Annotated in this window: 56 protein-coding genes and 2 pseudogenes (1 of these 58 cut by a window edge); 30 read left to right on the forward strand and 28 right to left on the reverse strand. The window is 59.4% G+C overall.

Features of this window, described 5'->3' with window-relative positions:
• Nucleotides 1-285 precede the first annotated feature (285 nt).
• The 6 genes from ACM6IP_RS01700 to ACM6IP_RS01725 all read right to left on the reverse strand — a co-directional run bounded on the left by ACM6IP_RS01700 (nt 286) and on the right by ACM6IP_RS01725 (nt 7,969).
• Nucleotides 286-723: an Lrp/AsnC family transcriptional regulator gene (locus ACM6IP_RS01700; RefSeq protein ID WP_095169858.1), complete on the reverse strand. Its 438-nt coding sequence runs from the start codon at nt 721-723 to the stop codon at nt 286-288.
• A complete protein-coding gene (gene thrC, locus ACM6IP_RS01705; protein WP_401126917.1) occupies nt 720-2,114 on the reverse strand; it encodes a threonine synthase in 1,395 nt (464 codons plus the stop codon). Before thrC ends, ACM6IP_RS01700 begins: the two co-directional genes overlap by 4 nt.
• A 16-nt stretch (nt 2,115-2,130) precedes the next feature.
• Nucleotides 2,131-3,021: a LysR substrate-binding domain-containing protein gene (locus ACM6IP_RS01710; protein ID WP_414860808.1), complete on the reverse strand. Its 891-nt coding sequence runs from the start codon at nt 3,019-3,021 to the stop codon at nt 2,131-2,133.
• Nucleotides 3,022-3,080: 59 nt separating this feature from the next.
• Nucleotides 3,081-4,511, reverse strand: coding sequence for an amino acid permease (locus tag ACM6IP_RS01715; RefSeq protein ID WP_414860809.1), 1,431 nt, complete (start codon nt 4,509-4,511; stop codon nt 3,081-3,083).
• A gap of 143 nt (nt 4,512-4,654) precedes the next feature.
• Entirely contained in the window at nt 4,655-5,932 is a 1,278-nt protein-coding gene (locus tag ACM6IP_RS01720) for a cystathionine gamma-synthase family protein (protein ID WP_414860810.1), read from the reverse strand.
• 177 nt (nt 5,933-6,109) lie between these two features.
• Entirely contained in the window at nt 6,110-7,969 is a 1,860-nt protein-coding gene (locus ACM6IP_RS01725) for an ABC transporter ATP-binding protein (protein WP_414860811.1), read from the reverse strand.
• Between the two features lie 125 nt (nt 7,970-8,094).
• Here ACM6IP_RS01725 and ACM6IP_RS01730 point away from each other — a divergent pair, with 125 nt between their 5' ends.
• Both ACM6IP_RS01730 and ACM6IP_RS01735 read left to right on the forward strand, forming a co-directional pair.
• On the forward strand, nt 8,095-8,634 hold the full coding sequence (locus tag ACM6IP_RS01730) for an adenylate kinase (protein WP_401127004.1): 540 nt from the start codon (nt 8,095-8,097) through the stop codon (nt 8,632-8,634).
• A gap of 54 nt (nt 8,635-8,688) precedes the next feature.
• Entirely contained in the window at nt 8,689-9,243 is a 555-nt protein-coding gene (locus ACM6IP_RS01735; RefSeq protein WP_095169853.1) for a DinB family protein, read from the forward strand.
• Nucleotides 9,244-9,245: 2 nt separating this feature from the next.
• Here the strand turns inward: ACM6IP_RS01735 and ACM6IP_RS01740 are convergent, their stop codons facing one another.
• Together ACM6IP_RS01740 and ACM6IP_RS01745 are read right to left on the reverse strand one after the other, a co-directional pair.
• Nucleotides 9,246-10,274 carry an LLM class oxidoreductase gene (locus ACM6IP_RS01740; RefSeq protein ID WP_414860812.1) on the reverse strand — a complete coding sequence of 343 codons (1,029 nt, stop codon included), beginning with the start codon at nt 10,272-10,274 and terminating at the stop codon, nt 9,246-9,248.
• Nucleotides 10,271-11,704: an MFS transporter gene (locus ACM6IP_RS01745; RefSeq protein ID WP_414860813.1), complete on the reverse strand. Its 1,434-nt coding sequence runs from the start codon at nt 11,702-11,704 to the stop codon at nt 10,271-10,273. The genes ACM6IP_RS01740 and ACM6IP_RS01745 overlap by 4 nt, the downstream gene beginning before the upstream one ends.
• A 129-nt stretch (nt 11,705-11,833) precedes the next feature.
• Here ACM6IP_RS01745 and ACM6IP_RS01750 point away from each other — a divergent pair, with 129 nt between their 5' ends.
• Both ACM6IP_RS01750 and ACM6IP_RS01755 read left to right on the forward strand, forming a co-directional pair.
• On the forward strand, nt 11,834-12,724 hold the full coding sequence (locus ACM6IP_RS01750; RefSeq protein WP_414860814.1) for a LysR substrate-binding domain-containing protein: 891 nt from the start codon (nt 11,834-11,836) through the stop codon (nt 12,722-12,724).
• 172 nt (nt 12,725-12,896) lie between these two features.
• Entirely contained in the window at nt 12,897-13,274 is a 378-nt protein-coding gene (locus ACM6IP_RS01755; RefSeq protein ID WP_095171968.1) for a c-type cytochrome, read from the forward strand.
• A 51-nt stretch (nt 13,275-13,325) separates the two neighbouring features.
• Here ACM6IP_RS01755 and ACM6IP_RS01760 read toward each other — a convergent pair whose 3' ends face one another.
• The 4 genes from ACM6IP_RS01760 to ACM6IP_RS01775 form a co-directional block, all read right to left on the reverse strand.
• Nucleotides 13,326-14,324: an XdhC family protein gene (locus tag ACM6IP_RS01760; RefSeq protein ID WP_414860815.1), complete on the reverse strand. Its 999-nt coding sequence runs from the start codon at nt 14,322-14,324 to the stop codon at nt 13,326-13,328.
• Between the two features lie 57 nt (nt 14,325-14,381).
• A complete protein-coding gene (locus tag ACM6IP_RS01765) occupies nt 14,382-16,631 on the reverse strand; it encodes a molybdopterin cofactor-binding domain-containing protein (RefSeq protein WP_414860816.1) in 2,250 nt (749 codons plus the stop codon).
• A complete protein-coding gene (locus ACM6IP_RS01770; RefSeq protein WP_414860817.1) occupies nt 16,631-17,086 on the reverse strand; it encodes a (2Fe-2S)-binding protein in 456 nt (151 codons plus the stop codon). The genes ACM6IP_RS01765 and ACM6IP_RS01770 overlap by 1 nt, the downstream gene beginning before the upstream one ends.
• A gap of 88 nt (nt 17,087-17,174) precedes the next feature.
• A complete protein-coding gene (locus tag ACM6IP_RS01775; RefSeq protein ID WP_401126897.1) occupies nt 17,175-18,107 on the reverse strand; it encodes an AraC family transcriptional regulator N-terminal domain-containing protein in 933 nt (310 codons plus the stop codon).
• Between the two features lie 160 nt (nt 18,108-18,267).
• On the opposite strand from ACM6IP_RS01775, the gene ACM6IP_RS01780 reads away from it, so the two are divergent.
• The 4 genes from ACM6IP_RS01780 to ACM6IP_RS01795 all read left to right on the forward strand — a co-directional run bounded on the left by ACM6IP_RS01780 (nt 18,268) and on the right by ACM6IP_RS01795 (nt 22,163).
• Nucleotides 18,268-19,317 (forward strand): NAD(P)-dependent alcohol dehydrogenase, encoded by a 1,050-nt coding sequence (locus ACM6IP_RS01780; protein WP_414860818.1) that lies wholly within the window; start codon nt 18,268-18,270, stop codon nt 19,315-19,317.
• A 49-nt stretch (nt 19,318-19,366) separates the two neighbouring features.
• Nucleotides 19,367-20,563, forward strand: a complete 1,197-nt coding sequence (locus ACM6IP_RS01785; protein WP_414860819.1) for an MFS transporter — start codon at nt 19,367-19,369, stop codon at nt 20,561-20,563.
• 223 nt (nt 20,564-20,786) lie between these two features.
• A complete protein-coding gene (locus ACM6IP_RS01790; protein WP_095171955.1) occupies nt 20,787-21,077 on the forward strand; it encodes a hypothetical protein in 291 nt (96 codons plus the stop codon).
• A gap of 39 nt (nt 21,078-21,116) precedes the next feature.
• Nucleotides 21,117-22,163: an alpha/beta hydrolase family protein gene (locus tag ACM6IP_RS01795; RefSeq protein ID WP_414860820.1), complete on the forward strand. Its 1,047-nt coding sequence runs from the start codon at nt 21,117-21,119 to the stop codon at nt 22,161-22,163.
• Here ACM6IP_RS01795 and ACM6IP_RS01800 read toward each other — a convergent pair.
• Together ACM6IP_RS01800 and ACM6IP_RS01805 are read right to left on the reverse strand one after the other, a co-directional pair.
• Nucleotides 22,160-22,724, reverse strand: a pseudogene (locus ACM6IP_RS01800) (dihydrofolate reductase family protein). The gene ACM6IP_RS01795 and the pseudogene ACM6IP_RS01800 overlap by 4 nt on opposite strands.
• A gap of 89 nt (nt 22,725-22,813) precedes the next feature.
• Complete coding sequence (locus ACM6IP_RS01805; RefSeq protein ID WP_414860821.1) at nt 22,814-23,251, reverse strand: NUDIX hydrolase; 438 nt, start codon at nt 23,249-23,251, stop codon at nt 22,814-22,816.
• Nucleotides 23,252-23,459: 208 nt separating this feature from the next.
• On the opposite strand from ACM6IP_RS01805, the gene ACM6IP_RS01810 reads away from it, so the two are divergent.
• From ACM6IP_RS01810 to ACM6IP_RS01835, 6 genes are all read left to right on the forward strand, one after another.
• The gene (locus ACM6IP_RS01810; protein WP_095171949.1) at nt 23,460-24,329 is read left to right on the forward strand and encodes an AraC family transcriptional regulator; all 870 of its coding nucleotides are present in this window, start codon (nt 23,460-23,462) and stop codon (nt 24,327-24,329) included.
• Nucleotides 24,330-24,601: 272 nt separating this feature from the next.
• Nucleotides 24,602-25,075: a GNAT family N-acetyltransferase gene (locus ACM6IP_RS01815; RefSeq protein ID WP_414860822.1), complete on the forward strand. Its 474-nt coding sequence runs from the start codon at nt 24,602-24,604 to the stop codon at nt 25,073-25,075.
• 280 nt (nt 25,076-25,355) lie between these two features.
• Nucleotides 25,356-26,132: a helix-turn-helix domain-containing protein gene (locus ACM6IP_RS01820; RefSeq protein WP_159996631.1), complete on the forward strand. Its 777-nt coding sequence runs from the start codon at nt 25,356-25,358 to the stop codon at nt 26,130-26,132.
• Between the two features lie 104 nt (nt 26,133-26,236).
• Nucleotides 26,237-27,175: a DMT family transporter gene (locus tag ACM6IP_RS01825; RefSeq protein WP_414860823.1), complete on the forward strand. Its 939-nt coding sequence runs from the start codon at nt 26,237-26,239 to the stop codon at nt 27,173-27,175.
• 449 nt (nt 27,176-27,624) lie between these two features.
• A complete protein-coding gene (locus ACM6IP_RS01830) occupies nt 27,625-27,960 on the forward strand; it encodes a hypothetical protein (RefSeq protein ID WP_414860824.1) in 336 nt (111 codons plus the stop codon).
• A gap of 100 nt (nt 27,961-28,060) precedes the next feature.
• Nucleotides 28,061-28,645 (forward strand): hypothetical protein, encoded by a 585-nt coding sequence (locus ACM6IP_RS01835; protein WP_414860825.1) that lies wholly within the window; start codon nt 28,061-28,063, stop codon nt 28,643-28,645.
• Nucleotides 28,646-28,690: 45 nt separating this feature from the next.
• Here ACM6IP_RS01835 and ACM6IP_RS01840 read toward each other — a convergent pair whose 3' ends face one another.
• Nucleotides 28,691-30,013, reverse strand: coding sequence for a PLP-dependent aminotransferase family protein (locus ACM6IP_RS01840; RefSeq protein WP_414860826.1), 1,323 nt, complete (start codon nt 30,011-30,013; stop codon nt 28,691-28,693).
• A 128-nt stretch (nt 30,014-30,141) separates the two neighbouring features.
• On the opposite strand from ACM6IP_RS01840, the gene ACM6IP_RS01845 reads away from it, so the two are divergent.
• Together ACM6IP_RS01845 and ACM6IP_RS01850 are read left to right on the forward strand one after the other, a co-directional pair.
• Nucleotides 30,142-30,552: a VOC family protein gene (locus tag ACM6IP_RS01845; protein WP_095170723.1), complete on the forward strand. Its 411-nt coding sequence runs from the start codon at nt 30,142-30,144 to the stop codon at nt 30,550-30,552.
• Nucleotides 30,546-31,175 (forward strand): LysE family translocator, encoded by a 630-nt coding sequence (locus ACM6IP_RS01850; protein ID WP_414860827.1) that lies wholly within the window; start codon nt 30,546-30,548, stop codon nt 31,173-31,175. Before ACM6IP_RS01845 ends, ACM6IP_RS01850 begins: the two co-directional genes overlap by 7 nt.
• 19 nt (nt 31,176-31,194) lie before the next feature.
• Here ACM6IP_RS01850 and ACM6IP_RS01855 read toward each other — a convergent pair whose 3' ends face one another.
• Entirely contained in the window at nt 31,195-31,641 is a 447-nt protein-coding gene (locus ACM6IP_RS01855; protein WP_414860828.1) for a GNAT family N-acetyltransferase, read from the reverse strand.
• A 182-nt stretch (nt 31,642-31,823) separates the two neighbouring features.
• Between ACM6IP_RS01855 and ACM6IP_RS01860 the strand changes: the two genes are divergently transcribed.
• From ACM6IP_RS01860 to ACM6IP_RS01875, 4 genes are all read left to right on the forward strand, one after another.
• Nucleotides 31,824-33,302, forward strand: a complete 1,479-nt coding sequence (locus ACM6IP_RS01860) for a DUF1254 domain-containing protein (protein ID WP_414860829.1) — start codon at nt 31,824-31,826, stop codon at nt 33,300-33,302.
• 122 nt (nt 33,303-33,424) lie between these two features.
• A complete protein-coding gene (locus ACM6IP_RS01865) occupies nt 33,425-33,994 on the forward strand; it encodes a DJ-1/PfpI family protein (RefSeq protein WP_414860830.1) in 570 nt (189 codons plus the stop codon).
• A 173-nt stretch (nt 33,995-34,167) separates the two neighbouring features.
• On the forward strand, nt 34,168-34,788 hold the full coding sequence (locus ACM6IP_RS01870) for a LysE family translocator (RefSeq protein ID WP_414860831.1): 621 nt from the start codon (nt 34,168-34,170) through the stop codon (nt 34,786-34,788).
• An 88-nt stretch (nt 34,789-34,876) separates the two neighbouring features.
• Nucleotides 34,877-35,314: a GNAT family N-acetyltransferase gene (locus ACM6IP_RS01875; protein ID WP_414860832.1), complete on the forward strand. Its 438-nt coding sequence runs from the start codon at nt 34,877-34,879 to the stop codon at nt 35,312-35,314.
• Between the two features lie 263 nt (nt 35,315-35,577).
• Here the strand turns inward: ACM6IP_RS01875 and ACM6IP_RS01880 are convergent, their stop codons facing one another.
• A complete protein-coding gene (locus tag ACM6IP_RS01880) occupies nt 35,578-36,492 on the reverse strand; it encodes a LysR family transcriptional regulator (protein ID WP_414860833.1) in 915 nt (304 codons plus the stop codon).
• Nucleotides 36,493-36,666: 174 nt separating this feature from the next.
• On the opposite strand from ACM6IP_RS01880, the gene ACM6IP_RS01885 reads away from it, so the two are divergent.
• Nucleotides 36,667-37,677 carry a zinc-dependent alcohol dehydrogenase family protein gene (locus ACM6IP_RS01885; protein ID WP_414860834.1) on the forward strand — a complete coding sequence of 337 codons (1,011 nt, stop codon included), beginning with the start codon at nt 36,667-36,669 and terminating at the stop codon, nt 37,675-37,677.
• Between the two features lie 232 nt (nt 37,678-37,909).
• Here ACM6IP_RS01885 and ACM6IP_RS01890 read toward each other — a convergent pair.
• Both ACM6IP_RS01890 and ACM6IP_RS01895 read right to left on the reverse strand, forming a co-directional pair.
• A pseudogene (locus ACM6IP_RS01890) lies at nt 37,910-38,896 on the reverse strand (NAD(P)H-dependent flavin oxidoreductase); the annotation flags it as partial.
• 42 nt (nt 38,897-38,938) lie between these two features.
• Entirely contained in the window at nt 38,939-39,742 is an 804-nt protein-coding gene (locus tag ACM6IP_RS01895) for an enoyl-CoA hydratase-related protein (protein WP_414860835.1), read from the reverse strand.
• Nucleotides 39,743-40,074: 332 nt separating this feature from the next.
• On the opposite strand from ACM6IP_RS01895, the gene ACM6IP_RS01900 reads away from it, so the two are divergent.
• Both ACM6IP_RS01900 and ACM6IP_RS01905 read left to right on the forward strand, forming a co-directional pair.
• Nucleotides 40,075-41,541 (forward strand): DUF1254 domain-containing protein, encoded by a 1,467-nt coding sequence (locus ACM6IP_RS01900; protein ID WP_414860836.1) that lies wholly within the window; start codon nt 40,075-40,077, stop codon nt 41,539-41,541.
• A gap of 14 nt (nt 41,542-41,555) precedes the next feature.
• The gene (locus tag ACM6IP_RS01905) at nt 41,556-43,046 is read left to right on the forward strand and encodes a DUF1254 domain-containing protein (RefSeq protein ID WP_414860837.1); all 1,491 of its coding nucleotides are present in this window, start codon (nt 41,556-41,558) and stop codon (nt 43,044-43,046) included.
• A gap of 201 nt (nt 43,047-43,247) precedes the next feature.
• On the opposite strand, the gene ACM6IP_RS01910 is transcribed toward ACM6IP_RS01905, so the two are convergent.
• Nucleotides 43,248-44,135: a LysR family transcriptional regulator gene (locus ACM6IP_RS01910; protein WP_414860838.1), complete on the reverse strand. Its 888-nt coding sequence runs from the start codon at nt 44,133-44,135 to the stop codon at nt 43,248-43,250.
• 125 nt (nt 44,136-44,260) lie between these two features.
• Here ACM6IP_RS01910 and ACM6IP_RS01915 point away from each other — a divergent pair, with 125 nt between their 5' ends.
• From ACM6IP_RS01915 to ACM6IP_RS01930, 4 genes are read left to right on the forward strand one after another with little or no spacing between them, the layout of a single operon-like run.
• On the forward strand, nt 44,261-44,638 hold the full coding sequence (locus ACM6IP_RS01915) for a YybH family protein (RefSeq protein ID WP_414860839.1): 378 nt from the start codon (nt 44,261-44,263) through the stop codon (nt 44,636-44,638).
• Nucleotides 44,639-44,648: 10 nt separating this feature from the next.
• On the forward strand, nt 44,649-45,635 hold the full coding sequence (locus tag ACM6IP_RS01920; protein ID WP_414860840.1) for a zinc-binding alcohol dehydrogenase family protein: 987 nt from the start codon (nt 44,649-44,651) through the stop codon (nt 45,633-45,635).
• Nucleotides 45,636-45,652: 17 nt separating this feature from the next.
• Entirely contained in the window at nt 45,653-46,132 is a 480-nt protein-coding gene (locus ACM6IP_RS01925; RefSeq protein WP_414860841.1) for a YybH family protein, read from the forward strand.
• A gap of 15 nt (nt 46,133-46,147) precedes the next feature.
• Nucleotides 46,148-46,540 carry a DoxX family protein gene (locus ACM6IP_RS01930; protein ID WP_414860842.1) on the forward strand — a complete coding sequence of 131 codons (393 nt, stop codon included), beginning with the start codon at nt 46,148-46,150 and terminating at the stop codon, nt 46,538-46,540.
• Between the two features lie 36 nt (nt 46,541-46,576).
• Here the strand turns inward: ACM6IP_RS01930 and ACM6IP_RS01935 are convergent, their stop codons facing one another.
• On the reverse strand, nt 46,577-47,419 hold the full coding sequence (locus ACM6IP_RS01935) for a helix-turn-helix domain-containing protein (RefSeq protein ID WP_202982078.1): 843 nt from the start codon (nt 47,417-47,419) through the stop codon (nt 46,577-46,579).
• A gap of 101 nt (nt 47,420-47,520) precedes the next feature.
• Between ACM6IP_RS01935 and ACM6IP_RS01940 the strand changes: the two genes are divergently transcribed.
• The 3 genes from ACM6IP_RS01940 to ACM6IP_RS01950 all read left to right on the forward strand — a co-directional run bounded on the left by ACM6IP_RS01940 (nt 47,521) and on the right by ACM6IP_RS01950 (nt 51,164).
• Nucleotides 47,521-49,326 (forward strand): acyl-CoA dehydrogenase, encoded by a 1,806-nt coding sequence (locus ACM6IP_RS01940; RefSeq protein ID WP_414860843.1) that lies wholly within the window; start codon nt 47,521-47,523, stop codon nt 49,324-49,326.
• Between the two features lie 58 nt (nt 49,327-49,384).
• Nucleotides 49,385-50,308: an SDR family NAD(P)-dependent oxidoreductase gene (locus ACM6IP_RS01945; RefSeq protein ID WP_414860844.1), complete on the forward strand. Its 924-nt coding sequence runs from the start codon at nt 49,385-49,387 to the stop codon at nt 50,306-50,308.
• An 82-nt stretch (nt 50,309-50,390) separates the two neighbouring features.
• Nucleotides 50,391-51,164 (forward strand): SDR family oxidoreductase, encoded by a 774-nt coding sequence (locus tag ACM6IP_RS01950; RefSeq protein WP_159996657.1) that lies wholly within the window; start codon nt 50,391-50,393, stop codon nt 51,162-51,164.
• Nucleotides 51,165-51,276: 112 nt separating this feature from the next.
• On the opposite strand, the gene ACM6IP_RS01955 is transcribed toward ACM6IP_RS01950, so the two are convergent.
• The 7 genes in view from ACM6IP_RS01955 to ACM6IP_RS01985 are tightly spaced (at most 26 nt apart) and all read right to left on the reverse strand, a layout consistent with a single transcriptional unit that may run on beyond the window.
• Complete coding sequence (locus ACM6IP_RS01955; RefSeq protein WP_414860845.1) at nt 51,277-51,900, reverse strand: c-type cytochrome; 624 nt, start codon at nt 51,898-51,900, stop codon at nt 51,277-51,279.
• Nucleotides 51,893-52,336, reverse strand: coding sequence for a hypothetical protein (locus ACM6IP_RS01960; RefSeq protein ID WP_110660981.1), 444 nt, complete (start codon nt 52,334-52,336; stop codon nt 51,893-51,895). Before ACM6IP_RS01960 ends, ACM6IP_RS01955 begins: the two co-directional genes overlap by 8 nt.
• Nucleotides 52,333-52,860 carry a methylamine dehydrogenase light chain gene (locus ACM6IP_RS01965; protein ID WP_411740880.1) on the reverse strand — a complete coding sequence of 176 codons (528 nt, stop codon included), beginning with the start codon at nt 52,858-52,860 and terminating at the stop codon, nt 52,333-52,335. Before ACM6IP_RS01965 ends, ACM6IP_RS01960 begins: the two co-directional genes overlap by 4 nt.
• A gap of 26 nt (nt 52,861-52,886) precedes the next feature.
• The gene (gene mauD, locus ACM6IP_RS01970; protein ID WP_159996661.1) at nt 52,887-53,483 is read right to left on the reverse strand and encodes a methylamine dehydrogenase accessory protein MauD; all 597 of its coding nucleotides are present in this window, start codon (nt 53,481-53,483) and stop codon (nt 52,887-52,889) included.
• Nucleotides 53,480-54,025 carry a MauE/DoxX family redox-associated membrane protein gene (locus tag ACM6IP_RS01975; RefSeq protein WP_320332501.1) on the reverse strand — a complete coding sequence of 182 codons (546 nt, stop codon included), beginning with the start codon at nt 54,023-54,025 and terminating at the stop codon, nt 53,480-53,482. Before ACM6IP_RS01975 ends, mauD begins: the two co-directional genes overlap by 4 nt.
• On the reverse strand, nt 54,019-55,347 hold the full coding sequence (locus ACM6IP_RS01980; RefSeq protein ID WP_232534605.1) for an amine dehydrogenase large subunit: 1,329 nt from the start codon (nt 55,345-55,347) through the stop codon (nt 54,019-54,021). The genes ACM6IP_RS01975 and ACM6IP_RS01980 overlap by 7 nt, the downstream gene beginning before the upstream one ends.
• Nucleotides 55,307-55,543: the 3' end of a hypothetical protein gene (locus ACM6IP_RS01985; RefSeq protein WP_182344408.1), read on the reverse strand. It continues 408 nt past the right edge of the window; 237 of the gene's 645 nt are visible here — the last part of the coding sequence; the start codon falls outside the window, past its right edge; it ends in the stop codon at nt 55,307-55,309. Before ACM6IP_RS01985 ends, ACM6IP_RS01980 begins: the two co-directional genes overlap by 41 nt.

Consider the following 55,543-nt stretch of genomic DNA (forward strand, 5'->3'; position numbering starts at 1 on the left):
CACCGAGTGGTGGGGGTAGAGCCTTTTGCTTACTTTTGGGCTCCTCCAAAAGTGAGCCGCTGTAAAAGCGGAACCATAGGTGGCCGTTACCGCAGAAATGGATATGTACGCGGTCTAATCCAACACCCCAGAGGCCCAGAGGCCGCCACACGAGCAAGCTCCCTCGCCACAGGCCGCTACAAAGTTGTGTAGATACCTATGCTCATCGCGGGCAGGCCGCAAGCGGGCGCCCGCACCCACAATGACTCCAGGGGTTCGCAGAGTTTGCATACCCCCCGACTCGCCCTAGACCACCGACGACAACACAAACGAGGTCACGGTGTTTTCCACCCCAGGCAGTGCCGAAATCTGCTTCCAGACCTTGTGCACCCGCTCGGGACTGGCGGCGCCGACGCGGAGCATCAGGTCGAACTCACCGCTCATCACATCGCACTGGATGACTTCCGGGATCGCTCGCAGCGCCTGCAGCACCTCGGCCCCGCGCATGCGGTCGTAGCGGTAGACAAAGATCACCGCATTGATGTGCGAGGCGCCGGAATGCCCCTCGCCCGTGCGTACCGTATACCCCTGGATCGCACCGTCGCGCTCGAGTCGTTCGATGCGCTGGCGCACGGCATTGCGCGACAGGTTGACCTTGGCCGCCAGCTCCGCATGGGCGGCCCGGGCATTGAGCCGCAGCTCGGCGATGATGCGCTCATCGAGGGGATCGAGAATACGTTTCACCGGGCCTCCCAGGGCAGCGCGCCCAGGCGCTGGCGAAGTGTTTGCAAATCATCCGCCTCGATCCGAGACGCCCCGCCGCCGCCCTGCTCCACCACCGGGGCAGGCATCATGGGCAGGACGATCCCCAGCTCGGCGAGCAACTGCGCCGACTTGCCGGGAGCGATCTCGCCCAGGGTCACCATCGGCGCCACCAGGCTGCGGCGATAGAGCCGGGCCGCGAGCACCCCGGTCGCCGTGTGGGGATCGATGACGTAGCCGGTGTCGCGGTACAGCGCGCTGATTTCCTGCACCGTCTCGGCATCGCTGACCGCGTAGGAGTCAATGATCATCCGCGCCTGTAACCAGCATTCGTTGGCCATGCGCATCTCGCCAGTGGCCTCGAACCCGGCCATCAGCGCACTCACCGCCTGGCCATCTTGCCCATAAAGCGCCCAGAGCAAACGCTCGAGGTTGGAGAAAATCGACAGGTCCATGGCCGGCGACAGGGTCTGGTTGGCGTGCGACCGGCAGTAGTAATTCTTCAGGAACAGCTGGTGCAGCGCGTCATTCTGGTTGGTCGCGACAATGATCTGGGTAATCGGCAGCCCCATCTTCTGCGCAATGTACCCGGCATACACCTGGGCAAAACTCGCCGCCGGCACGCTGACGCCGATGGGCCGCTGACCGCCACCCAGTTGCAACACCCCATGGAAATAGAACACCAGTTGCGCCAGCACACTGACCCAGTTGCTGGAGTTGAAGCTGACCGCCTGCAAGTCGGCGCACGGCCACTGCTGGAATAGCTGACTGACCAGGGTCTGGCACTGATCGAAGCTGCCGTTGACCGCGAACCTGTGGACCCTGGGCCGGTTCACCGCCTGCAACTGCTGCCACTGCTGCGGCGCCACGCCAGTCTGCGGGTAAAGCAGCACCACTTCGGCTTGCGCGCAATGCTTGAATGCCTCGATGGCCGCCAGCCCGGTGTCGCCATTGGTGGCCCCCAGCACCACCGCCCGGCGCTGGCGTTTGCGCAAGAAGTGCTGCACCAGCTGCGCCTGCAGTTGCGCGGCAAAGTCCTTGGAGGAACCTGTGGGCCCGTGGAACAGCTCCAGCACCCACTCGTTGCGGTCGACCTGGTGCAGGGGCGCAATCGCCCGATGACTGAAACCACGGCAGGCAGCCTTGAGCAACGGGCGCAAATCCGCTTCGGCAATCGCCTCACCGATAAACGGCTGCAACACCCGCCAGGCCAGTTCGTCATAGGCCAGGGTCGACCAGTTGGCGATGTCCTGCGGGCTGAAGTGCGGAAGGTCGACGGGGACGTACAGCCCCCCATCGTCGGCCAGTCCGGATAACACGACTTTTTCGAAGTCAGCCTCTACGGCCGAACTGCGGGTACTGACATAACGCATGGTTGGCTCCGGCCATTCATTTGTGACGATGTGCCTGCTCCACCAGCCAGGTGGCAAACATGATCGCGTCGGGGTGTTCGTCGGTGCCGGCACCGCGCACCAGGTAGAACGACTCGCTGGCTTCGATGCGCTGGGCGAAGGGTTCCACCAGGCGCCCGTCCTCGAGCATCTCGAGCACCATCGAGGAGCGGGCCAGGGCAATGCCCTGCCCCAGCTCGGCCATGCGTAAGGTCGAGATCAGGGTGTCGAACTGCATGCCGGTCGAGGAATCGACGCTGTCGGCGCCAACCATCTTCAACCAGTAGCCCCACCCTTCTTCGTAGCCCAGCACGTGCAGCAACGGATGCTGGGCCACGTCGGCCGGGGCCTTGAGCGGCGAGCGCGCCATCAGCGCTGGCGAGCAGACCGGGAACAGGCTGTCCCAGGTCAGGCGCTGCGCCACCAGGCCGGGCCAATGGCCGTGACCCCAGCGAATCTCCATGTCGTCCTCGCCGTCCAGTTCCTTGACCCAGATATTGCTGATGTAGCGGATGTCGACATGCGGATGGGCCTGGCGGAACCCCACCAGCCTGGGCGCCAGCCAGTGCACGAAAAACGACAGGCTGCCGCGCACCTTGATCGGCCGGCGCTTGTGCTGGCCGAAAATTTCGTTGGTGCCCACGGCCAGCCGGGTGATCGCGTCCTGCACCACGGGCAGGTAGGCCTGCCCTTCCTCGGTCAACCCCAGGCCACGGGGCAAGCGCTTGAACAGCGCCACCCCGAGGTGGCTTTCGAGCTGGCGGATCTGCTGGCTGACGGCGCCCTGGGTGAGGAACAACTCGTCGGCGGCGTGGGTGAAGTTCAGGCAGCGGGCGGACACCTCGAAGGCCCGCAACCAGTTCAACGGGGGTAAGGTTTTTTGCTTCATGGCCTGGACCTCTGTGACACCCCCGCACCGAGCGAACCTGCCCAGCCCGCCGACGGTTACTAGAACGCATCGGACGGTTGTGCCAAGGGGGCAAGCGCCAAGCGGCGCTCACGGCTTTTGCGGGTAATGTAATACACGAAGTAGCACCAGGCGATGAAGGGCAAGCCGAAGTACAGGGCCACGCGCTGCTCAGGGTCGAAGGCGATCCCGATGCAGGCCAGGCTGCAGCAGACCAACGCCCCCAAAGGCACCCACGGATAACCGCGGACCCGGAACTTGAGGTCGTGGATATCGCCGCCGTTGGCCACGTAGTGTCGGCGAAAGGCGATCTGGCTCGCAGCGATGCTCATCCAGACCACCACCACGGCCAGCCCGGAGATCGATACCAGTGCCAGGTAGATGGTGTCGGCGGCAAACACACTGCTGAGCAGCGAGGCGGCGCCCCCGGCCATGCTCACGATGATCGCGTTGAGCGGCGTGCCCATGCGGGTCAGGGCCGAGAATTGCTTGGGCAGGTGTCCCTGGTCGCTGAGGGTCCAGAGCATCCGCGAGGCGGCGTACAACCCGGAGTTGGCTGCCGACAGCAAGGCCGTGATGATCACGAAGTTCATGATGTCGGCGGAGTACGGAATGCCGATGTAGGTGAACACCGTGACAAACGGGCTCTCCACCAGCCCGGCCTGCTCACGGGGCAACAGGGTCGCGAGGACAAAGATGGTGCCGACAAAAAAGATCGCCAGGCGCAGCACTGTGGTGCGGATGGCCCGCGGTACATTGCGTTGCGGGTCCTTGGTTTCACCGGCGGCGATGCCGATCAACTCGGTGCCGGAGAAGGCAAAGGCCACCGCCAGCAAGGTCATGGCAATCGGCATGAAGCCGGTGGGGAACAAGCCTTCACGGGTGAAGTTGCCCAGGCCGATGCTGTGCACCTGGTCGATGTTCAACAGGCCGAGAATCGCCCCGCCGCCAATCACCAGGAACACCACCACCGTTATCACCTTGATCAGCGACAACCAGAATTCGGTCTCGGCAAACAGGCGCACCGAAATCACGTTGGTCAGGAACACCACCCCGGCAAACAGGGCGCTCCAGATCCACACCGGAGTGTCCGGGAACCAGCGCGTCATGAGGATGCCGGCGGCGGTGAACTCCGAACCGATGGCCACCGTCCAGGTCAGCCAGTAGAGCCAGGCCACCGTGTAGCCGGTGCCCGGGCCGAGAAAGCGCGTGGCGTAGGTGCTGAAGGAGCCGGTTTCCGGCATCTGCACCGCCAGTTCGCCGAGGCACATCATGACCATGTAGACCATCAGCGCGCCAATGATGTACGCAATCACCGCGCCCAGCGGGCCGGCCTGGTTGACGGTGTAGCCGGAGGTGAGGAACAGTCCGGTGCCAATCACGCCGCCCAATGCCAGCATGACGATGTGGCGGGTCTGCATTTTCTGTTTGAAACCGGAACGCGGGTCGAGTTGTTGTTCTTTTATGGACATGGTTGTTCTCATGAAAGGGGTTAGGGCACGCACTGGCGCCTGCGCTCGGTTGCCCGGCAGAGGCGCACCCAGGTTTTATTGTTATGGCTCTTCATGAAGTCCCCACGGACGGTCTCGCCGTGGGGCTGGTGATCCCTCACTCGTCAGCCTGCGACCTCGGCGCTCGGCGGATTGCAGGTAACACGCGCCATCGATGCGCTTTGCTCCTCGCGAGTGCGCCGGACATGGGCAAACGCCTGCTGCAGATCCGCCAGCAGGTCATCGGTGTCTTCGATGCCGACCGAGACCCGCACCAACCCTTCGCTGATCCCCAGGGCGAGACGCTCCTGCAGGGTGTTCTCGACGTGGCTGGTGGTGCGGGCCGGGCCGTAGATGGTTTCCACCGCCCCCAGGTTGCCCGCGCAATGGGCATACCGCAGGCGTGGCAGCAGCACCTTGACCGTGTCCATGCCCCCCACCAGCACGAAGCTGACGATGGCGCCAAAACCGCGCATCTGCGCAGCAGCGACACTGTGGTTCGGGTGGTTGGGCAACCCGGGGTAGTTGACCGACTCCACCAGCGCTTCGCTGCACAGGTAGTCCGCCAGGACGCGGGCGCTGTGCTGCTGTTGGCGCATGCGCAGCACCAGGGTCTTGATGCCACGGATGATCAGGTAGGCCGAGAATGGGTCGAGGGACGCACCGTTGATTTCCCGGTAATGCCGGACCTGCGCCATCAGGGTTTCGCTGCCGCACACCAGGCCGCCAAGCACGTCGCCATGGCCGCTGAGAAACTTGGTCGCGCTGTGGATCACCACATCCACGCCCAGCGCCAGGGGGTTCTGGTTCAGGGGGGTGGCGAAGGTATTGTCGGCCACCACCAGCGCACCGACACGCTTGGCCGCGGCGACCAGGCGCTGGATGTCGAGAATTTTCAGGGTCGGGTTGGTCGGCGTTTCCAGGTACAGCACGCGACAGCCCTTGGCGATTTGCGCTTCGATCTCGGCGTGATCGAAGGTTTCGCACAAGGTCACTTGAACGCCCATGCGCGGCAGGAATTCTTCGAAGATTTTGTTGGTGCCGCCGTAGCTGTCCTTGGTCGACACCACCCGGTCACCGTTGGCCAGGAAGGTGTAGAGCACACTGCTGATGGCCGCCATGCCGCTGCTGAACGCCACCGCGGACTCGGCCTGTTCCAGCTGGCGGATCTTCGCTTCGAGGGTCTCCACCGTCGGGTTGCTCATGCGACTGTAGATGAAGCCGGGGGCCTTGCCCAACGCCACGTCGTACCAGACGTCGATGTCGTCGTAGGCATAGGCGGCACTGGCAACGATCGGCGTTTGCGTGGCGTTGTAGGGATGCCCGCCCTGCTCCCCGCCCCAGACCGCACGGGTCCCCGCGCCGGCCTGGGTGAGTCCTGCGCTGTCAGGTTTTTTATTCATAGAGACTACTCGCACTAAGGATGGCGAGCGTTCAGCCACTCACCGGGTATGGCGGCCAATATAGGGAAATACGCCGCCCCCGAGAAACGATGGAATCGGTGGCAAAGGGGCGGTTTTTTTAATGGCTGGGGGACGAGCTGAACGGTCAGGCTCCCCCCCTGCGGCGCCCCTTCAGGCTCACACCTGATCCATAGCCTCGACCACGCCGTTGTCCTCCCCCAAAAACCCGCCACTTTGATGCTGCCACAGCCGCGCATAAACGCCGTTCTTGCCGAGCAGTTCGGTGTGGGTACCTTCTTCGATGATGCGTCCGTCATCCATGACAATGAGCCGGTCCATGGCCGCAATCGTCGACAGTCGATGGGCGATGGCGATTACCGTCTTGCCTTGCATCATTTCATCGAGGCTTTCCTGAATAGCCACTTCGACTTCCGAGTCCAGCGCGCTGGTGGCCTCGTCCAGCAGCAGGATCGGAGCGTTCTTGAGCATCACCCGGGCAATCGCGACGCGTTGGCGCTGGCCGCCGGACAGCTTGATGCCCCGCTCACCCACCAGGGTGTCGTAGCCGGTGTGGCCTTGTCGGTCACTCAGTTGGTTGATGAACCCATCGGCCTGGGCATTGGCCGCGGCGCTGCGGACCTGCGCGTCGGTCGCATCGGGACGGCCATAGGCGATGTTGTCGCGAATGGAACGATGCAGCAGGGAGGTATCCTGCGTGACCATGCCGATGGAGGCACGCAGGCTGTCTTGTGTCACCTTTGCGATGTTCTGGCCGTCGATGCGAATCTCCCCGCTGTCGACGTCATAGAAGCGCAGCAGCAAGTTGATCAGCGTGGACTTGCCAGCGCCAGAGCGACCCACCAGGCCGATTTTTTCACCGGGGCGGATGCTCAGGCTCAAGCCATCGAGCACCTGGCGTTCGCCACTGTAGTTGAAGCTGACCTTATCGAAGGTGACCGCGCCACCGCTGGTCATTAGCACGCCGGCATCTGGCGCGTCCTGCACCTTGGCGCCCTGGGTCAGCGTCGCCATGCCATCCTGCACGGTGCCGATGCTTTCGAACAGCGAGGTCATTTGCCACATCACCCAGTTCGACATGCCGTTGATACGCAATGCCATGGCAATGATTGCCGCCACGGCACCGGCGCCGATCTCGCCCTGATGCCATAACCACAGGGCATAACCCCCTGCCGCCATGATCAACGCCACCACCAGTGCCTGGTTGACGATATCGAACAGGCTGACCAGGCGCATCTGGCGAAAGCCGGTTTGCTTGAAATCCTCCATCGCTGCACGCGCGAAGTGCGCCTCACGATTGGAGTGGGAGAATAGTTTCACCGTCGTGATGTTGGTGTAGGCGTCCGAGATACGCCCGGTCATCATCGACCGCGCGTTGGCTTGTTCCTGCCCGACTTTCCCCAGACGAGGCACGAAGTACAGCATGGCCACGCTGAACAATACGACCCAGGCAACAAAAGGCAGCATCAGCTTCAGGGCGAAGCCGCCGGCCAGGGCGATGATCGCAATCAAGTACACGCCGATCCCGGGGGCGATCTCGATAAGGGTAAACAGCACATCGCGCACCGCTAGCGCAGTTTGCATCACCTTGGTCGTGACTCGACCGGAAAACTCATCGGAAAAAAAAGACAGGCTTTGCCGCAGCATCAGGCGATGGAAGTCCCAGCGCAGGCGCAACGGCAAGTTGATCGCCAATATCTGGTGCTGCACCATGGTGCGCAGCGCGACCAGGACGACACTGGTCACCATGACGATGCCCATGCCCCACAACACGCGACTTTCCTGCTCCGCCGCTGCACCGCCCGCCTGCCAGGTCGAGAGCAGGTCCACGACCTGCCCGAGGAAGTAAAACAACCAGGCTTCGTAAATCGACACACCGGCACTCAGTAGCGCCAGCGCCAGGATGTAACCACGAGCACCCCGCGTACAGGCCCACAAAAAGCGAGCCAGGCCGGCGGGTGGCGGTGGCACCTCATCTGGCGGAAAGGGGTCGAGCCTTCGTTCAAACGCACCCAGCATGGTGATCTCCAAAACCATCCAGTCTAGTCCGTTCGACAAAACACGAGAAGCCTGGCGGTTTTTCGAGCGGCGGTTATGGGGTATCTTGCCGACCTCAGAACCGGCTGGTATTCATGGAGGAACAATTGCGGATCTACATTACCGGTGCGTCGTGTGCGGGCGTGACCACATTGGGACAAAACCTCGCAACCCTGCTGGGTGTTCGGCAGGTCGATGTCGATGATTTTTTCTGGATGCCCACCAACCCTCCGTTTACCACCAAGCGACCTGCCGACGAGCGCGTGTCATTGATCCAGCAGGAGTTCGCTGACGAAGATTGGCTGCTGACCGGTTCTTGTTTGGGTTGGGGAGATGCGCTGATCCGCCAGGTCGATCTGATTGTGTTCGTTGCAACTCCAACGCCGGTTCGCCTTGAACGGCTGGCCGCCCGGGAACAGCAGCGCTTTGGCGATCGCATCGCACCCGGTGGCGACATGCATGAGATACACGTGGCCTTTCGGGAATGGGCTGCGCAGTATGACAATCCGGACTTTGCAGGACGCAACCGAGCGTGGCACGAGGCGTGGTTATCCAAACAAACGGCTCCGGTCCTGCGGATCGACGGGGCCAACAGTGCTGAACAGATGGCAGCGGATGTGATTGCTGCATTGTCGCAAGTATCGTAGTCACTCGTAACCGAGCCGGCTTCCCCGCTAGCTGCTGGTAAAAGGATAAGCACCATGACCCGCACCCGCCACATCCACCTGATGGCGACCTATAACCAGTGGATGAACAGCAGGATTTATCAGGCCGCCCGGAGCCTGCCAGACGAAGAGCTGTGCATGGATCGTAAAGCCTTCTTTGGTTCGATTCTGCGGACCTTGAACCACCTGGTGGCCGGTGACACGGTCTGGCTGCAACGCTTCGCCACGCACCCAGCGAACTACCTGGCACTGGGTGCGATTGGCCAATTTCCCGTCAGCAGCCTGGACCAGTTGCTGTTCCCGGATATCCGCGAACTGTCGGCACATCGAGAGTGGCTCGATGAGCAAATTGTCGAGTGGTCTGGCTGCATTACCGAGTCGGACCTGGATCACACCCTCCATTACAGCAGCATGAAGGGTGTACCTGCCGACAAGAACTTCTACGCGTTGCTCATGCACTTTTTCAACCATCAGACCCATCACCGCGGACAAGTGACGACCTTGCTGTCACAGGCGGGTGTCGACATGGGGGATACGGACCTGGTCATACTTGTTCCGTCCGAGCCTGGCGCACTGGATAGCTCGCGCTGAACTCACCATGCCACCTTGAAGCCCGCTGGCCCCTGATGCGACGGAAACAGTGGCAGCACTTCTTCGGCCAGTTCCTGGACGACTTCTGCGGCCGGTCGCTGGGAGAACTGGATGCCCAAGGCGGCATGGTTGACCCCGGCAGCGCGCCACTCACCCAGCAACTCAATCAAGCCTTTACGCCCGGTACGCAGCACATATCCCCCCTGTATCGGTGTGCGGGGATGGTTGGGGTCGTCAACCAGATCGAGCCACTCATTGGTCATGTGGGGGCGGAACCCGCCGTCTGCAATCAACCCCCGCCAGGCCTGGATCTTTGCCGCCAGGCGTTTCGGCCCTTCAGGTGTATGGGTTGCTTCGGGAAAGGTCAGCCAGCCATCCGCCTGTTCTGCGATCCAGGCGGGTGACTGGCGGGACGAACCGGTCACCATCAAGGGTATGACTCCCGCCACGGGTTGCGGCAAGAACTCAGCGCCGGTGATCCGGCCCAAGGGCGAATCGACGACGGGCGTTTGCCCACCGGTGAGCTGACGAAAATACGCCACCGCCTGGGCAAACCGCTCGCCACGCTCGGCGTGCTGCAGACCGTAGGCGGGAAACTCTAGCGGCCGGTCACCCGAGGCAATGCCCAGGACCAGGCGCCCACCCGACAGCTGGTCGATCGTCGCCGAGGCCTTGGCCAGGTCGATGGGATGGCGCAGCGAAAAAATCGCACTGCCGGTTGCCAACGCAATGGTCTTGGTCTGGGCGGCCAGGAACGCCAAGTACGTGAAGGGGTCGAACACCTGGCCGGCATCACCGAACACCGGATCGAACAGCGGCACGTCCCTCACCCAGACGGCGGCAAAACCCAGGCGGTCAATGTCCCTGACCATCTGCGCCTGCCCCGCCAGCACCGCCATGTCACCTTGATAGAAGCGCAAGGGCAGAAAAATCCCCAGCGTCAGTTCATCGGACGCGAACATGCGTCGGTAGCCGGGATGGCTTGCGAACGCCCAAGAGGATTTGCCGACGCCGTGATCGATGCAATTCATGCTCGTTCTCCAGGTTCAGGCGCCTGGAGCGGGCGTGGTAAGGGCGATGCACCCGCAGACTTGCCGGGCAGGATGAGCGCGGCACAGACCACACCGATCACCACCATGCCGGCGGAGACCAAAATGGCATAGCTGAAGCCTTGCACCGCACTTCCACCATCGGCCAGCACGGCGATGCTGACTGCCACGCCCATCGCCAGGCCCACGGCTGAACCCACCTCTTGAGTGGTGGTCAGCATGCCGCCGGCCAAGCCGTGGTCGACCGCATCAATGCCCTCGATCCCGGCCACCGTCCAGGCGGGAAACGCGACCCCGTAGCCAATCCCCGCCAACAAGGTGCCGGGAAGAATCGAGGCAGCCCAGGAGGCGTCCGCTGCCAGTGAGGCACCCAGCAGCGCCAGACCGCCGATGAACAGGGTCATGCCGCCGAGGATGACCGGCTTGGTATTGACCCTGGCGATCAAGGTCGGCCCGACCCAGGCGCTGGAGAGCGTGAAGGCAATCGCCATCGGCAGCAGCCCCATTCCGGTCTGGGTGGCGCTGAAGCCGAGGATTTCCTGCATGTACAGCGCCACGACCACAAAGGTCGGACCCAGCGCGGTGTTCGCCAGCAGCGAGACCAGGTTGGCCCCGCCGGTCATGCGCCGCCAGAAAATCGGGATCGGCATCAACGGCTGTTTGACCTTGCTTTCGACCCAGACGAACAAGGCCAGCAACCCCATGGCCAGGGCGATCAATCCATAGGTGATGGGCGACGCGAGGCCCACGTGTTCGCTGTTGGCAAAGGCGAACACCAGCGTTGCAGCCCCCGCCGCGACCAGCACTGCACCGCCGGCGTCCAGGCGCCCCGCAGCCCTTGCCCCCTCGCGCTGACCCACCGGGAGATTACCCGCCAGGGCAATCACCAACACGCCAACGGGCACGTTGATCCACAGCACCCAGCGCCAGCCCATGAGGTCAGTGATGATGCCACCCAGGATCAAGCCCGCGACAAATCCTGTCGCGGCCACGGCCGTCCAGGCCCCCAGCGCTCGATTACGCGATTGCTCATCGGTAAACAGGGCCAGCAATAACGAAAAGGCCGCTGGCGAAAACAACGCCGCACCAAAACCCTGCAAGGCCCGGGTGAAGATCAGCATCGCCGGGCTCTGTGAACCCCCCCCGAGCAACGAACCGAGGGTAAAGATAACCAGCCCGAGCAGAAACACGCGCCGGCGGCCAAACAGGTCGGCCGCTCGCCCACCCAGCAGCAGGAACCCGGCAATGGCCACGCCGTACGCATTGATCACCCACTGCAAGGCGCCGGGGGTAAAGCCCAGGCTTTGCTGAATCTGCGGCAAGGGAATCATGGTGATGGAGAAGTCGAGCAGTGCAACGAATTGGGTGGTGCACAGCAATATGAGGCAGAGCCGCCAACGAGGATTGTTCATACAGGCATCCTGATAGATATAGTTTTACTAAAGCTTCTTAGTCGCGCTAAACGAACGGTATAATCGCTGGCGTGCTGCTCCAGCGGAAACGATCATTTCTGCGCACTGACTTTAGGAAAACTAAACCTTATGGCCACCTCACTGCCCCTGCTCGCCCTGCGCACCTTCGTCGAGGTTGGCCAACGCGGCAGCATCAAGGCTGCCGCTCAAGCGCTGAGCGTCACCTCCGGAGCGGTCAGCCAACAGATCCGCCTGCTGGAAGATCGAATCGGCCTGGCGCTTTTCACTCGCCAGAGAAGCGGCTTGCGCCTGACCGAAGCGGGAGCCAGCGTTCACCCTTCCCTGCTCCAGGCGTTCGAGCAAATGGAGCAAGCGCTGCAGTCGCTGGAACAGATCAAGTCTCGCCAGACCCTGACGGTCAGCACGGTCGCAACGTTCGCCGCGTCGTGGCTGGTGCCGCGCCTGGGGCGTTTCAACCTGCGCCACCCGCACATTGAAGTGCGGGTCGAGGCGACCTCCGCCGTGATCGACATGCGCCGCGATCATGTGGATGTGGCCCTGCGACACGGCTTGGGGGTCTACCCCAACCTGCACGTCAGCCGCCTGATGGCGCCCGTCCTGGTGCCGGTGGCCAGCCCCGGGTTCATGGCCGACCACTCAATGCCCCAAGAGCCGCAGGAGTGCCTCGACTTTCCACTGCTGCACGACTCTGACCGGGCAGACTGGCCCCTGTGGTTGACCGCACACGGCGTGGCGAAAGACCCGCGCGCAGAACGCGGGACGGCGTTTGAAGATGACTTTCTGCTGATCCGTGCAGCGGAGGCCGGCCAGGGGCTGGCCCTGGTGCCCGTGGAATACGCCAGAGACGAAATCGCCGCCGGCCGCCTCGTGCAAGTCATGGATAAACCTTGGCCGGCACGCTTTGCCTACTATGTCGTGACGCAACCGGAGGCGATGCAGCGCGATGAGGTCAAGGCGTTCGTTGCGTGGGTCATGGAAGAAGCCCAGGGCATGAATTAGATGCACCCCTGCGGCTAATGCTGATCAGTTAAGCGACGCCGTCCATTGTGGGAGCGGGCTCGCCCGCGATGGCGGTGTGTGGGCAGCGCAAATGGTTGTGTGTGCCGACACGCGGGCTGATATCTTTGCCGCGCGCCGAAACGCGGCCACTCCATCAAGGAAGATGAAAACCATGAAAGTATTATTGATCGCTTCGCTAGGACTTTTCTCGCTGACGCAGACCGCACTGTCCTTCGCCGATAATGCCAACGGCAAGAATCTTTTTACCCAGAGATGCTCCATGTGTCATGGAGCGGATATCAAGGGAACCGGACCTCTGGCCAACAAAAGCAACCCGCCGACACCGGACCTGACCACAGCCACTTTCAAGAAACGCTTGAGTGATTATCCGGGCGTTATTGTCTCCTCGATTATCCTGCGCCCCAATGGCGACCTGATTCCCCGGACCTTGCGCGAGAATGGCGTAAAGGTGGCGCCGCACGCGTGGAGCGTTAACGATTTTCGCGATTTGAATCAGTACATGAGTGCTGTGATTGCAAAAACCCGATGATTACGAGATGAGCGCTGGGCACGGCAATCCAAGCGAACGACTGAGCACTCCTTAGTGCGCTTTGGACCTGGCAATTGACAACTCCCTCGGCAGGCTGGCCCCATTCTTGGCGGCAAGGATCTCGGCCATCACGCTGACGGCGATTTCCGCGGGCGTCTTGCTGCCGATGTAGATGCCGATCGGTCCGTGCAGACGCTCAAGCGACGCTTGGGTCTCAGCAAAATGCTCGATCAGGCGCTCGCGGCGCAGCTGGCTGTTGCGCCGCGAACCAATGGCACCGATGTAGAACGCCGGTCCGTGAAGGGCTTCGAGCAATGCGAGATCGTCGAGTTTGGGATCATGACTCAAGGCGACGATGCAGGTTCGCAGATCGACCGCGAAGTCACGAACCACGTCATCGGGCATGCCGACAATGCACTCCACGCCGGCCACCGCCCACGTCTCGATGTACTCGGGACGTGGATCGCAAACCGCCACTTTGAATCCGTTGAACAACGCCATGATGGCCAGGTACTCGGCCAGCGCGCCGGCTCCGATCATCAGCATCCGATACCCCGGTCCCAGGGTATTGAGCATCTGCTGGCCGTCGAAGCTGAATTGCTCCGGGGTCTCCGTGGGTTCGAGGGTGACCTGCCAGGGTTGCAGTACCAGGCGGCGGCGCACCAGTCGCCCGGCGTCCATTTCGGCCAGCAGTTCATCGAGCGACCGCCAGGACGGGCTGAACTCCAGAATCAGCTCAAGCGTACCGCCACAGGGCAAGCCGAAACGGTGCGCTTCATCGGCGCTGACGCCATAGCGCACCACCTCGGGTGCGCCGTCCTTCAGGCCACTCCCGCCATGGGCTGTGGTGTAGCGATGGATCAGGTCATCCTCAATGCAGCCACCGGACACGCTGCCCACCACCCGACCGTCGTTACGCAAAGCCATCATCGACCCTACCGGGCGCGGTGAAGAACCCCATGTGCGCGCGACAGTGGCGAGCAGCACGCGCTCGCCGGCGGCGAGCCAGTCCCGCGCGGTGCGCAGGACCAGCAAGTCGATGCTTTCCATCTGGCTCTCCTCTAGCGTATGTGGTGTACCAGGCACGGCCAGCCATCCAGGCGCAGATCAGGTGAAGGTGTGCCGGCTCATGGGCAGGCTACGAACCCGCTGGCCAGTCAGCGTAGCCACCGCATTGGCGACAGCGGGCGCGACGGCGGGCAGCGGCGGTTCGCCGATGCCACCCATTTTTTCCCCGCTCTCGACAACCCGCACATGTACCCGGGCCATCCGCGCAGGCGCCAGGATCGGGTACAAGTCAAAGTTGCGAGCCCGGGGTTTGCCATCCACCCACACCGACTCCTCCACCAGCGTTTGAGACAGCCCCAGCGCCACGGCGCCATTGACCTGGGCTTCGACGATAGCCGGGTTGACGATGCTGCCGGGGTCAATCGCCTGCCAGATATCGTGCACCTTGACCTGCCCGTTCTCGATGGACACCTCGGCGATCACGGCAGTCTGCGTACCGAACGGCGAAGCCATCGCTATGCCGCGCGCACGCTTGCTACCGTCCTCGGCGGTAAACGGCCCGCGCTTCCAACCGCCCGACAGTTCACTCACAGCCTGCAGCAGCGTGGTCAGGCGCTGGTTGCCACGAAGCAGGTGCAGGCGCAGTTCGAACGGATCCTTGCCGCCCTTGTCAGCCAGTTCGTCAAGAAACGATTCGTAGAAGAAGTCGTTGAGGGAATTGCCCACCGAACGCCAGTAGCCCAGCATGGCCGGGCCTTTGACGTAGATCTGCGCGATTCGCTTGTTCGGGATCGCGTAGGACTTGCCTGACAACCCTTCGAGCGCCGTAGGGTCGAGCTTGTCACCCTGCTTGCCCGCGATGGCCTCGCTAGGACCTTCAGTGGCACTGATCGCTTCGATCGCCAGCGGCCAGCCATCGTTATCCAGCGCGGCGCGAAAATTGACCGCGGCAACGGGACGGAGCACGTCACGCAGGAACTCTTCCTCTCGACTCCAGATCAGTTTGACCGGGCGGCCAACCGCCTTGGACAACTCGATCGCCTGGGGATAGGGACTGGCTGAGTCGTAGAGGAAATGCCGACCGAAGAAGCCACCCAGCAGTGGCGAATGCAAGGTGATGCGAGACGGATCCAGCCCCGTGCGCTTGGCTATGTCTGCAAGAAACATGTCCGGCGCCTGATTAGGTAGCCAGACCTCCAGCGATCCGTCCGGATTGAACCTGCCCAGCGCAGAAGGCGGTTCCAACTGCCCGTGGTTCAGGTACTGGTTGTGGTAGGTGGCGTCGACCCGGGTCTTGGCGTCAGCAAGAATCGAAGCAACGTCCCCTTTGTGTTCGTCATCCCTGGCCAGCCCCTTTGCGTTAGCGAGTCGCTTGAGCCAGTCGTCGCTGGAAAAGTCTGCGGGCATCGGTCGCACTTTGCTGTCGAGCGCTGGCTCCTGCCAGTCGACCTGAATCGCCTCCACCGCACGTTTGGCGTGCCACCAGCGCTCGGCCAGCACTGCCACGGCACCCGGCAGACGATGCACGGAATGCACGCCTTTCATGGCCTTGACCTGGTCTTCGTTACGCAGGTTGCCCACCGTCATACCCAAGCGCGGGGCATGCTGAACGGCGGCATGCAGCATGCCATCGACCTTCAGATCGATGCTGTAGAGCGCCTTGCCGGTGGACTTGTCGTAGGCATCGATGCGCTTTACCGGCTTGCCGATCCAGCGAAACTGGCTCGGATCACGCAGTTGCACGCTGGCAGGATCGGGAACTGGCAGGTCCATCGCACGCTCGGCCAACTCACCGTACGCCAACGAGCGGCCCGACGCGGCATGCACCACCTTGCCAGGTTCGGTGGTCAATTCGCCCACCGGCACCCCAAGCTTCTCCGCGCCCGCTTGCAACAGCATGGCGCGGGCAAGTGCGCCGAGGCGGCGCATGACCGGGTAACTCATGCGCACCGACATGCTGCCGCCGGTGACACGCATGCCATTCTCCATCACCACAAAAGCCTCGCCGGGCGGCGCGGCTTCGACCAGGAAGGTCGCCGGGTCGGCGTCCAGTTCTTCACCGACGATCTGCGCCATCGCGGTGAACGTACCCTGCCCTCCCTCCATGAAAGGGCACAGCAGCCGTATGCGGTTGTCCGGGCGGATCTCCAGAAATGCCGGAACCTGGGTGCCGCGCCCGGCAGTCGTGGCTGCCGCAGCTTGCACCCGGGTCGCACCGAGCGGCAGGCCGAAACCGAGGACCAGTGCGCCGACGGCGGTACCGGTCAAAAAACGTCTGCGCGACACATTGATCGGATCGTGCAGAGCGAATGCCGATGCCTCAAGGGACGGATCGATACGCACGTTCATCACACTCTCCCCTTGGCAGCAAGCTCATGCATCGCGGCATGAATGGCGTTGTACGTGCCGCAGCGGCACAGATTGACCATCGCGGCCTCGATCTGCACGTCACTCGGCTTGGGGTTTTGTTTGAGCAGCGCGGTGGCTGCCATAACCTGCCCGGACTGACAGTAGCCGCACTGGGCGACCTGAAGATCGACCCAGGTCGCGACAACCCGCTTCCCAACTTCATCGGCCTCGATGGCCTCGATGGTGGTGATCTCCCGGCCAACCACACCGGCCACCGGCATGATGCACGAGCGCACCACATTGCCGTCCACCAGCACCGAGCAGGCGCCGCATTGCGCCAGCCCGCAGCCGTACTTGGTACCGGTCATGCCCAGGTCATCACGGATCACCCACAGCAAGGGCGTATCGGCGTCGGCATCGACCTGATAGGTCTTCTGGTTGATTCGTAGTTCCATGGTTCACCCGCTTGATCATCGGTTGACGAGCATTGTTTTAAGCGGTGAAACGCTGCGAGGCGTACCACCGGTAAAGCTGTTCTTTCGCTCAACTTGCCGCGTTACCGAGCCCTTCGGCCTCGAATGACTGCCCACGCAGCAGCGCCATGTCACGACTGGGTGCGGTGCCGAACAGGCGGCCATATTCGCGGCTGAACTGTGAGGGGCTTTCATACCCGACGGCGAACGCCGCCCGTGAGACGTCCAGGCGCTCCGTCAACATCAGCCGACGGGCCTCGTTCAGGCGCAGCCACTTCTGGTATTGCAGCGGGCTCATGCCGGTGAGCTGGCGGAAATGATGGTGGAAGGTGGGTGCGCTCATCTGCACCCGCGCCGCCAGTTCGTCAATGCGCAGCGCAGCCGTGTAGTTGAGCTTGAGCCAGTCGATGGCTTTGGCGATGCGATAACCCTGGCCATCGACGGCGGTTATCTGCCGCAGCCGTGCCCCTTGATCGGTACTCAGCAGCCGATAGTGGATTTCCCGCAGAATCAGCGGCGCCAGCACCGGGATCGCCTCCGGTTCATCGAGTAATGCCAGCAGGCGATCGAGCGCGCCTTCCAGGGCGAACGACATGCTGCCAATGCCAGCGCCTGAACCCATGACTGGAATTCGCTTGGCAGGCAAGCCGACCTTGGCGATGACCTCGGCAAGCATGCTGACATCCAGTTTCAGCACCAGGCCGACACAGGGTTGTTGGGGACTGGCGAGAATCACTTCGGAGTTGGCTGGTAGATCCAGTGACGTGACCAGGAACCGCGAATGGTTGTAGCTGTAACCCTCACCACCAACCCACAACCGCTTCGCACCACGGCCCACCAGTATCAGGCTCGGCTCAATCATGCACACGGCGGGGGGCGCCGGCTGGTCGCGACGAAACAGCGACAGGCCGGGTATGGATGTGGCGAAGTCACCCGCCTCGCTCACGCGCGGGTCAATGTTCAACGCCAAGGGTGACTCATGGCGCAGGGGGTTGGGATTCATGTCAGGTCGCTCCTGTTGACTGAACTCTAGTGCGCCCACGCTGCGTTTCCTATCCACCGCCCTGCATCGCCATAGGATTAGGCAAGCATTCAAGCGGAATGCACTAGGGCAGAGGCAAATCGACCGGGAGAATGTGTCGAACTGTTACAGGAGAGCCACAATGGAAGTCTTCGCTTATGGCGCCCATGCGGGCGACAAACCGCTTGAACCCTTGCGCATCACTCGTCGTGATCCCGGCCCGGAAGATGTGCAGATCGAGATCGCCTATTGCGGCATCTGCCACTCGGACCTGCACCAGGTGCGCGCCGAATGGCAAGGTACACAATTTCCGTGCGTGCCCGGTCACGAGATCGTCGGCCGTGTCACAGCCGTAGGCCTGAAGGTCGCCGGGTTCGCACCGGGTGATCTGGTCGGAGTCGGCTGCATCGTCGACAGCTGCAAGCATTGCCAAGAGTGTGCCGAAGGCCTTGAGAACTACTGCGACAGCATGATCGGCACCTACAACTTTCCAACGCAGGACGCACCAGGCTGGACGCTCGGTGGCTACTCGCAAGCGATCGTTGTCCATCAGCGCTACGCACTGCGCATTCGCCACCCCGAAGCACAGCTGGCGGCCGTTGCGCCGCTACTGTGCGCGGGCATTACCACCTGGTCGCCGCTGCGTCACTGGAACGCCGGCCCCGGGAAAAAAATCGGCGTGGTGGGCATCGGTGGCCTGGGTCACATGGGCATCAAACTGGCCCATGCACTGGGCGCGCATGTGGTGGCTTTCACCACGTCCGAATCCAAGCGTGAAGCCGCCAAAAGCCTGGGCGCCGATGAGGTGGTGGTCTCAAGCGATGCGCAGCAAATGGCCGCGCACCTGAAGAGCTTCGACCTGATCATCAACACCGTCGCCGCCCCCCACGATCTGGATGCCTTGCTGGTACTGCTCAAGCGCGACGGCGCGATGACACTGGTGGGCGCGCCCGCCTCGCCGCATCCAGCGCCCAACGTGTTCAACCTGATCATGAAACGTCGAACCCTGGCGGGATCGATGATCGGCGGCATCGCGCAAACCCAGGAGATGCTCGATTTCTGCGCCGAGCACGGCATCGTTTCGGACATCGAGCTGATACGTGCCGAGCACATCAATGAGGCTTACGAGCGGATGCTCCAGGGTGACGTCAAATATCGTTTTGTGATCGACACCGCAACGCTGGCGGGGTGAACAACGGCGCACGCAAACCATCACGCTTTTCGCAAGACAGGTAGTTCCCATGACTGTTCGCGCTACAGAAAAACGCGGCTGGAGCGCCGTGCTGGCCATGTCGTTGGCCGCATTCGCTTTGGTTGCTTCAGAATTCATGCCCGTCAGCCTGCTAACCCCCATTGCGGCGGAGCTGAACATCACGCAAGGCCAGGCAGGCCAGGGTATTTCCGTGTCCGGTGCATTCGCATTAGTCACCAGCCTGGTCATTGCAACAATTGCCGCTCGCGTCGAGCGCAAGAGGCTGCTGCTGTGCCTGATCTTGCTGATGATCGTCTCAGGTACGGTCGTCGCCCTCGCGCCAGGCTACCCCTCCTTCATGCTGGGGCGTGCCTTGATCGGTATCGCTATTGGCGGCTTCTGGTCATTATCAGCGGCGACCGCCATGCGCTTGGTGCCGCCTGATCAAGTTTCCCGGGCGCTGGCCATGGTCAATGGCGGTAACGCTCTGGCTACGGTCATCGCAGCCCCGGCGGGGAGCTTCCTTGGCTCGCTGATAGGATGGCGCGGGGCGTTCTTGTGTGTGGTTCCGGTCGCAGCGATTGCGGCCATATGGCTGCTGATCAGTCTCCCGACCTTCAAGGTCGAGCGTAACGCAAGCAGCGGCAATGCCCTGCGGCTGATGAAGCAGTTGCCAGTCGCATTGGGCATGGTCGCCGTCAGCGTATTTTTCATGGGACAGTTCATGCTGTTCACTTACCTGCGGCCCTTTCTTGAGGTCGTCACCGGTGTCAGCGTTTCAACCTTGTCTTTGATGCTGTTGGGCCTGGGACTGGCCGGCTTTATCGGGACCTTTGTGATCGAGAGATTCATGGGCAATGGCCTCTACCGCACACTGACCGTGATACCTCTGATAATGGCTGTTATAGCGCTGGCTCTGGTGGCCTTCGGTGCATCGCCGTTACTGACTGCCGTGTTGCTCGGACTCTGGGGCCTGGTGGCGACTGCCGCTCCCGTTGGCTGGTGGACATGGCTGGCGCAAACGCTTCCTGATGATGCTGAAGCCGGTGGCGGCTTGCTCGTGGCCATTGTCCAGCTGGCTATCGCAGGAGGTGCAATCATCGGCGGCCTGGTATTTGACCTGAGCGGCTATAGAGCCACCTTCGAGCTGAGCGCGACTGTGCTGGTCATCGCGTCTGTTCTCGCTTGGCTAGCGGGTCGCAGTGCCACTGAAGTTCATCTCGCCGAGTCGAACGCGACAGCCTGACGAGATCAGGACCTGCCCAGCGAGCTACGTGACTCTGGGCAGATCGGTCGCTTCGCCGAAGACTGCACAGTGCACCCGCAGGTATTGAGCTGCGGGGACAATAAATCTGTCCCCTTTCCCTACTTTCTCTGGCGAGCCACTTTCAAGGCGCCTGCTATAGTCAGCCGGGTCGGTTCAAGGCTATAGCTGCAGGTAAAAAAACAAACTACTCAGGAGTTTGATTATGCGAATTCTATCGGCCACTGCGTGCATATTCCTGTTATCCCTGGCATTGCCAACGCTGTCCTTTGCCGGTTCGGACTGTGACGATGCGGGCAGTGCAAGTGACGTCAGAAACTGTTTAAAAAACAACAACGAGCAAAAAGGTAAAGGCAATTGCAATGACAATGGCAATTGCGCCAAGGCCAAGGACAAAGCCAAAAACAACGATTACGATGACGATCACTCGGTCAGTTGCATGAAGATCAACAACCTGACCTTGCGCCGTGAGTGCCTTGACCGGCGTAGAGATTGAATGAACTGATGTGATAGCGGGATCAAGGAAGAAACCACATTGAAAATAGCTTTTGGCACCCTGCTGTTGACCGGGCTGACGACTATCGCACTCGCTGACGAAAGCGCTGTCGGCTTCCAATCTTCCACGCTGGTGGACGCGCACAATGACCGCGCACTGCAGATGGTGGTCTGGTACCCCAGTGCAACCACCACCGCCACACAACTGATCGGCGATGATGCGGTGTTTGCCGGGGCGGCTGCGGTTCGTGACGCACCGCCCGCGGCTGGCAAGCATCCGTTGCTGGTGCTCTCGCACGGGTACAGAGGTAACTGGAGCAACCAGATCTGGCTCGCCAGTGCGCTGGCGCACAGGGGTTACATCGTCGCCGCCATCAATCACCCGGGTTCCACCACCCATGACCGCAGCCCTCACGCAGCGGCGCAGTTATGGCAGCGCCCGGTTGATGTAAGCCGAGCCATTGATAGTGTGACCACTCAACCTGAAAGGTTCGGCGCGGTGGCCAAAGACCGAATTGCCGTGGCTGGCCATTCACTCGGCGGCTGGACCGCCCTGGAGATCGCCGGCGCGCGATTCGACCCAGACCGCTTCGCCCAAGACTGCAAGGCACACCCGCAGTTAACCAGTTGCAGCGTCTATGCACGGATGAACCCGGCAAGCACCTCACAATCAAAAGCCGCATTGACCGCCGATTTGCGCGATCAACGTGTCACTGCCGTGGTCACACTAGACGTGGGGCTTTCACGGGGCATGACCGATGCGAGCCTGGCGGCGCTGCCAATACCCGCGCTGGTAATCGCTGCCGGCGCCCCATCGCGTGATCTTCCTGCGCAGTTGGAGTCTGCCCACCTGGCCAAACGTCTGCCGGCGGCTTCAAGTCGTTACGTCGAAATCAGCGACGCGAGCCACTTCACTTTCTTGTCGGTGTGCAAACCGGGGGCGCAGGCACTGCTCGAAGAGGAAGTACCAGGCGATGGCATCATTTGCCAGGATGGCGACAGCGCTCGTGCGCGTGGGGTGATTCAACAGCAGGTGACTTCGCTGATCGCGGAGTTTCTTGAGTCATCTGCCGCCAGGCAACCCTAACCTTGTGCAATATCAACCGGTGCGAGCACTTGATAACGACTCTGGACAAATCCGTTATCCGATACTGATGAGGCAATCAGGCGTAAGCCCAGCTCATCAGCAAACTGGCTGAACAGTGGAATGCCTTTGCCCAACAACACTGGAATGCGCGTGATGACAATCTCGTTGATCAATCCCGCAGCAAGGAAAGCCTGGATGGTCTGCCCCATCTATGTAGAGATGCTTGAGACCTCGCGCCGCCAGCTGCTCGACGATGTGTACCGGGTCGCCGGCCAGCACATCGACCTTGCCCCTCAGCTCTTGTGGCAGCGCCACCTCCCCATGCGAGAGCACTACGACTGGCGTGTTGTCGTAGGGCCATTGAGGAAAGGACAGCACCTTGTCCAGGGTCTTGCGTCCCATGACGATGGCATCAACCGTGGTCATGAATTCGTCGTAACTGAGCCCCTTCAAAGCCGCGCACTCGTACTCGGGCCGATGAAGCCACTCGATATCGCCATCAATCCTGGCAATGAAGCCGTCAACGCTGGCCGCGATGAACACCGAGCATTTTCTATCCATAGTCTGGGAACCTCCTGTTTGGGCGGTGTTTATAGCATGAGCTGACGCCCGAGATTCAGGGGGGAAAAGATGATCACGCTGTAGTTACATCAACGCCGCTTGTCCACCCAGTGCCCCCGCGCCTGCAAGACCTCGCACAAGAAGTCCAGCGCTCGACGAAAAACAGGATGGCAATCGTCATAAGGTAGGTGGTCGAGCGAAGCCCAGAAAAACTCGAAGCGGTGACCATGGTCATCGAGCGTCTGGTGTGACCATTGCTCAGGTAAGGGTCCACCCGCCTGGCAAAGGTGAAACGACCAGATCTGGCCGTGATGAGCGGAGTCCCAGCAGCCTAGATCGTCGACGATTTCGGCGGTGCTTAAACCCGACTCTTCCGCCAATTCACGCAGGGCAGCTCGAGCCGGTATTTCGCCCTGTTCAATGGTTCCCTTCACCAGTTGGACCCCCGCTTGAGGATGCCGGAACAACAGGATTCTGGGTGGCGACGTAGAAGAAAGTACGACTGGGCAGGCCTTGTCAGGACGCATGGCGATTTCCGTATCGGTAATGAGGGCCCGCCATCATACGCGTTCAGCTAATGCGTCAGGGCTGTGGCTGGGTCCTGACTGGCATCGTGAGCTGCAGCCAAGTGATCACATTGGCCAAATCAAAACGGGCCTTGAGCAAACGCGGCTAGGCGCGTGCACGGCGCTATAGTCGACTCTATTGACGACCGTACTTCCAGGAGCTTTTCCAGTGTCTGACATGCCGAGCAATCTCGCTTACACAAAACGCTTCAACGCCGTGCTCGCCTACATTGATGCCAATCTCGAAGGCGACCTGTCGGTGAAGACGTTGAGCCGTGTGGCGAACTTTTCGGCATTTCACTTCCATCGACAATTCACCGCGTTCGTTGGAGTGCCCGTCTCACGCTATGTGCAACTGATGCGACTACGCCGCGCGGCACATCGCCTGGCGGCCCTCGCTGATCACTCGGTACTGGACGCGGCACTCGATGCCGGTTTTGAAAGTCCCGAGGCATTTAGCAGGGCGTTCAGGCGGGCGATCGGGATGACGCCGAGCGCGTTCAGGAAGGAACCGAACTGGCAGGTCTGGAATGCGGTGTTCGCAATCCCTCACTTTTCAAGGACAGTCATCATGCAAGTACGAATCGTAGATTTCCCCGAGGTCAAGGTCGCCGCGCTTGAGCACTGCGGGCCAGCCGGGCTCGTCAGTGAAAGCGTGAACAGGTTCATCGAGTGGCGTATGCACAGTGGACAGTCGCCGGTGGCCTCGTGTCGCACCTTTGGCATTCCCTATAGCAACCCCGATACGACACCTGCACAGGAATTTCGCTTCGCAATCTGCGGCGAGATTCACCAAGCGGTGGCGCCCAATGAGTTCGGCGTGCACGAGATCGTCATCCCCGCCGGCCGTTGCGTCGTGGTACGGCACACGGGGTCACCGGATCACATCGGTGAAACGATCTATCCGATCTACCGCGACTGGCTGCCAACCAGTGGCGAGGAACTTCGTGACCAGCCGCTGTTCTTCCATTACCTGAGTGCCTATCCCGAGACCCCGCGGGATCAATGGCAAACCGATGTGTATGTCCCGCTGCAATAGCGCAGCAAATAGCGTTCGAGCCTGAGCTGACGCTGACGAGTGTCTGTTCAGGCTCGATTTCAACCGGTTGAGACACGGCAAAAAGGGGATTTATTTGCCTGAGCATGCCAGCTTTCAGGAGCCAAATAAATCTGCCCCCTTTTTGCTTCTACCCGCAGCAATCGACCATACGTAGTCAACCTGCTTTACCCATGGAAATTGAGGCCGTTCATTCCCGCTTTTTAGCAGGTATGACAGACTCTTCGTTTTTGCGGGCGCCTTAAGAGAAAACCATGGAAATTCGACAGTTCAGAGTCGGGGATGAGATTGCGTTGTTCCAGGTCTTTTACTCTGCCATTCATGACATCGCGTCACGCGATTACACTGTCGATCAAATCGAGGCTTGGGCTCCTGCTGATCTTGATCAGGCGCTATGGGCGGAGCACCTCCGAAATCTCCGCCCGTTCGTCGCCGAGGCAGACGGGAAAATAGTGGGCTATGCCGACATTCAACCGAACGGTTACATCGACCATTTTTTTGTGTCGGGTACTCATCCTCGGCAAGGAATAGGCACTTTACTCATGAACCGAATCCATGAAGAAGCCAAGTTTCTCGGCATTGAAGAACTCACTTCAGATGTCAGCATGACGGCTGAACCGTTCTTTGAATTGCACGGTTTTCATGTGGTGCGGCGAGGATTTCCGATCCGTCGAGGTGTAACGCTTCAGAATGCATTGATGCAGAAAAACCTAAAATGCGGCACATGAGTGCCCGGGACAGACCAGTGATCACTTCGGGTCGTTTTCAGCCGGTCGCGACAGGCAGAAATCGGCCCATAGCTGTCGGTGGTGACAGGCAGAAAACGGTCAAGAGCGGTCGTTTGGAGAGGCTAATGGGTGTCCCCTTTTCCAGTCAATCAAGCCGGAAAAACGACCGGGCAGTCATTGAAAACCGATGCCCCGTCGCATCTCTCCTGAGCGCTCGCGGGAGTGGCACCGGGTTCTCTGACTCAGGCATGATGTGAACCTGAGCTAACGGAGAGGCGCTATGGGCAGTCACGACAACCCAGCGGTTTCACTGGCCTTTCGTTCGTATTCGGGCCAAGTCGAACTGCACGATCACGACTTTCATCAGCTCGTGCTGCCGCAGTCCGGCTCCATGGACATCGAAGTCGACGGTCGGGGCGGCAAGGTCGACTGGAGTCAGGGCGTGGTAATTCCTGCCGGTGCTCGCCATGCGTTTCTGGCGCAAAAGACCAATACCTTTCTGGTGCTCGACGTGCCGGCGACGACCTTCGGCGGGCCCAAGAATGTCGACCTGTCGATCAGACTCCTGGCCGACAAACGCTTTTTCCCGGTACGCCCGGAAATCCGCCATTTACTCGATTACGCGAGCCGCAGCGCGCCCCTGCTGACCAGTTCACCTCAGGTTGCGGAGTCCTGGAGTACTTTGCTGCTGTCTTCGCTGACGCTACCGCCCGGAATCATCCCTGAACATGGTCAGTTCACCCTGGCACGGGCTCTCGCTTACATCGAAAGCCATCTGGACAGCCGGCTCAGCGCCATGGAGATTGCACGGGTGGCAGGTACCAGCGAGCGGCGACTCTACGTGCTGTTCGCTCGGCATTTGAAGAGCACGCCTTTTGCGCATATCGCCACCTTGCGCCTCAACTGTGCCATCGACTTGCTGTGTGAAACCGCGCTGTCGATCACCGAGATCGCCCACCGCGTCGGTTATGCCGATCAAAGCGCACTCACCCACGCCCTTAAAAAGAACCGCGACCTGACCCCGGCCGCGGTGCGCCGAAGTTCGCGGGTAAGGTGAATCCGGCAGGCCTGAACAAATCTTCAGCAGTGCTCATCAATACCCGCCCGGCCGGACCTTTCTATCATTGCCCCACTGACAAGGATAAATCAGACGGGGCGTAGATGACCGAAGCGACGCACACTGCCAAAACACAGGTGTCTGTCAGAGCCGCAGCCTCGGCCACCGCCATCGGCGTGATCGCGGTGTTGCTGTGGTCATGCCTGGCGTTGCTGACCAGCCTCACCGAAGGCATTCCACCCTTCCAACTGCTGACCCTGAGTTTTGCCGTCGCGTTTGTGGCGAGCCTGTGCATCCTCGGCCGCAACGGCATGGCGGGGTTTCGCAGTTGGCGTCAGCCCTGGTCGGTATGGGCGGTCGGTTTTCTCGGGATATTCGCCTACCACGCGCTGTATTTTTTCGCCCTCAAGGCTGCCCCGGCTACCGAGGCGAGCCTGATCGCCTACCTGTGGCCATTGTTGATTGTGCTGCTCTCGGCCTTCAGCGCGGGGGAACGGCTGCGCAAACGCCAATTGCTCGGCGCGTTGCTGGGGTTGGCCGGTACGGCGTTCATCATGCAACAGCGCGCCTCGGGTGAAGCCGCCGCCATGCCGGTAGCCGGCTACCTGGCCGCCTTCGCCTGCGCGCTGGTCTGGTCGTCCTATTCGGTGATCAACCGCCGCTTCAGCGACGTGCCAAGCAGCATCATTGGTGGTATCTGTGGCCTCGTCGCAGTGGCCGGCCTGGTCTGCCATCTGGCGTTTGAAACCGCGGTCATTCCAAGCACCGGGCAATGGGCGGCCATCGTCGGCCTTGGCCTGGGGCCGGTGGGCCTGGCGTTTTTCGCCTGGGACCACGCCACCAAGCACGGCAGCCTGGCGATGCTCGGCGCTCTCTCCTATCTGGCCCCTCTGATCTCGACCCTGCTGCTGGTGGCCATAGGGCAAAGCCATGCCAGCCCGATCCTGATTATTCCCGCACTGCTGATTATCGTCGGCGCCGTTATCGCCACCTCGCGAACAGGCCAGCCCAACGCCGATATCACTGTTGTAAAGGAGCTGTGAGATGGACCTGATTGCCTCTGAAGGCGCCATAAGAATTCAACGCGACCTGCCACGGTTCAGCGTGGCGCCCACTCGATAACTGTCCCATCATGCTGTGTGATCCCGCGCCGGCCAATGAAGCAATTTTGCCGCAGGCCAGAAAGGGGAGCTACTTTTTCAACAGAATCGGCCGTTCTCTACCTGTCACCACCGACAGCTTTGGCTCGATTTCCGCCAGTTGCGCCCAGCAGAAAACGGCCAACAGCGGACTCTCACAATCGACTTTTCCATGCCCACTGCGAGCAATTGAAGCGGGTCTGCCAGTACGCCCCCCATAAAACCTCTTGGTGGAACACACAGCCCCGCCCCTCCTCCCCCCCTCAGGCCCAATGATAGAATTCTCTTTTGAAAAAGGAGTTTCATCTGTGGACGCTGGAAAAAAGAGTTGCCCTTACTGCGCGGAAGCCATCATGACTGAAGCCATTTTGTGCAAACACTGCCGATCCGACCTAAGGCAGAAAATACAAATCCCGCCTTGGGGGCCGCTATCATCAGTAACGAGAATGGGCCCGGCCAGCAAGGTCCTCGTCGGCAGCGTTATCGCCATCGCCTTGTATTTGTCTTTCGGTTTTTTTGTCAGTAACAGCTCGCAGGACAAGGAAATAATCCAGGCCCGAGAGGCCAGCGAACTATGCCGTCAGCAAGTAGACAGCTACTCTGGCCCGGAAGTCGGCAAAACCATTATTGAAGAAACCTGTCGAAAGCTTGAAGACGAATTGCGCAAGGGTTTTGGCCACGCACCATAGGCGAGGCCGATTACGAAGCCCGCCATTGAGCGGCCCCACAATCATCATCGACGCAAGTCCGCAACCAGATGGTTTTCCGCAACTAACCACAAGGACTGACATGGGTTTTTTAGATCGCTTGTTTGGTGGACGATTTACCATGCCACCACCTGAGGAAACCAACCTCAGCGCTTCCGCCATCATGAAAGAACTGCGACCCGAGCGAAGCGATCCCTCCCAGAAAAAAGCACTTGAGGCTTTTGCCCAAGCGCTGGTCGCTGTCGTTCCGGAAAAAGAAGGTGCCAGGCTGGTCAGGCGCGTTATGCGTCGATACGCGATGGGAGATGACGCACCGAGTGCCCTGGCGGAAGGGTTTCTGAATGACCCAAAGGGACAAAAGCTTGAAACCCTGGTGCTCCTTAGCGTGGAGTGGCAGGGTTATGACGTGTTTGAGTATCAAGCTCCCTATTTGGTCAGTGCCAGTGGTTTGAAAGAACCCTACGCTTATGTGAGGGGAGACGCGGCCTCGATGCCAGAAGTGCTCGACAAGCTTGATCAGTGGCTAGCTCGGTTCGGCAAACGTTATCTTCACCTGGACTGCACAGGTGACAATTACGAAGGTGTGATTGTTGGCTCTGATCGGCTGGAAGAAGTTATCGAGCTGGCTGGACGAGCTGGAATCAAAGCCAGTCTTGAGAGCTTCTAGCGCTGCAATCGAGAGCCCGGCGCAGGTCAGTCGCGAGAACTCAAACTAATAGCCGCAGGCAACTCTGACTTTTTCCAGGGCGAGTTCAAGCGTTGCAACAGGCACCGATCCCAGCGCCACGCGCAGCGCATTAGGCGCATGGGAGGCCGCAGAAAACGGCTCTGCTGTCGTCACCAGGATGTTGTCGCGGCGCAATGCAGCAGCAATGCTCTCGGCCCGCATGTCTTCGGGCAACGGCAGCCACAGGAAGTAGGCGTTTGGATGGGCGAGCAGGTTGATGCCGGCGAAAATGCGGCGGGCCAGTCGTTGCCTATGCGCGGCGTCTTTGCGCTTCAATTGTTCCAGGTCATCCACCACACCTTCTTCGATCCAGCGACACGCCAGTTCGACGGTGAGCGATGGCGAACTCCAGGTGGAAGCTCGCACGGCTTGCTCGAGCGCTGGGATCAGCGATACAGGCGCTGCGATGAAGCCGATACGCAAGCCCGAGGCGACGCTTTTGGAAAGGCCGGAAACGTAGATCGTGCGATTCGGTGCGAGCATGAACAACGGCTTCGGCGCCGGCTCGGCTAGAAACGCATAGGCGCCGTCCTCGATCAAAGCAAAATCGTGTTCCTCGGCCAGCGCGACCAAGCGCTTGCGGTCGGTGGCCGGCATGATCGATCCCAGCGGATTGTGCAGGGTCGGCATCGCATAAAACGCACGTACCGGACGCCGCTTGCAACTTGCCGCGAGCGCGTCGAGATTGGTCTTGCCATCAGCCAAGGGTATCGGCAGGAGTTCAATGCGATGGGCGACGGCCAGCGCTTTGATGCCCGGGTAGGTGAGCGCGTCGACCGCGAGTACATCGCCCGGCTTGAGTAGCGCCATCATCGCGAGCGCCAGCCCTTGCTGCGCGCCATTGACGATCAACACTTGTGATCCGGGGACGCGTATCCCTCGATTGCGCAGGTGTTTCGCCGCGATTTCTCGTTCATGCGCACGCCCGCCATGGGGGGCGTTGCGCAACAAGGCGTCCAGATCGCCCGACAATGCGAGGCTGCGCAGTGCCTGCCTCAGCAACTCGGCTTGTCCGGGAACCGCTGGACTATTGAAGGCCAGGTCAATTATTCCAGCTTCGGATGCCGGTTGCAGACCAAGGTCGCGTGGCACAGAGGTGTCGCGCACGAAGGTGCCACGGCCCATTTCACCCACCACCAGGCCCATCGATTCCAACGTGCGGTAAACCCGCGCGGCTGTCGCAAGCGCAATCCCATGTTCGCCCATCAAGCTGCGTACCGTCGGCAGTTGGGTTCCAGGGCGCAAACGTCCGCTGCGAATATTTTCTGCTAGCTGGTCAGCAATGGTTTTGTAGCGTGGCATCGTCATTCAATGTACCTAGAACAATTCTTTGTGTGTATCAGGTGCCGAGCGTAGGCTCCACTCCCACACAAAACAAGGAGGCGAGTTCGGCACGCAGGACACAACCGTTCCAGTGGCGTCGAATCGATTGAGAGATGTTCAGTCACGTTACTGTGGGATGCACCGACCTCGAAACAGCGGCGGCTTTTTATGACGCCGTACTTGCGCCACTCGGGCTGATCCGCCGAGCGGTGACCCCGGATGGAGGCCCCGCCTCGGCTTGCTGGGTGCATCCGACGCGCACACTGCCGAGGTTCTATGTCTACTTGCCGCGTGATGGCCTTGCGGCCACGGCGGGCAATGGCAGCATGCTCGCGTTTCATGCCGAGACGCCTGACAGCGTACGCGCGGCGTACACCGCGGGGATTCTCCACGGCGGTACTGATGAAGGCACTCCGGGTGAGCGGCCCTGGTATGGCGAGGGCTACTACGGTGCCTACCTGCGCGACCCTGATGGCAACAAGCTGCACATCGTCTATCGCGGCGATCTGGAGCACACATGGTAGAGCCATCGACGCTACTGCTGTTCGCGGGGGCGGTGTTGCTGTTGCTGATGTCTCCCGGCCCCAACATGGCCTTCGTGATTGCGCACGGCGCGAGCTACGGCTGGCGTGGCGGCGTCGTTGCTGCTTTGGGCATTGGTGCAGCTGACCTGGTATTGACCGCGCTCACCGCAGCCGGTCTCACGGCCGCAATAGCACAGTGGCCACCGTCGTTCGACCTGATCCGCTGGGCCGGTGCGTTCTATCTGCTCTGGATGGCCTGGAAGGCCATACGGGCGCATGCCGGCGTGCCACCACACTCCGCTATCCAGGCCTCGCTGATGTCGGTGTTCATCCGGGCGCTGCTGAACTCATTGCTCAACCCGAAAGCACTGCTGTTCTTCATGGTGTTTTTGCCGCAGTTCGTTGTTCAGGGCAGTTCTACGGTCGCACAGCAAATCGTGGTCCTGGGGCTGGTGTTGACCCTGATCGCGAGCGTTTTCCACGTCGCGTTGGGCCTGGTCGGGGGAGTAATCCGCGGTTACGTGTCCGACAAAAGCCAGTCCGCGAAGTGGCAGTCGCGGGGCCTGGCATTGGTATTGGTGTTGCTTGCGGCTCGCCTGGTGTTTACCTCGCGGCCGGCATGAATCTGGCCGATAGACTTGTTCAAGTGTCGCCTAGCAGCATGATGTGAGTGGCATGGATATCCTCTGTTCGCACAAAACCGCAGTGCAGGTAAAACGCGTCTCCTGAGGGCGTATCGGTGCTCAGACGCACGCTCTGAAAGCGCAGAGCGGCATGTGCGAGCAGCGCTTTTACTAGCCTTTGACCGACGTGCTGCCCCCTTGAAGAAGCTGCGACGTAAACCCGTCGCAGCCTTGCCGTATTGGTCTGGCCATAGGGATCAACTGAAAGGCCGCCGATGCCTATCAGTTGCTGGTCGAAATACGCCGCCATGAGACATTCCCCGGGTGCATCGAAGCGATTCGCCCCGCAGTGCCATTCGCCAATCAGCCGAGTGAGAAATCTGAAACCCTCTCCAACGGCCTCTTTTTCCAAGGCCAGGATCTGTGGCGGCAGGTGGGTGATGTGGTGAATCTCGACTGGTTTCATGCATCGTCCTTGATTCGGGGTTAAAGGGTTTTGGCTGATCTACACTCCCTGGGCGGCTGAGTTGGCGCTTTACCGCCGGATTTACTTAGTCGGGAGACAATCCTGAGTTTCAGTTGAGCTGCGGCCTGGATGGGAGCCTGAACACTCACGGCAATTGCTTGCTCAACACTGACGAGGTGCAAATGAACAGGAAGTTTAACCGAGGCTGGACAATGGCGGCGGCAGTCGTCGTGGGTTCAACGCTTTTTGCAGGGTGTGCGAGCAAGACCGATCCGATCACGCAGGCAGACCAGGCCGATGTGGCCAAGGGCGTACCCGCACCCAGTCTGGAGCAGACCAAGGCGATCGCCGAGGAAGGTTTTATCTACGGCTTGCCGCTGGTCATGAACTACGCCGTGATGAACGAGTTCGCGGTGGACTCACAGTCCAGCCAGTTCAAGGCGCCCTTCAATCAACTGCGCAATGAGCATCGGGTTTCTACTCCCGCCGATACGGCTGTCATTACGCCAAACAGCGACACTCCGTACTCGATACTCTGGGCCGACCTGCGCGCAGAGCCGCTGGTGATCACCGTGCCGGCGGTGCCCAAAAAACGCTACTACTCGGTTCAGTTGATTGACGGCAACACCTATAACTACGGTTACATCGGGAGCCGGGCAACGGCCGGCGCACCCGGGAGCTATCTGATCGCAGGCCCCGACTGGAAGGGTGCGCTGCCCCCTGGCATTCACAAGGTGTTCAACTCCACGACGCCCTTCGCGCTGACGCTGATCCGCACCCAGCTGTTCAATCCGGCCGACATGCCGAATGTCGAGAAGCTGCAGGCGAGCTACAAGATCCAGCCGCTGTCTGCCTTCCTCCATCAACCCGCGCCGCCCGCTGCGCCGAAGATTGATTTCTTGCCGGCGACGACAGAGGGCATCAAGGCCAACTTCTTCGAGTACCTGTCGGCCGCGTTGGAGTATGTGCCGCCATCGGCCTACGACAAGGAGATCCGTGCCAGGCTGGCCAGCATCGGCGTAGGTCCGGGCCGGAGCTTCGAGTTCAAGGACCTCTCGCTCGAACACAAGGCCGTGGTCTTGCTGGGGATGAAGGCCGGCGACGAGAAGGTCGACAAATTTCTCTCTAGTGGCATGAAAAATATCAACGGCTGGAACATCGGCGCGTTCTTCGGCGACCAGGCGTTCTACAAAGACAACTGGCTGATGCGGGCTGGCGCTGCGAAGGGCGGTATCTACGGTAATAACGCCGTCGAGGCCATGTATCCCTTCACACGTACTGACGGCAACGGCCAGACGTTGAATACCGGCAAACACAACTACACGCTCACCTTCCCTGCCGGCAAACTGCCTCCCGTCAATGCGTTCTGGTCGGTGACCATGTACGACGGCAAGAGCCAGCTGCTGATCAACAATCCGCTCGACCGCTACCTGATCAACTCGCCGATGCTGTCGGCCATGAAGAAGAATGCCGATGGTTCGCTGACGCTGTACATCCAGAAGGATTCGCCGGGCACGTCCAAGGAGTCCAATTGGTTGCCCGCGCCTGACGACACGGCCTATCTGGTGCTGCGCCTGTATTGGCCGAAAGCCACGCCACCTTCGATTCTTCCAGCGGGTTCCGGCACTTGGTCACCCCCAGGTATCACTCAGGCGAAGTGAAAGCTGCACCATCGTAGTGACCTGACTGCACGGGTCACTACGACAGCCCGCCCCCCATTGCCGCCCTTGATGTCTGTTTACTTGCACCTTAGATTACTGGCATTCATGGAGGAGTCTGGCTGATGGCACGCGTAAGTTTGATACTGACACCCGGTTTTGCAGACTGGGAATATGCATTCATTGCAGGAACTGGGTCGCCGTTCTACGGGATCGACGTCAGGTTTTTCGCGCCTGCTGTGGGGCAGTTCCACTCACAGGGCGGATTGGCTGTCACCGTCGAGAGCAGTTTGCAGCACTGCCTGGATTGGCAACCGGATGTTGTGGTGGTCATTGGAGGAACTGTCTGGGAAGGTGCGTTGGCGCCGGACATTTCAGGCTTTCTTCAAACCAGTCGCTCACGAGGAGCGAGCATTGCCGGTATCTGTGGGGGAACGCTGGCGCTTGCCAGAGCCGGGCTTCTCGACACAGTGCCGCATACCTCGAACAGCCCTGCCTTCCTGCAAGACAATGCTCAAGGTTACGCGGGGCACTCGTTTTATCGAAGCAGTCCGGTCGCGATAGTTGCAGATCGCATCATTACAGCGCCCGGCCCGGCCCCCGTCAGCTTCACCTGCGCGGTGTTCGAAGCTGCCGGGCTGTCTGCAGAGACCATTGCACAGTTCAGGGCAATGTTGGCCGCGGAACATCGGTGAGATACCGCACCTACACAGACAACTGTGGGAGCGAGCCTGCTCGCGATGAACTGAAGAACAACGCGTTGATTCAGACAATACGCGTCATCGATGACGTTCATCGCAAGCAAACGGAGCCCCACCCGGCGGCTCCTACAGAGTGAACCAACCCCCGACTACGGACGCAATCGCCTATGGACCTCGCCACCCTCACCCTGTTCCTCCCCGCCTGCTTCGCCTTGAACATGGCGCCGGGGCCGAACAATCTGTTGTCGGTCAGCAACGCTACCCGCTATGGCTACCGCACCTCGTGCCTGGCCGGGATCGGGCGGCTACTGGCATTCGCCGGCATGATCGCCCTCGCCTCCGCCGGCCTGGCGGTGGTGCTGCAGACGTCGGAGTGGCTGTTCTACGGGATCAAAATCGTCGGTGCGGCTTACCTGCTGTACCTCGCCTGGCAACTGTGGACCGCCGATCCCCAGGTCGAAACCGCAACCAAACGCCCTGAGGCGGGGTTGCTGGCGCTGGCCCGGCAAGAGTTTTTGGTGGCAGCCGGCAACCCCAAAGCGATCCTGATATTCACCGCCTTCCTGCCGCAGTTCGTCGACCCCAGCCAGGCGGTGACCCCGCAGTTTGCCTTGCTGGGCGCGCTGTTCCTGGCCCTGGAGTGGGTTGCCATCGCCTCATACGCCTACATGGGGCTGCACATGCGCCGCTGGTTCAGCCAGCCCCGTGGCAAACGGATTTTCAATCGGTGCTGCGCCGGGCTGTTGGCGGCGGCGGCAAGTGTGCTGTTGATGGCGCGTCGGACGTGAGCCTCGGGCATACCTGAACGCTTGAGCAAACGGCTGCGGAGTCTCGACATCCGCTTTTTCCCATACGTTGAGTGATCGGAGCAATAAAGTGGAAATCAAGGTTGATATATTGGATTCACCCACCGAAAAGGATCAGGGAGTTCTGAATAATAGGTTTTCAGAATACCTTCGAATTCAATATCCAAATCTACCGCCAGAATCTGAAGATAAAAAATTCATGGTGGTCGCGCACGATGAAGTAGGCGACTACATCGGCGCAATAAGCTGTAATTGTTACTGGGATGGCTTGGAAATTGATACCTTCTGGGTGAAGGAATCTCATCGCGGTAGAAAGGTCGGTTCCATGCTATTGGAAAAAGCAGAAACGTTTGGCGCCAACAATGGGGCAGTAGTCGCATTCTTGAAAACCGTTGATGCTAAACAGTTCTATGAGCGGCATGGGTATGAGCTTTATGGCGTTCTTGAGGATCGGCCAATCGGGACTAACCTGTATCATTTAAAGAAACGGTTAATAAAACACGCATAACAACTGCTTCAAACCTTTCGCTTCACTCACTGGAAAGGGACAAAGACTGGCCCTTAACCCAATGCTGGTCAGCGTCCGCATTGGTTCGAAGCTTGCCTTCCCTGCAAGCTCCACTCTTGGCTGCTGTGAAATCAAGCTAGGCTTGAGCAACCCCAACGATGGCCAATATAAACTAAGGTGACGGGCAGCTTTCGGCCCAGGAGCAGACGTTCATGAGTGACCGCTTCCGCCCCGTAGTCACCGTTTACGGGGTTCAATAATCGCTATGCTTGCAGCCAGTCAGAATGAAGCTGCGGAATACGCTTTTGCAGCCACTCAATAAATGCTTGAACCTGGGGGGCCAGATGAGTCCGGCTCGGGTATAGCAACGACACAGGGCGAGGGGCTGGCCGATAGGGTTTTAGAATCTCCACCAGACCGCGACTGGCCAAATGCTCGGACACGGTAATCCCGGGGGCCTGGATTATTCCGAAACCCGACACGCCACACTGAACGTACGCATTCGACTCGGTGACGGTGATGCCGGCATCAGGCACAAAGGATCGATCCTGACCTTTCACCGAAAAATGCCAGGGTAATGTTCTGTTGCTCTGACCGGACAAGAAGTTGACGCCTCGATGGGAGGCCAGATCGTCGAGTGTCTTGGGTTCGCCATGCTCGTTCAAATAATCGGGCGCGGCACATGTCACCATCGTCGCCATCGCGATAGGGCGAGCGATCAAGGTCGAATCCGGTAGTTCGCCGATACGCAACGCACAATCGATGCCTTCACCGATCAAATCGACGGCCCGATCAGTCACGCCCAGAACCATGTTGATACTTGGGTAGGAGACGGTGAATTCTTTAAGGCTATTGATGAATTTCATCTGCGCGAAGGCGCTTGGAATATCGACCCGAAGCCGGCCTGTGAGCGTTGCTCCTGATCGGTCGAACATTGAGGTCGCAGCAGAAATACCCGCCAGAATTTCCTGTACCCGCACATAGAACCTTTCGCCCTCAGCGGTGAGTGCCACCTTTCTCGTGGTGCGCTGGAACAAGCGCACGCCCAATGACGTTTCCAGCTCCTGGATATACCGAGTGACCTGAGGTCGCCCAATGTCTAGCGATTCGGCGGCTCTGGTAAAACTGCCCAGTTCGGCAAGCCTGGCGAACAGTCGCATCGATTGAAGCAATTCCATGACGCTTTCCTATGAACACCCGACTGAATCAAGAGGTTGAACATGATTGTTATCAAAGAATAGAACAATCATGTCTTTTTCCACGCATTTATTACGCGCCCTCAACGGCGAAAAATGCACCCAAGGCGGAACCGGCTCTGGTTCGAGGCCATTATGTGTATTTGGAGATTCGCAATGAAAGCTTGGTTATTGAAAGATTTCGGACTGGAAAACCTGCAATTGGGAGAGGTAGCCACCCCGCAACCCAAGGCTGGCGAGTTGCTGGTAAAGGTCGGTGCTGTCTCGCTCAACTTTCGCGACAAGGCTATCGTCGACGGCATTTATGAACCGCACAGGGTGCCCAAACCGTTGATCCCCGTGAGCGATGCCGCCGGCTCGGTGGTAGCTATTGGTGAAAACGTCACGCGCTTTAAAGTCGGTGATCGCGTCAACTCCCATCTTTACTCTCGCTGGCTGGATGGCGAGCCAGGGCCGAACGAACCCGATTACTGCTTCGGTTCGCCGTTGCCCGGCGGTTTGGCCGAATACATGATCATCCATGAAGACAGCGCCGTCAGTGCACCCGACAACATGAGCGACGAAGAGGCGGCAACGCTTCCTATTGCTGCACTCACAGCTTGGTATTCGCTGGTGGACTTTGGACAAATCCAACCGGGCCAAACCGTATTAGTTCAAGGCACTGGGGGCGTATCGATATTCGCCGTGCAGATCGCTACTGCGCTTGGCGCGAAGGTAATTGCAACATCGAGCAGCGACCAGAATTTGCAAACCGTGAAGGGTCTGGGGGCCGTGGCGGGCATCAACTACAGAACGACTCCGAACTGGGCGGAAGAAGTGCTGAAGCTGACCCAAGACAAGGGCGTGGATCTGCTACTCGATGTGGCCGGCGGCAGCGGCATCAATCAATCGGTCGCTGCGACCAAGGCATCGGGGCGTATTGCGCAGATCGGTTTTCTGACCGGGCAGACCGTTGAACTCAATCTGATGCCACTCATTTTCCGCCAGACGACCATTCGCGGAATCGCGGTGGCGCCACGCTCATCATTCGACCGGATGAACACGTTCCTCAACGAGCACAAGATCCGTCCCGTGATCGATCAGGTATATCCGTTCGAAAAAGCACGAGAAGCTTACGAACACCTCGCAAGGGGAGCATTTGGAAAAGTAGTGATCAAAGTCGCGTAATAACGTTAAGGCGCCAATTTGGCGCCAATTTGGCGCCTTTTTTTCGCCCATCGCAGAGATTCGCCACCAGAGTCAGAGCAGGACGAGACTGAGATTAAAATGTCCGCTTATGGCCGATTTCTGTCGGTCGTCACCGGCTGAAAACGACCCAAAGCTTTAGTTCGGTGGCGATTGCTTCGGGCACTCGTCTCAAACTGCAAGTAAATGGCGGAAATGGGGGTGACCGTTGCGATTATCGGTCGAATCGATTCAGAGTCTGCTCCAGACCTTCCCGGCATTCGGCGATCATGCGTGCTACCAGTTCGGCGCAGGTTGGAATGTCGTCGACCAATCCAATGACCTGACTGGCGCAGATAAGCCCGGCGGCGACGTCACCCGACTCCAGGCTTTCGAGCCCTCGGCTGCCCGACAATAGGTGCTGTAAATCATCATAGGTTGCGCCGCCAGGGCGCTGCTCAATAGCAACGATTTCCTGTGAAACGGAATTGGTAAAAAAACGAGCGGTTCGCTTGAGCGTCCGTTTGATCAGCGTCGTGTCACGCTCTGTCGCGGTTAACAAAGCAGTCTTGATGCCGTCGTGGATGGCGGACTCTTGGGTCAGCATAAAACGTGTACCCATATTCACACCGTCGGCACCAAGGATCAGCGCCGCCGCCATGCTGCGCCCATTGGCGATGCCGCCTGAAGCAATGAAGGGAATCTTCAGTACCTTACCCAACGCAGGGATCATGATCAGGGCAGGTACATCGTCTTCACCGCAGTGTCCGCCTGCTTCGAAGCCATCGATGGAAATCACGTCAGCGCCGTAGCGTTCCGCCGACAGTGCATGGCGTACAGAAGTGCATTTGTGAATAACCTTGATGCCGTGCTCTTTCAGTCTCGCTATCACGGGCTGGGGATTGTTGCCGGCTGTCTCGACGATACGAATATCACCGTTGATGATGGCGTCGATCCAGCCATCGTAATTCACGTCACTGGCGGTCAGCGACAGCGTGAGGTTCACGCCGAAAGGCTTGGATGTCAGTTCACGGATTCGCTCAATCTCACGGCGCAAGTCGTCCGGTGTGGGCTGTGTGCGCGCCGTCACCATGCCCAGAGCGCCGGCGTTGGATACAGCGGCGGCCAGTTGCGCGCGCCCGACCCACTGCATACCGCCTTCAACGATTGGATACTGGATACCCAGCAGTTCGGTAATACGGGTTCTGATAGTGGTCATGTAAGGATTCGCCTGTCGGTGGAGGGCGGCTGGGACATGGAAGTATTATTCGCGCCCGGAGAATCGGGGATCGCGTTTTTCGAAGAAGGCTTTGACGCCTTCCTCCAGCGCCGGCAGGTCGAACAATGCCTGCTGGCGATCTGCTTCGTAGTCAAGCTGCGAACGCAGATCGTTTTGGCTGGCCACCTCGCAGATCTGGCGCGCTTCGATCACGCCATGCGCCGGCAAGCGGGCCAGCTGTTGCGCCATTTCCATGGCCGTAGTCGACAAGGCTTCGTCTTCGATGCAGGCGTGGATCAATCCCCATTGCTCGGCTTTCTCGGCGGATAGTCGCTCACCGGTCAAACACAATGCCAACGTTCGGGCGGTACCGATTCGGCGCTGGAGGAACCATGAAGCCCCCGCATCAGGTACTAACCCCAGCTTCTTCACGAACGGCAGGTAAAAATAGACGGATCGTGCTGCAAAGACGATGTCTCCGGCGAGTGCCAAACCGACACCACCGCCTGCGGCCCCGCCGTTGAGGGCGATTACCACGGGTACGGGCAACTCATGAAGCTCGGCGATCAACGGATTTATCGCATCGCGCATTGTCTTACCGGCACGCGTGCCTCGTGATTCACTTCCCGCATTGAAGGCACCCCCACCCAGATCAGCTCCGGCGCTAAACAGCCTACCGTTGGCAGTCATCAGCAAAGCACGCACAGATTTGTCGTCGCGCACCATCGCGAGCGCTTCGCGAACCTCGCCGATCATGGCGAGACTAAGCGGGTTGAAGCGTTCCGGCTGGTTTAGCGTGATGAGTGCAACGCAACCTTGTCGGGCAAAGATGATGGTCTGGTAGCTCATGCGGGTGTTCTCATCGCTGTAGTGGATCGGCTATGACTCGACGTTTCCACACCTATGTGGGGGGCGAGCGAAAGTCCATGGTCAAAACTAGCGCGAATGATTTGGTTGAAGGAGCTACCCGGATTAGGGGGGACGCCTAGGAAAGCGTTCGTTGGCAAGGGCTGATTTCTGTCGGTCGCGACTGGCAGCTGCCGACCCCAGGCTGCCCTTCACCACAGGCAGCTTTCGGCCAATATGAGCCGTTCCAGAGAATCATGATTAAACGAAGAAGATGGTCTATCTTGTCAGCCGACTCACCTACTCAGGTGAATGCCATCTAGAAAGGATGCTGTATGAATCGATTGCCCCATCGCCGCACCCTCTTTGCACTTACGTTGGTCAGTACGCTCGTCGCAACTTCAGCGCTCGCCGCCCAGAGCCCTGCGGTTCAAGCGACTGTCGCGGGGCCTGTCGTCGGTACCAAGGTTACCGAACCCTATGTGCGAATGATGGCGCGCGAAGCGTATTTCTGGGGTTGGCCGATGGCCAATATTTTCAATCGTCGCCAGGCCTTCAAGGACCTGCCCGAACCCGGTTTGATGGGGGGCATCGTTCCGGTGGCCCCGATCAATCGGCTGTCGATGCTCAGCGACTACATTGACCCGGCCGAACGGCTGGTAGCCTGTCCGAACCAGGATGTCGTCTACGGCGCTGGCAGCATCGCCCTGGACCTTGAGCCAGTGGTGCTGCAAGTGCCGGACTTCGGCAGCCGCTTCTGGGTGTATCAGGTGGTCGACCTGCGCTCCGACAGCTTCGCCGAGCTGGGCAAAATGTATAACACCCAACCGGGTTTCTACCTGCTGGTCGGCCCGGACTGGAACGGCAAGGTGCCCGCTGGTATCACCAAAGTGTTCCGTGCACGTACCAATACCGGTTTCGTCATTCCTCGGGTATTCCAGGACGACACGGCCGCCGATCGCCAGGCCGTGCAACCGGCCCTGGCCGGTATCGACATGTACCCATTGTCCCAATATGACGGCAAGGTCAAACAGCGCGACTGGGCCAAACTACCGAAATTCCCGGCCCAGGCTTCGGATGGCAAAGCAGAAACCAAGTGGGTGATCCCGGAAAAGTTCTTCGATGAACTGCCGGCCCTGCTCAAGGACGCCAAGCCATTGCCGGGCGAAGAAGCCCGTTATGCGCAAATGGCCGCGCTGGCTGCCATCGCCAAGGCCGACCCGCAGCTCCGTGCCGCGATGATCGACGAGGCGAAAAAGGCCGACAGCGAAGTGATCGACCCGCTGTTGCAGTTCCGTAACTATGGCCTGCAATTACCGAATCACTGGAGCACCGTGAGCAACGGTGCGGCGTTCGGCACCGACTATTTCAGCCGTACCGCCGTGGCACGCTCAAACATATTCGTGAACCAGCAGAAAGAAACCAAATACTTCTATCAGGACCTGGACGAAAGCGGCCAGCGCCTCAACGGTCAGCACGGCTACAGCGTGACGTTCGCCAAAGGCAAGCTGCCACCGGTCAAGGGCTTCTGGTCGCTGACGCTGTACAACGAACAGCACTTCTTCTCGCCCAACGAGCTCAAGCGTTACTCCATCGGCACCAAGAACAAATCCCTGCAAACCAATCCTGACGGCTCGCTGACCGTCTACGTGCAAAGCCAATCACCGGGCAAGGACAAGGAAAGCAACTGGCTGCCTGCGCCTAAAGATGCCGATTTCTCGCTGTACATTCGCGCCTACTGGCCGCAGGCCGACGCCCTCGACGGTAGCTGGACGCCACCGGCGGTGGTGAAAGCCAATTGAAAAGGACTTCGAAGATGAAAGCAGCCAGCAAAACACTGACCACACTGGCATTGGCGATTTCGGTCAGCCTCGGCGCCCAGGCGGCCACGCACTATGAACAACTGGCGGATCTGCCCTTCGCTGGCGGTTATCCAACCCTTGAAGGCGTGGCCCAGCTCAAGAACGAGCTGTTATTTCAGCGTGGCGTGCAGTCCTACATCTGGGCTCTGCCGGCACTGAACATGTACGCCATGAAAGAAAGCTCGGAGAAAACCTTCGGTGCCGGCTACAACGTACTGCCGATCTGGAAAGACCGACTCAACGCCAAGACCCTGGTGACCACGCCGAACTCCGACGTGATCTATGCCATGGGCTATCTGGACCTGAAGCAGGACGGCCCGATGGTGATTGAAGTGCCGCCGGGAATGCAGGGCATTCTCGACGACTTCTTCCAGCGCCCGATCTGCTCCGAAGGCCAGATCGACGGTCGCCAGTGGTGCGGCGATGTCGGCCTGCCTGGCCCGGACAAAGGCAAGGGTGCCAAGTACCTGGTGCTGCCACCGGATTACCAGGGGCAAGTACCTCCTGGTTACCTGACCTACCGCTCACGTACCTACAACGTGTTTGTGTTCTGGCGCGGTTTCTTCAAGGACCCGAAACAGCTGGAAGCACCGGTCACGCTCATGGAACAGACGCGCATCTATCCACTGGGTAAAGAAGCCACAGCCAGGAAGATGGAGTTCCCGAACGCCTCGAAAACGCCGATCAACATGCTCTACCCCACCGATGGCAGCGCGTTCGACATGCTTTCGCGGTTCATTGACCATGAATATGTCGATCCGCAAGACATGGAAATGCGCGGCATGCTTGCTGCCCTGGGCATCATCAAGGGCAAGCCGTTCCAGCCGGACGCAGCGACCCGCGACCTACTCGACAAAGCCGCGAAAACCGCGAGTAAAATGGGTCACGCCACTTCCTACACACCACAAACCATCGTCACCAATGGCACATGGTATCCGGACCGCAAATGGCTGAACGTCTTCCCGGGCAATGCCACGTTCACCGCCGACACCTTCAACTACATCGATCCGCGCACCGGCTTCTTCACCAATGCCTACTCGGCCAGCCCGGGCATGGCGGTAAACATGGAGAACGTCGGCGCCAAGTACCCAGCCACCTTCGTCGACGCCAAGGGCGAGTTCCTCTCGGGCAGCAACGCCTACACGTTGAACCTGCCCAAAGGCATCCCGGCGGCGTTGTTCTGGTCGGTGACGGTGTATGACTCAATCACGGCGTCTGGCGTGGACAACGGCCAGCCGTTCCCGTCGTTGAACACCATGGATAAACCTTTGGTGAATGCCGACGGTTCGATTGACGTGCACTTCGGGCCCGAGTCACCGGGTGAAGGCAAGAACTGGATTCGTACCCTGCCGGGCAAAGGCTTCTTCGTGATCCTGCGCCTGTACGGCCCGACCAAGGCATTCTTCGACAAGACATGGAAACCGGGGGACTTGGTTAAACAATGATCTGAGACGGGCCTGAACGACATGAGTGTATGAATGCATTCATGTCTTGGGCATTCTCGAGTGACGGCTTGGGGTCGGATAGCGGTCTCCCTATCAGGCTCCACTCGCTTGGCTACTGTGAATTCAAGCTCGGCTCCAGCAACCCCAACGATGGCCAATATAAACTAAGGTGACGGGCAACTTTCGGCCACAAGCGGCCCCTTACCCGGAAGTAGACGACACCTCCGCGAGATACCCCAAGTACCCCTGCGAAAAGTCGAGGTACGCCCGCACAATGGCAGACGGGTGTCGATGCGACGGGTAGAGCAAGTTGATTTGTTGTTCGGGTAGCGGATGCTCGGGAAGTAGCGCAAGTAACGTCCCTTTCCGAATGGCACTCGCCGCCAAAAATGGCGGAAGTTCCGTTACCACATCACCGGCTAATGCTCGACTTCGAAGGTGTGCATAGTCGTTAGTCGACAGCATCGAGTCAGGTTTGAATACCTGCCCTCCCAGTTGCCATGTCGCATTGGCACCCTGGCTCCAGACCGCACATGGATAACCGTATAGAGCCTCGACGGTACCGGGTGCGCCTAGCCGCTCAATTAATGTCGGGCTCGCCACGAGAAGGTGACGATAGGTCAGCATGCGGCGCGCAACCAAAGTCTCGTGCGTAATCATGCCTACGCGCAGCGCCACATCGACACCGTCTTCAATGAGATCAATGCGACGCGCGGTGGTGTAGACGCTGATCTGAATCTGCGGATAGCGGCGCTGGAAAGCCGACAGTACGTCCCACCACGGTTCAAACGACGGCGGCAATGACAGCCGCAAGCGTCCTTTCAAATGCGCCTGATCACTGATAACGGCCTGTTCGCCTTCAATCAAAGCCTCAATGCCGCGGCTGGCGTGTTCATACAACCGCATCCCCGAATCAGTGAGTTTGGTACCACGAACAGAACGTTCGAGCAGTTGCACCTTCAACTGCTGTTCAAGCTCACGAATGCGTCGGCTCAAGGTAGGTAGCGGAATGTTCAGGCGCTCGGCTGCGGCTGAGAGGCTACCGGTCTGCGCCACGCTGACGAACATCCGGACGGCATTGAAATCCATAACAGTGGTCCTCTCATTTTTGAGATCAAGCCTATCCCCTACGTGGATTATCTTCCACATTCAAGTAGCAGATAGTGCACTCACTTGCTTGAACAACAACGTTTCAATCAACCAGGAGTGCCCTCATGACCATTCAGTCCATCCTCAAGACCTACGAAAACGCCCTCAATGTCGCTGATATCAACACCATCCTCAGCCTGTATGGCAGCGATCCGGTGTTCATGCCACAACACGCGCCTGCCCTGATCGGCCGAGATGCGGTGCGTGCGGGCTACGAACAGGTATTCAACACCATCCAGCTCAACGTCCGTTTTGACATCCACGAGATAGAAGAAGCGGGCAACTGGGCTTGGGTGCGCACCTCATCCTCGGGACGCACCCGCATCCTCGCTGCCGATTTCGAAGTGAGCGAAGGCAACAATGAATTGTTCGTGTTTCGACGCGAGAACACCGAGTGGAAGATCCACCGGTACTTGTTCGCCACCAACCAGCCACGTACTTGAGGAAACGACCATGAAAGCTTATGTGATTGAACAACCGGGCGGCCCGGAAGTCCTGCAACTGCGAGATATCCCGTCACCCGAGCCAACGTCGGACGAAGTGCAGATCCGCGTCCGTGCGTTTGGCCTCAACCGCGCAGAAACTTATCTGCGCGCTGGCAAAATGGGTGACATCACCACACCACGGGTGCCCGGCATCGAGGCCGTGGGCGAAATCATCCATGACCCCGCCGGGGTCTTACGCACCGGCCAACGCGTGGCCACGGCGATGGGTGGCATGCAGTTCAGCCGCAATGGCAGCTATGCCGAGCAGGTTACGGTTCTGCGCAACAACGTGATCTCGCTGGACGACACCTCTCTCTCGTGGGAAGAACTTGCCACGTTGCCGGAGGCATATCTCACTGTTTGGGGGGCGCTTGACAAGAGTTTAGCCATTCAACAAGGCCAGACTTTGCTGATACGGGGAGGTACTTCATCGGTTGGCCTGGCAGCCATCACCTATGCCAAAGCCCGTGGATTAACAGTGATCGCGACTACGCGCACCGCTGCGAACACCCAACGTCTATACGAAATGGGGGCTGACGAGGTGGTCGTCGACAACGGTGGCATTGCGCAACGTGTTCGCGAAATCGTCCCTCAAGGCGTGGATGCCGCACTCGAAGTTGTCGGCGCCGCGACACTGGGCGACACGATCAAGACGCTGCGACCGTTCGGCGTCGTGAGCGTCATCGGCCTGCTCGGTGGCCCGCCGGTACTGGAGCAATTCCACCTGATGCAGGACCTGCCTGCCGGAACGCGACTGAACTTCTTCCCGAGCGGCCTATTGGGGACACCGGCCTTGCCATTGCAGGACACGCCATTGCCGTGGCTCGCAAAGGAAATAGCTGCCAAGCGAATTCCTTCCATCCGTACCCGAACCTTCGCCTTCGACGAAGTCCGCCACGCGCACCGCTTGATGGAAAGCGATCGCGCACTTGGCAAGCTCATCGTCTTGCTCTGACATCAGGGAGTACTGCCATGCGTACCGCATTGATCGCACTGGTTCTCAGCGCGCTTCTACTACCCATGACGGCTCAGGCTGCCAAACCCGCCTCCGAGGATGCGGTGAAGACTGCCGTCACCCAGCAACTCAGCCACTATGAAGCCGCACTGAACGCATCCGACGTCGACGGTGTTATGAGCTTGTATGCAGACGATCCCGTATTCATGCCGCAAAACAGCCTTCCGGCCGTAGGTCGCAAGGCTGTGCGCGAGGCATATCGACAGGTGTTCGACGCCATCAAGCTCGATGTGCGCTTCACCATTGATGAGATCCGACCGCTGTCACGCGACTGGGTATTTGCTCGTACGCGCTCCGATGGAACGGTCAAAACTCTGACCGGCGACCTGCAAGCCCGCTCCGAAGGCAACCAGGAAATCTTCCTGCTGCATCGAGAAACCGATGGTCAATGGCGCTTCGCGCGCTACATCTTCTCGACCACCAATCCATCCAAGTAGCTGTGAGAGTCCGACATGAATACCAAGATCCAGTCTTATGTGATGGCCGCGGCCAGAACATTGATGGCGCTGATTTTCATCTTATCCGGCCTGTCCAAGATCGGCGAAGCTGACGCCATACGCGGCTACATGGAGATCATGCATGTACCCGGCACATTGTTGTGGCCCACGATCCTGTTCGAGATTAGCGCAGGGCTGTTAATCGTTGCTGGCTTCAAAACCCGCGGTACCGCTGCGTCGCTGGCTATCTTCAGTCTGGCAACGGGTGCGATTTTCCACAGTCAGTTCAGCGATCAAATCCAGATGATGATGCTCCTCAAGAACGTCGCAATGGCTGGTGGATTTGTGCTGTTGGCAGTCGTGGGCCCCGGCGAGTTCAGTCTCGAAGCTCGTAGGGCTTTAGTCTGACTCAGCTGTCATACCATTCGGTTGAACGGCTGCCACTCAGTAGAACAGCAGGGGATGTTCCAGGGGGGTAAGCAGCAGCTTTTCAAGGCTCAGTGCGGCATCTTCGGGATAGAGGGTGTTGATACTGAGCCTGGGTTCGGTCATGTACGCCGCCGGGCCAAGTGCGCCAACCATCTGGCTGACACTGTAGAAGCCCCTGACCCTGCCCTGATGCTGAATTTTGACTTTGAAGCTGGCTCTGGGCTCGAGCCTGGAGGCGCGTATTTTCCAGTCAGCTGGAACGTTGGGGTAGCCAAGAATACGCTTCAGGGTCTGATCTTCCTGATCGCTGCCGTTGAGCATGACATGCTGTTTGAACGCCATGATCACCAACGACAATGCGTCTTGCCATTCCTCGCTCAGCGCGCCATCGCTGCCGTCGTTGAACAGAAAGTCATACAAGTTGACGGTTTGCCTGAGCCGCTCGGTATCGACTTTGTCCTGATAGAAGCCTACCCAGGCCTTGTTGACCATCAGGATATTGCCCGCGCCATCAGTCAGGGTGGATGGATACGGATCCAGCGTCTGCAATGTTCTGAGCATTGCAGACCTTAACCATTTGAGATCCGGGCTGTGAAAGTCCTGCGCTATTTCATTGGTCGCGTAGCCCGCAGCAATGCGCAGATGGCTGCGATCCCTGCGGCCAAGCTTTAGCGCGTCCGCGATGTGGTCGGTCAGCACCTCACTTGGCTTGCTTATCCCGTTTTCCAGGCGACTGACATGTCGAGTCGAGGTGCCGACCATTTCGGCCAGTTGCTCCTGGCTCAGCCCGAAGACTCCGCGCCAGAACCTGAGAAAGTCAGCAAAGCGCTGTAAGTGTTGTGTCTCGGCCATGTCCATTGTTGCGAAAAATCCCTTCTATCAGACATCCCATGTCGTGGTGACTGGGGCCGGCCTCGGCAAAATGGGCGGGTCTCGTCCATTCTTCGCGGAGTAATACCATGGCGGCCTCCATACTAAACGTCAGAGATCTGCATTTCTATCTGTTCGAGTTGTTCGATGCGCAAGCCCTGACCGCCCGCCCGCGCTATGCCGAGCACAGCAAGGAAACTTATCTGGCGGCCATCGAAACCGGGCGCAAGATCGCGCAACGCTACTTCCTGCCAATCCGGCAGAAGGTGGATGTGCAACAGCCTACGTTCGACGGCAAGCAGGTGCACATGCTTCCCGAGATCAAGCCTGCAATCGATGCCGTTATCCAATCCGGGCTCGCTTGCCCGGAAGCCGATTATGAATGGGGTGGCATGCAATTGCCGGCCATTGTCGCAAGTGTGGCCACTTCTTTCCTGTCAGCTGCTGGCAGCACCACACTGGGTTACACCAGTCTGACCAATGCCAACTGCAATCTTATCGAGGCTCACGGCACGCCCGAACAGATCGCCAAGTGGGTCGTGCCGATGCGTCAGGGCCGGTTCGCCGGAACCATGGCCATGACCGAGCCGTCGGCGGGCTCGGGGTTGGCAGACCTGGCGACCAGCGCGACCAGGACTGAAGAGGGTCGTTACCTGATTACTGGCAACAAGATCTTCATTTCTGGCGGTGATCACAACCTTAGCGAAAATATTGTTCACCTCGTCCTGGCAAGGATCAAAGGCGCGCCCAAGGGCATCAAGGGCGTATCCCTGTTCATTGTTCCCAAGTATCTGGTCGATGAAACCGGTGCGGTCGGCAGCCGCAATGATGTGAGCCTGGCTGGCTTGTTCCACAAGATGGGTGGGCGCGGGCAAACCTCCTGTGCGATCAACTTCGGTGAACAGGGCGGCTCGATCGGCTACCTGGTAGGTGAGGAGAATCAGGGTATTCGCTACATGTTCCACATGATGAATGAGGCACGCATCATGGTCGGAACCAGCGCCGCACTCACCGCGTTAAGCGGTTATCAGTACTCCCTCGACTACGCGAAGGAGCGGCGACAGGGGCGTTTACCTTCGTCCAGGGATCCGCTGTCTGCGCCCGTGCGGATCATTGAGCACGCGGATGTGCGACGCATGCTGTTGGCACAGAAGGCCTATGCCGAAGGTGCCTACAGCCTGTGTCTGTTCGGTGCACAACTGGCTGACGACGTGCGCACTGCTCCTGAAGAGGCCGAGCGCAGAAGCGCAAAGGTACTGCTGGATTTCCTGACGCCGATCATCAAGTCCTGGCCATCCGAATACGGCCCGCGCGCCAATAGCCTGGCGATTCAGGTGTTGGGTGGGCATGGCTATACCAATGAGCATCCGGTCGAGATGTTCTACCGCGACAACCGCCTCAACTCGATCCATGAGGGCACCTATGGCGTGCAGTCGCTTGACCTGCTCGCACGCAAGGTGCCCGCCGACAATATGGCCGGATACACGAACTGTATCAGCAGGATGCGTGACGACATTGAGACGGCCACCCAGCACCCGGCATTGCAGGAGCCTGCGGCTGCGCTTCTGGTCGCCATTCAAGTGCTCGAGGAAACCACCGGTGCTGTTCTTGGCGGCATGCAGAAACTGCACATCGACTTGGCGCTGGCCAATTCGGTCAAGTACCTGGAGCTGTTTGGCAACGTGGTTGTGGCCTGGATGTGGCTCAAGCAAGGCATAGCCGCGAGCGCTGGCCTGGCCAGGGACCCGCATGAGGATGACCGGAACTTCTACCTGGGCAAGTTGCAAGCCCTCAAATACTTCTACGCCTACGAACTGCCAGAGATACAGGTCTGGAAACAGATTCTGTGCGACTTCGAAGATGCCTTCTACATGGCCCGAGAAGAGTGGTTTTGATGGCTGCGGCGTACCTGGTTTGTCCGTTGAATAACCGTATCAATCGCAGAGGTTTCATATGAGTCAGCAAAGTATCGATTTCACTGGGCGTGTCGCCATCGTCACCGGAGCCGGAAACGGACTCGGACGCTCCCATGCGCTGGCATTGGCCAGGCGCGGTGCCAAGGTGGTGGTGAATGATCTGGGAGGCGCCCGTGACGGCGCGGGTAACTCGTTGCAGGCTGCAGACGAGGTGGTTGCGCAAATCCAGGCCATGGGCGGCGAAGCCATTGCCAACGGCGCCAACGTTGCCAACTTTTCTGAAGTCGAGGCGATGGTCGCGCAGGTCATGGAGCGTTGGGGGCGGGTCGATATTCTGCTCAACAACGCCGGAATACTTCGCGATAAAAGCTTCTCCAGGATGGACCTGGCCGACTTCAGGCTGGTGATGGACGTGCACCTGATGGGCTCGGTCAACTGCACCAAGGCCGTCTGGGAAATCATGCGGGCGCAGAACTATGGGCGAATTGTCATGACCACCTCCTCTTCCGGTCTCTACGGCAATTTCGGTCAGTCGAATTACGGTGCGGCCAAGATGGCGGTTGTAGGGCTCATGAATACCCTGGCGCTGGAGGGACAGAAACACGATATCCGGGTCAATGCGCTGGCCCCCACCGCCGCCACCCGCATGACCGAAGATCTATTGGACAAGACGGTATTTGAACTCTTGACCCCTGAGTCGGTTACCGCAGGCGCGCTACTGCTGTGCCACGAGGGTGCACCGCAGCGCACGATCCTCTGTGCCGGTGCAGGTGGCTATGCCACTACGCGGATTTTCGAGACCAATGGCGTGTTCCTCCCACCTGCCTTGCAGACCCCTGAGAGTGTGCTGGCGACCTGGGACGCTATCTGTGACACCACAGATCAATGCGCCCTGGAGGCGGGCTTCAAGCAGACAGAGAAGTTCCTGTCCAAGGCTGCCGCCAGCTTCGGCAATCAATGAGATCGCATGCCTGAGCGGCGCATCCAATTCAATTTCTGCGCTTGTCCGGTTGACGGACGGGCGCGTTTTTCTCGGAGGCAGTATGCAGGATCTATTCAGTTTGCAAGGTCGGGTGGCGCTGGTCACCGGTGGGGCGCGAGGGATTGGCGCGATGATCGCGCGGGCGTACCTGCAATGCGGGGTCAAGGTGTACATTTCATCGCGAAATCAGGATGAGCTGGCGAATTTTACCAACGCTGTTGCAAGCCTTGGCGAGTGCGTTGCGATCCGTGCTGACCTCTCCAGCCTGGAGGGCATCGAGTTTTTGGTCGACGAGATTGGCAAGCGTGAGTCCGGCCTGGACATCCTGGTTAACAATGCCGGCGCTACCTGGGGCGCGGAGTTTTCCGTGTATCCAGAGGCGGGTTGGGACAAGGTTGTGGATCTGAATCTGAAGTCACCGTTCTTTTTGACGCAGCGTCTGCTCGGGCTGCTCAAAACTGCGGCTAAAGCAGAGACTCCGTCCCGGGTGATCAATATTGCCTCGGTCAACGGCCTGGTAAATCCCGGAGTCGATAATTATGCGTACTCCGCCAGCAAGGCCGGCCTGATTCACCTGACCCGGCATCTTGCGGTTGATCTGGCTCCCGCAAATATCAATGTCAACGCAATCGCGCCCGGCTTTTTTCACACGAAAATGACGGCTTACGCGGTTGAGCAAGATGCAGGTTCCATCATGGCCATGGTCCCGAGGGGGCGTCTTGGCAATCAGGACGATATGGCTGGCGCTGCCATCTTCCTGGCATCCAGGGCCTCTTCCTGGATCACCGGACATACGCTGGCGCTGGACGGTGGTCTGGTCGCAGCCGCCGGTTGATCAAATAGATTTCAGCGATACTCATGAGACTCTGTGACAAGCCGCAATAGAAAGCCCCCTCCGCTGGCAGCGGAGGGCTCACGGATAACAGCGTCAGCTTTGGCGGGTTGCCTTACTTTGGATCAACACCCAGTGTTCCTATGAAGTCGACCACGGCTTGCCGTTCTTTGTTATTGACCTGGGTAGCAATGGCTTGCATCCACTTGCCCTGGATATCGGAATACTCATCTGCCCCCCGCCAGCCCTGAGCGTAATTGTTCAACTGCTGATCGATATACCAGCCGTCAAGGATTCGCAAATCAGGTGCCTGCAGGTGTGCATAACCTTGGGCAAATTGGCCGTGGCAAGCCGCACAGGTATCCTGATAGCGTGCTGCGCCAACCTTGGCAGTGGCACTGTCAGACTGTGGCGCCTTGGCCAGTTGCAGACCGGCGTAGTGCGCGGCCAGACTGGCAAGCTGCTCTTCACTGAGGCTCAGGGTAATCGCACGCATGCTCTGCCCCGCCTGATCCTGTTGAGCGTAACCGCGCCGGCCGGCTTTGAAATTCAGCAGCTGACGAGCCAGATATTGTGCGTTCTGCCCCGCCAGGCGCGGTGCGCCCAACGCCTGATTACCCTGGCCTTCTGCGCCGTGGCACACCGCACAGGTTGCACTCAGTGCTGCAGTGGGCGCCTCCGTCGCCTGGGTAGCGAGCGGAGCCAGAAACAGTAAGGCCAGGCTGGTCATCTTATTCATCTGCGAATGCTCCACTGTGCTGCTGTTGCTCACGCTGAACGATCTGTTCAAGCAGATGCGCTTGAATTACTGATGGGCTGGCCAGGGGATACTGACGCAAGGTGCCTACTTCAGCAGCGGTATAGGGTTGAAAATCCGCCGGTATCTGTGCAGCACTGAAGCTGCCGAGCATCCAGTTCAGCAAGCGTGCCAGATCAGAATCGGGCAGCGCCGTCTGGGCGGTGCCCGGCACCTGCACCAGATACTCGCGACCGCCCGGGACACTGAGAAAGCTGCCCATCCGATTACGCAAATCTGGCACCTGTCGTGCGGGAAAGCCGCTGCCATCTGGTAAATGGCAACCCTGACAATTGAGCATGTAATCGACCTGAGCCGGCTCGGTCGCCCAACTGCAGCTGCTGGACAGGAGAAGCCCCAGAGCAACTGCGCGAATCATTGTTCCTTCACTCCGATCACGACCGACAGCGAGCAGTGATAAGGCACATTCGCCTGGCTGCCGGTACACCAATTGAGATCGTTCGAGCTCTGCGGCCGATAGATCGGGGTGTCGCCCTGATCTCGCTGGCAGATGCAGCGCCCACAATTACTTTTGCCACAACAGTCGTTGTAGGAAATGACGTAGTCCTTGCCGTCCGTGGGATTTCGGCAGGTGCCGATCCAGGTGATGTCTGACTTCACGGTGCCAGGCGGACAACTGCTAGCCGTGCCACCGCAACATCCACAAAGAAAACCGTCGATCGCACAATGTCTCCAGTAGTCGCAGCTATTGGGATTGCCTTCTTCAGCAATGCCCGTGGAGGCAAAGGCACTGTTGCGATAAACCGGCAGCAGCGTAAAGGCGCCCGCACCGATCAACAGAGTGCCCAGGCCGCCGAGAAAACCTCGACGCGACGTGCTGCGAGCGGTCTGTCGGGTGAGTTTTTCGGTCACTTGATCAAGCCAATTGTTTTCCATCGTCATTGCCCTCGATGCGTGTGCCTGGCAACTCAGCCATGTGCCGCATGAAATTGTTGAACCGTGGCGTAGCCGAGGCTTTTCGCCTCGAACAGGCTGTCCAGATGTTCGCGGGTATTGATCAGGCCGTGTGCGGTCACCTTGCCCGAGGCATCAATCAACACCCCATAGGGCAGCTTGGCGATCTGGTAAGCCATGCCAACCTCGGGAGAGAGCAAATACGCAAACTCATTCAGCCCTTCACGTCGAATGAAGGACAACTGTTCGGCTTCGTCACCATCACTGGCCAGGATCACGCGTAGCCAGGCTCGCTCCTTTGCCTGGGCCGACTTGAGCACCGGCAGCAAGGTCTTGCACACCGGGCACGTCGGCGAAAGGAAGAACAGCAGTGTCGAGAGTCCGCCAGCATCGACGCCAGCCAGACTCAATGCACCGCCGGTCAGGCTCGGCAGATTGAAGACTGGCGCCTCATCCCCGACCTTGATCACCTTGCCCAGCGACAGCGCCCCTACCGGGCGGATGCGTTCGTGCAGCAGACCAATTTGCCGGGTCAGGGCCAGCACCGTCACCAACAAACCGATGATGGCCAACCAGGAAAGGCTAATGGCAACAACCAGTGCTTCAATCATAGAGAGAGTTCTCGGGCAGAGTTTTGGTTGGCAATCAGGGTATTGGCCAGAAGGTAGAAGGCGCTGCCGGTAAGCACCACGCAGCCAATCACCAGCCAATCGTAGAAAACCAGGATGCGGCCGCTCGGCGGCAGCAGCAGATTCAGGGTGAGGAGCATGAGAATCAGGTTGCGCCATACCAATGGCCAACTGACTGCCTGGCGGCGGGCGCCTGCCTGGCAACCGCAGTCGGCAATGCGCCGGCCCTGCAACAGGCTCAGCGCCATTGCAAGCGCATAGATCAGCAACAACGCCGCCGCGAGCCACACAACGAAGGGCTGCCGGAAAGCCAACAACCCGCCGGCGGTGACTATCTCAAGCCAAGGCAACAGCAAGGCGACAGGACGAACCAACCCTTGCGCAAGCACGTCATAGCTCTGCAACACCGCCGTGAACCCAAGCGTGTCGCGTAATTTGTGCCAGCCTGCAACCCCCAGCAGCAGGGCCATGCCGACACTTATGGCGGTCAACCAGACCGGTTCGCCGAGCAGGCCGATCACCATGGCAGCACCATGTTCAGATATCCATAAGGCAGCCCGGTGATGGTGCGCAGGTGCGCACCGCTCTCGACATCGTAAAGATTGATGTCCTGCTGCAGACGACGCAGCACACCATCCTGGCCCTCGGTTAAATAAATCCAGGCACTGGCCAGCCAGGGCATCTGCAGCACCCAGTCCACGCTGTAAAGACGTGGCTGGACGCCGGGACTGACGCCGATAGAGATGCTCTGCTCAGCCAGTTTGATGGTTTGGATTTTTTTTCCCTGGTTCGCATCGAAGACCCAGACTTCGGTGCCCGGCTCCTGGAAGGTGTCTGGCCCGCCTTGGTGCATCAACACGAACAATCGGCCGCTCGCTGCATGTACGGCGGTGTGCTGAATGCCGCTCATGCGCCAGTCGTCCTTTCGCTCATCCCCGCTAAGCAACGACCACTGCCGGGACACGCGCAACTGATCCGGGCCCATCTGAATGGCATACACCTGACTTTCGCGAGAAACGAAATACCAGGTGTCACCTATCCGCGAAGCCGCAGTCGACAGCAGGTCCTTGAGCGGATCGAATAACGGTTTGCTGCGCTGCTGGATCAGTACCTGACCTTGTTCTCCCAGGCGCAGGTGAAGAAATCCGCCGTCGCCGCAGATGGCATAGAAATCACGCTTGCCGGCCGGATAGATCGAGGCGCAGCCGGGTGTCTCCACCTCGCTGACAAAACGATCAGCATCCAGATCGACGATACTGATGGACTGCGCCGGGGTAAAATTGAGCACCAGGAGAAAACGCTCGTCGTCCGACAACACACTCAAACCCGTATTGCCCAGGGCGTTAATGCGCTTGGACGGAATCGGGATTTCCCGTTTGGGCGCGAGGGTCTGTGGGTCATAGACCGTCACCATATCGCTGCGGGTTCCACGGGTGCCGCGGCTGAAATAGGTTTCGACGGAGAACAACTCATTACGTGACTGTGCAGGCAGCAGGCTGTTGAACCAGAAGCCGGTATCAAGCTGGCCCAGCATCTTGCCGCTGTCATCGAACAAAAATGCTCGACCATCGAGCTGCGTCGGCGCTCGATTGCCCCATACCCAGAACCAATGCTGACCGTCATGGGCTGCCAGGGTTTCGACCCTGGCCTGCTCCACCGGGATATCAGCCAGTGCCAAGGGCAGTTGCAGCGAAGTGCCCAGCATGAAATAGCACGCTAAACGTTTGAACATATCGACATTACCTACCCATAAGCTATTGAAGTTGGCTTCGATCGGGGTTTTCTCACTGTGTATGACGGTGGGTCTATGCCATTCCCTTCTTGCGCGCCAGGGCGCGATACACATAGAAAATCTCTGTAAAAATCAACGACCAGGCAAGGGTTTCAATCACCCACTTATTGAAAAACACCGCTGTGTCTTCATTGGGCAGAACCATGAAGTCCTGGATAGCGGCGACAAACAGATTTAGGACGATAAGTACGACCATCAACCAGCCGTGCAAGATCAGCTTGTATTTAAATGCCTGCTGTACGATACAACC

Origin of the sequence: Pseudomonas sp. IT-P176, assembly GCF_949767245.1 — a bacterium.
Taxonomy (GTDB): Bacteria; Pseudomonadota; Gammaproteobacteria; order Pseudomonadales; family Pseudomonadaceae; genus Aquipseudomonas.

Bases quoted from the DNA above. Each gene is read 5' to 3' on its own strand.
- thrC (WP_401126917.1), bottom strand. From the start codon at position 2,114: ATGCGTTATGTCAGTACCCGCAGTTCGGCCGTAGAGGCTGACTTCGAA.
- ACM6IP_RS01710 (WP_414860808.1), bottom strand. From the start codon at position 3,021: ATGAAGCAAAAAACCTTACCCCCGTTGAACTGGTTGCGGGCCTTCGAG.
- ACM6IP_RS01715 (WP_414860809.1), bottom strand. From the start codon at position 4,511: ATGTCCATAAAAGAACAACAACTCGACCCGCGTTCCGGTTTCAAACAG.
- ACM6IP_RS01720 (WP_414860810.1), bottom strand. From the start codon at position 5,932: ATGAATAAAAAACCTGACAGCGCAGGACTCACCCAGGCCGGCGCGGGG.
- ACM6IP_RS01725 (WP_414860811.1), bottom strand. From the start codon at position 7,969: ATGCTGGGTGCGTTTGAACGAAGGCTCGACCCCTTTCCGCCAGATGAG.
- ACM6IP_RS01735 (WP_095169853.1), top strand. From the start codon at position 8,689: ATGACCCGCACCCGCCACATCCACCTGATGGCGACCTATAACCAGTGG.
- ACM6IP_RS01740 (WP_414860812.1), bottom strand. From the start codon at position 10,274: ATGAATTGCATCGATCACGGCGTCGGCAAATCCTCTTGGGCGTTCGCA.
- ACM6IP_RS01745 (WP_414860813.1), bottom strand. From the start codon at position 11,704: ATGAACAATCCTCGTTGGCGGCTCTGCCTCATATTGCTGTGCACCACC.
- ACM6IP_RS01750 (WP_414860814.1), top strand. From the start codon at position 11,834: ATGGCCACCTCACTGCCCCTGCTCGCCCTGCGCACCTTCGTCGAGGTT.
- ACM6IP_RS01755 (WP_095171968.1), top strand. From the start codon at position 12,897: ATGAAAGTATTATTGATCGCTTCGCTAGGACTTTTCTCGCTGACGCAG.
- ACM6IP_RS01760 (WP_414860815.1), bottom strand. From the start codon at position 14,324: ATGGAAAGCATCGACTTGCTGGTCCTGCGCACCGCGCGGGACTGGCTC.
- ACM6IP_RS01765 (WP_414860816.1), bottom strand. From the start codon at position 16,631: ATGAACGTGCGTATCGATCCGTCCCTTGAGGCATCGGCATTCGCTCTG.
- ACM6IP_RS01770 (WP_414860817.1), bottom strand. From the start codon at position 17,086: ATGGAACTACGAATCAACCAGAAGACCTATCAGGTCGATGCCGACGCC.
- ACM6IP_RS01775 (WP_401126897.1), bottom strand. From the start codon at position 18,107: ATGAATCCCAACCCCCTGCGCCATGAGTCACCCTTGGCGTTGAACATT.
- ACM6IP_RS01780 (WP_414860818.1), top strand. From the start codon at position 18,268: ATGGAAGTCTTCGCTTATGGCGCCCATGCGGGCGACAAACCGCTTGAA.
- ACM6IP_RS01785 (WP_414860819.1), top strand. From the start codon at position 19,367: ATGACTGTTCGCGCTACAGAAAAACGCGGCTGGAGCGCCGTGCTGGCC.
- ACM6IP_RS01790 (WP_095171955.1), top strand. From the start codon at position 20,787: ATGCGAATTCTATCGGCCACTGCGTGCATATTCCTGTTATCCCTGGCA.
- ACM6IP_RS01805 (WP_414860821.1), bottom strand. From the start codon at position 23,251: ATGCGTCCTGACAAGGCCTGCCCAGTCGTACTTTCTTCTACGTCGCCA.
- ACM6IP_RS01815 (WP_414860822.1), top strand. From the start codon at position 24,602: ATGGAAATTCGACAGTTCAGAGTCGGGGATGAGATTGCGTTGTTCCAG.
- ACM6IP_RS01820 (WP_159996631.1), top strand. From the start codon at position 25,356: ATGGGCAGTCACGACAACCCAGCGGTTTCACTGGCCTTTCGTTCGTAT.
- ACM6IP_RS01825 (WP_414860823.1), top strand. From the start codon at position 26,237: ATGACCGAAGCGACGCACACTGCCAAAACACAGGTGTCTGTCAGAGCC.
- ACM6IP_RS01830 (WP_414860824.1), top strand. From the start codon at position 27,625: ATGACTGAAGCCATTTTGTGCAAACACTGCCGATCCGACCTAAGGCAG.
- ACM6IP_RS01835 (WP_414860825.1), top strand. From the start codon at position 28,061: ATGGGTTTTTTAGATCGCTTGTTTGGTGGACGATTTACCATGCCACCA.
- ACM6IP_RS01840 (WP_414860826.1), bottom strand. From the start codon at position 30,013: ATGACGATGCCACGCTACAAAACCATTGCTGACCAGCTAGCAGAAAAT.
- ACM6IP_RS01845 (WP_095170723.1), top strand. From the start codon at position 30,142: ATGTTCAGTCACGTTACTGTGGGATGCACCGACCTCGAAACAGCGGCG.
- ACM6IP_RS01850 (WP_414860827.1), top strand. From the start codon at position 30,546: ATGGTAGAGCCATCGACGCTACTGCTGTTCGCGGGGGCGGTGTTGCTG.
- ACM6IP_RS01855 (WP_414860828.1), bottom strand. From the start codon at position 31,641: ATGAAACCAGTCGAGATTCACCACATCACCCACCTGCCGCCACAGATC.
- ACM6IP_RS01860 (WP_414860829.1), top strand. From the start codon at position 31,824: ATGAACAGGAAGTTTAACCGAGGCTGGACAATGGCGGCGGCAGTCGTC.
- ACM6IP_RS01865 (WP_414860830.1), top strand. From the start codon at position 33,425: ATGGCACGCGTAAGTTTGATACTGACACCCGGTTTTGCAGACTGGGAA.
- ACM6IP_RS01870 (WP_414860831.1), top strand. From the start codon at position 34,168: ATGGACCTCGCCACCCTCACCCTGTTCCTCCCCGCCTGCTTCGCCTTG.
- ACM6IP_RS01880 (WP_414860833.1), bottom strand. From the start codon at position 36,492: ATGGAATTGCTTCAATCGATGCGACTGTTCGCCAGGCTTGCCGAACTG.
- ACM6IP_RS01885 (WP_414860834.1), top strand. From the start codon at position 36,667: ATGAAAGCTTGGTTATTGAAAGATTTCGGACTGGAAAACCTGCAATTG.
- ACM6IP_RS01895 (WP_414860835.1), bottom strand. From the start codon at position 39,742: ATGAGCTACCAGACCATCATCTTTGCCCGACAAGGTTGCGTTGCACTC.
- ACM6IP_RS01900 (WP_414860836.1), top strand. From the start codon at position 40,075: ATGAATCGATTGCCCCATCGCCGCACCCTCTTTGCACTTACGTTGGTC.
- ACM6IP_RS01905 (WP_414860837.1), top strand. From the start codon at position 41,556: ATGAAAGCAGCCAGCAAAACACTGACCACACTGGCATTGGCGATTTCG.
- ACM6IP_RS01910 (WP_414860838.1), bottom strand. From the start codon at position 44,135: ATGGATTTCAATGCCGTCCGGATGTTCGTCAGCGTGGCGCAGACCGGT.
- ACM6IP_RS01915 (WP_414860839.1), top strand. From the start codon at position 44,261: ATGACCATTCAGTCCATCCTCAAGACCTACGAAAACGCCCTCAATGTC.
- ACM6IP_RS01920 (WP_414860840.1), top strand. From the start codon at position 44,649: ATGAAAGCTTATGTGATTGAACAACCGGGCGGCCCGGAAGTCCTGCAA.
- ACM6IP_RS01925 (WP_414860841.1), top strand. From the start codon at position 45,653: ATGCGTACCGCATTGATCGCACTGGTTCTCAGCGCGCTTCTACTACCC.
- ACM6IP_RS01930 (WP_414860842.1), top strand. From the start codon at position 46,148: ATGAATACCAAGATCCAGTCTTATGTGATGGCCGCGGCCAGAACATTG.
- ACM6IP_RS01935 (WP_202982078.1), bottom strand. From the start codon at position 47,419: ATGGACATGGCCGAGACACAACACTTACAGCGCTTTGCTGACTTTCTC.
- ACM6IP_RS01940 (WP_414860843.1), top strand. From the start codon at position 47,521: ATGGCGGCCTCCATACTAAACGTCAGAGATCTGCATTTCTATCTGTTC.
- ACM6IP_RS01945 (WP_414860844.1), top strand. From the start codon at position 49,385: ATGAGTCAGCAAAGTATCGATTTCACTGGGCGTGTCGCCATCGTCACC.
- ACM6IP_RS01950 (WP_159996657.1), top strand. From the start codon at position 50,391: ATGCAGGATCTATTCAGTTTGCAAGGTCGGGTGGCGCTGGTCACCGGT.
- ACM6IP_RS01955 (WP_414860845.1), bottom strand. From the start codon at position 51,900: ATGAATAAGATGACCAGCCTGGCCTTACTGTTTCTGGCTCCGCTCGCT.
- ACM6IP_RS01960 (WP_110660981.1), bottom strand. From the start codon at position 52,336: ATGATTCGCGCAGTTGCTCTGGGGCTTCTCCTGTCCAGCAGCTGCAGT.
- ACM6IP_RS01965 (WP_411740880.1), bottom strand. From the start codon at position 52,860: ATGACGATGGAAAACAATTGGCTTGATCAAGTGACCGAAAAACTCACC.
- mauD (WP_159996661.1), bottom strand. From the start codon at position 53,483: ATGATTGAAGCACTGGTTGTTGCCATTAGCCTTTCCTGGTTGGCCATC.
- ACM6IP_RS01975 (WP_320332501.1), bottom strand. From the start codon at position 54,025: ATGGTGATCGGCCTGCTCGGCGAACCGGTCTGGTTGACCGCCATAAGT.
- ACM6IP_RS01980 (WP_232534605.1), bottom strand. From the start codon at position 55,347: ATGTGTATCGCGCCCTGGCGCGCAAGAAGGGAATGGCATAGACCCACC.